Origin of the sequence: Leifsonia sp. YAF41 (assembly GCF_052113185.1) — a bacterium.
In the GTDB taxonomy this organism is placed as follows: Bacteria; Actinomycetota; Actinomycetes; order Actinomycetales; family Microbacteriaceae; genus Cryobacterium.
In genome coordinates, this window is the sequence record NZ_JBFRCS010000009.1 from 451,257 (window position 1) to 493,338 (window position 42,082).

Annotated in this window: 40 protein-coding genes and 1 rRNA gene (1 of these 41 running past the window's edge); 16 read left to right on the plus strand and 25 right to left on the minus strand. The window is 65.9% G+C overall.

What is annotated here, in order from left to right:
- Together AB4Y63_RS12700 and aceB are read right to left on the minus strand one after the other, a co-directional pair.
- A protein-coding gene (locus AB4Y63_RS12700; protein ID WP_441791409.1) for a DUF6986 family protein crosses the window boundary here: on the minus strand, positions 1-466 show its beginning. 806 nt of this gene lie to the left of the window's left edge; only the first 466 of its 1,272 coding nucleotides appear in the window; its start codon is at positions 464-466; the stop codon falls past the left edge of the window.
- A gap of 3 nt (positions 467-469) precedes the next feature.
- On the minus strand, positions 470-2,068 hold the full coding sequence (gene aceB, locus AB4Y63_RS12705; RefSeq protein WP_441791410.1) for a malate synthase A: 1,599 nt from the start codon (positions 2,066-2,068) through the stop codon (positions 470-472).
- Between the two features lie 270 nt (positions 2,069-2,338).
- Here aceB and AB4Y63_RS12710 point away from each other — a divergent pair, with 270 nt between their 5' ends.
- From AB4Y63_RS12710 to xdhC, 3 genes are read left to right on the plus strand one after another with little or no spacing between them, the layout of a single operon-like run.
- Positions 2,339-3,868, plus strand: a complete 1,530-nt coding sequence (locus AB4Y63_RS12710) for a xanthine dehydrogenase small subunit (protein WP_441791411.1) — start codon at positions 2,339-2,341, stop codon at positions 3,866-3,868.
- Positions 3,865-6,240 carry a xanthine dehydrogenase molybdopterin binding subunit gene (xdhB, locus tag AB4Y63_RS12715; RefSeq protein ID WP_441791412.1) on the plus strand — a complete coding sequence of 792 codons (2,376 nt, stop codon included), beginning with the start codon at positions 3,865-3,867 and terminating at the stop codon, positions 6,238-6,240. Before AB4Y63_RS12710 ends, xdhB begins: the two co-directional genes overlap by 4 nt.
- A 2-nt stretch (positions 6,241-6,242) precedes the next feature.
- A complete protein-coding gene (xdhC, locus tag AB4Y63_RS12720; RefSeq protein WP_441791413.1) occupies positions 6,243-7,187 on the plus strand; it encodes a xanthine dehydrogenase accessory protein XdhC in 945 nt (314 codons plus the stop codon).
- On the opposite strand, the gene AB4Y63_RS12725 is transcribed toward xdhC, so the two are convergent.
- Positions 7,092-7,580, minus strand: coding sequence for a nucleoside deaminase (locus tag AB4Y63_RS12725; RefSeq protein ID WP_441791414.1), 489 nt, complete (start codon positions 7,578-7,580; stop codon positions 7,092-7,094). The genes xdhC and AB4Y63_RS12725 overlap by 96 nt on opposite strands.
- 290 nt (positions 7,581-7,870) lie before the next feature.
- On the opposite strand from AB4Y63_RS12725, the gene AB4Y63_RS12730 reads away from it, so the two are divergent.
- A complete protein-coding gene (locus AB4Y63_RS12730) occupies positions 7,871-8,602 on the plus strand; it encodes a VOC family protein (protein ID WP_441791415.1) in 732 nt (243 codons plus the stop codon).
- Positions 8,603-8,628: 26 nt separating this feature from the next.
- Here AB4Y63_RS12730 and AB4Y63_RS12735 read toward each other — a convergent pair whose 3' ends face one another.
- A complete protein-coding gene (locus tag AB4Y63_RS12735; RefSeq protein ID WP_441791416.1) occupies positions 8,629-8,871 on the minus strand; it encodes a zf-HC2 domain-containing protein in 243 nt (80 codons plus the stop codon).
- A complete protein-coding gene (locus AB4Y63_RS12740) occupies positions 8,868-9,515 on the minus strand; it encodes a sigma-70 family RNA polymerase sigma factor (RefSeq protein WP_441791461.1) in 648 nt (215 codons plus the stop codon). The genes AB4Y63_RS12735 and AB4Y63_RS12740 overlap by 4 nt, the downstream gene beginning before the upstream one ends.
- A 109-nt stretch (positions 9,516-9,624) precedes the next feature.
- Between AB4Y63_RS12740 and aroA the strand changes: the two genes are divergently transcribed.
- From aroA to bcp, 3 genes are read left to right on the plus strand one after another with little or no spacing between them, the layout of a single operon-like run.
- Complete coding sequence (gene aroA / locus AB4Y63_RS12745) at positions 9,625-10,983, plus strand: 3-phosphoshikimate 1-carboxyvinyltransferase (RefSeq protein ID WP_441791417.1); 1,359 nt, start codon at positions 9,625-9,627, stop codon at positions 10,981-10,983.
- Between the two features lie 35 nt (positions 10,984-11,018).
- Entirely contained in the window at positions 11,019-12,068 is a 1,050-nt protein-coding gene (gene rsgA, locus AB4Y63_RS12750) for a ribosome small subunit-dependent GTPase A (RefSeq protein ID WP_441791418.1), read from the plus strand.
- Between the two features lie 39 nt (positions 12,069-12,107).
- Entirely contained in the window at positions 12,108-12,587 is a 480-nt protein-coding gene (gene bcp / locus AB4Y63_RS12755; protein ID WP_441791419.1) for a thioredoxin-dependent thiol peroxidase, read from the plus strand.
- A gap of 65 nt (positions 12,588-12,652) precedes the next feature.
- Here the strand turns inward: bcp and AB4Y63_RS12760 are convergent, their stop codons facing one another.
- From AB4Y63_RS12760 to AB4Y63_RS12790, 7 genes are all read right to left on the minus strand, one after another.
- Positions 12,653-13,417, minus strand: coding sequence for an ABC transporter ATP-binding protein (locus AB4Y63_RS12760; RefSeq protein ID WP_441791420.1), 765 nt, complete (start codon positions 13,415-13,417; stop codon positions 12,653-12,655).
- Positions 13,414-14,205, minus strand: a complete 792-nt coding sequence (locus AB4Y63_RS12765) for an ATP-binding cassette domain-containing protein (RefSeq protein WP_441791421.1) — start codon at positions 14,203-14,205, stop codon at positions 13,414-13,416. Before AB4Y63_RS12765 ends, AB4Y63_RS12760 begins: the two co-directional genes overlap by 4 nt.
- Entirely contained in the window at positions 14,202-15,068 is an 867-nt protein-coding gene (locus AB4Y63_RS12770) for an ABC transporter permease (protein WP_441791422.1), read from the minus strand. The genes AB4Y63_RS12765 and AB4Y63_RS12770 overlap by 4 nt, the downstream gene beginning before the upstream one ends.
- Positions 15,065-16,027 (minus strand): ABC transporter permease, encoded by a 963-nt coding sequence (locus AB4Y63_RS12775; RefSeq protein WP_441791423.1) that lies wholly within the window; start codon positions 16,025-16,027, stop codon positions 15,065-15,067. Before AB4Y63_RS12775 ends, AB4Y63_RS12770 begins: the two co-directional genes overlap by 4 nt.
- 87 nt (positions 16,028-16,114) lie before the next feature.
- Positions 16,115-17,608, minus strand: coding sequence for an ABC transporter substrate-binding protein (locus AB4Y63_RS12780; RefSeq protein ID WP_441791424.1), 1,494 nt, complete (start codon positions 17,606-17,608; stop codon positions 16,115-16,117).
- A gap of 107 nt (positions 17,609-17,715) precedes the next feature.
- Complete coding sequence (locus AB4Y63_RS12785) at positions 17,716-18,489, minus strand: DUF1684 domain-containing protein (RefSeq protein ID WP_441791425.1); 774 nt, start codon at positions 18,487-18,489, stop codon at positions 17,716-17,718.
- Positions 18,490-18,524: 35 nt separating this feature from the next.
- Positions 18,525-18,983, minus strand: a complete 459-nt coding sequence (locus tag AB4Y63_RS12790; RefSeq protein ID WP_441791426.1) for a hypothetical protein — start codon at positions 18,981-18,983, stop codon at positions 18,525-18,527.
- Positions 18,984-19,182: 199 nt separating this feature from the next.
- On the opposite strand from AB4Y63_RS12790, the gene AB4Y63_RS12795 reads away from it, so the two are divergent.
- Positions 19,183-19,431, plus strand: a complete 249-nt coding sequence (locus AB4Y63_RS12795) for a WhiB family transcriptional regulator (RefSeq protein WP_441791427.1) — start codon at positions 19,183-19,185, stop codon at positions 19,429-19,431.
- Between the two features lie 177 nt (positions 19,432-19,608).
- Here AB4Y63_RS12795 and AB4Y63_RS12800 read toward each other — a convergent pair whose 3' ends face one another.
- The 3 genes from AB4Y63_RS12800 to AB4Y63_RS12810 form a co-directional block, all read right to left on the minus strand.
- Positions 19,609-21,102 carry a sensor histidine kinase gene (locus tag AB4Y63_RS12800; RefSeq protein WP_441791428.1) on the minus strand — a complete coding sequence of 498 codons (1,494 nt, stop codon included), beginning with the start codon at positions 21,100-21,102 and terminating at the stop codon, positions 19,609-19,611.
- Positions 21,103-21,173: 71 nt separating this feature from the next.
- Positions 21,174-22,427, minus strand: coding sequence for an AAA family ATPase (locus AB4Y63_RS12805; protein WP_441791429.1), 1,254 nt, complete (start codon positions 22,425-22,427; stop codon positions 21,174-21,176).
- Between the two features lie 2 nt (positions 22,428-22,429).
- A complete protein-coding gene (locus AB4Y63_RS12810) occupies positions 22,430-23,059 on the minus strand; it encodes an SAF domain-containing protein (RefSeq protein ID WP_441791430.1) in 630 nt (209 codons plus the stop codon).
- A 142-nt stretch (positions 23,060-23,201) separates the two neighbouring features.
- Here AB4Y63_RS12810 and AB4Y63_RS12815 point away from each other — a divergent pair, with 142 nt between their 5' ends.
- Positions 23,202-23,531 carry a helix-turn-helix domain-containing protein gene (locus tag AB4Y63_RS12815; RefSeq protein WP_441791431.1) on the plus strand — a complete coding sequence of 110 codons (330 nt, stop codon included), beginning with the start codon at positions 23,202-23,204 and terminating at the stop codon, positions 23,529-23,531.
- Here the strand turns inward: AB4Y63_RS12815 and AB4Y63_RS12820 are convergent.
- Entirely contained in the window at positions 23,528-24,127 is a 600-nt protein-coding gene (locus tag AB4Y63_RS12820) for a hypothetical protein (protein WP_441791432.1), read from the minus strand. The two genes, AB4Y63_RS12815 and AB4Y63_RS12820, sit on opposite strands and share 4 nt — an antisense overlap.
- Positions 24,128-24,273: 146 nt before the next feature.
- Here AB4Y63_RS12820 and AB4Y63_RS12825 point away from each other — a divergent pair, with 146 nt between their 5' ends.
- A complete protein-coding gene (locus AB4Y63_RS12825; RefSeq protein ID WP_441791433.1) occupies positions 24,274-24,777 on the plus strand; it encodes an Rv3235 family protein in 504 nt (167 codons plus the stop codon).
- Between the two features lie 10 nt (positions 24,778-24,787).
- Here the strand turns inward: AB4Y63_RS12825 and AB4Y63_RS12830 are convergent, their stop codons facing one another.
- From AB4Y63_RS12830 to mtrA, 7 genes are all read right to left on the minus strand, one after another.
- The gene (locus AB4Y63_RS12830; protein WP_441791434.1) at positions 24,788-25,237 is read right to left on the minus strand and encodes a DUF2871 domain-containing protein; all 450 of its coding nucleotides are present in this window, start codon (positions 25,235-25,237) and stop codon (positions 24,788-24,790) included.
- 154 nt (positions 25,238-25,391) lie between these two features.
- Positions 25,392-28,181, minus strand: coding sequence for a preprotein translocase subunit SecA (secA, locus tag AB4Y63_RS12835; protein WP_441791435.1), 2,790 nt, complete (start codon positions 28,179-28,181; stop codon positions 25,392-25,394).
- Between the two features lie 132 nt (positions 28,182-28,313).
- Positions 28,314-29,015: a ribosome hibernation-promoting factor, HPF/YfiA family gene (gene hpf, locus AB4Y63_RS12840; RefSeq protein WP_441791436.1), complete on the minus strand. Its 702-nt coding sequence runs from the start codon at positions 29,013-29,015 to the stop codon at positions 28,314-28,316.
- A gap of 86 nt (positions 29,016-29,101) precedes the next feature.
- Positions 29,102-29,839: a ComF family protein gene (locus AB4Y63_RS12845; RefSeq protein WP_441791437.1), complete on the minus strand. Its 738-nt coding sequence runs from the start codon at positions 29,837-29,839 to the stop codon at positions 29,102-29,104.
- A gap of 89 nt (positions 29,840-29,928) precedes the next feature.
- Positions 29,929-31,626 (minus strand): LpqB family beta-propeller domain-containing protein, encoded by a 1,698-nt coding sequence (locus tag AB4Y63_RS12850; RefSeq protein WP_441791438.1) that lies wholly within the window; start codon positions 31,624-31,626, stop codon positions 29,929-29,931.
- Positions 31,619-33,283, minus strand: a complete 1,665-nt coding sequence (gene mtrB / locus AB4Y63_RS12855) for an MtrAB system histidine kinase MtrB (RefSeq protein WP_441791439.1) — start codon at positions 33,281-33,283, stop codon at positions 31,619-31,621. Before mtrB ends, AB4Y63_RS12850 begins: the two co-directional genes overlap by 8 nt.
- A 5-nt stretch (positions 33,284-33,288) precedes the next feature.
- Positions 33,289-33,969 carry an MtrAB system response regulator MtrA gene (gene mtrA / locus AB4Y63_RS12860; protein ID WP_441791440.1) on the minus strand — a complete coding sequence of 227 codons (681 nt, stop codon included), beginning with the start codon at positions 33,967-33,969 and terminating at the stop codon, positions 33,289-33,291.
- Between the two features lie 131 nt (positions 33,970-34,100).
- Between mtrA and AB4Y63_RS12865 the strand changes: the two genes are divergently transcribed.
- The 5 genes from AB4Y63_RS12865 to AB4Y63_RS12885 are packed head-to-tail and all read left to right on the plus strand — an operon-like array spanning position 34,101 to position 39,618.
- Complete coding sequence (locus tag AB4Y63_RS12865; protein ID WP_441791441.1) at positions 34,101-35,300, plus strand: hypothetical protein; 1,200 nt, start codon at positions 34,101-34,103, stop codon at positions 35,298-35,300.
- Between the two features lie 2 nt (positions 35,301-35,302).
- Positions 35,303-36,028 carry a DUF4129 domain-containing protein gene (locus tag AB4Y63_RS12870; protein ID WP_441791442.1) on the plus strand — a complete coding sequence of 242 codons (726 nt, stop codon included), beginning with the start codon at positions 35,303-35,305 and terminating at the stop codon, positions 36,026-36,028.
- Complete coding sequence (locus AB4Y63_RS12875; protein WP_441791443.1) at positions 36,025-37,326, plus strand: DUF4350 domain-containing protein; 1,302 nt, start codon at positions 36,025-36,027, stop codon at positions 37,324-37,326. Before AB4Y63_RS12870 ends, AB4Y63_RS12875 begins: the two co-directional genes overlap by 4 nt.
- A gap of 3 nt (positions 37,327-37,329) precedes the next feature.
- Complete coding sequence (locus AB4Y63_RS12880; protein ID WP_441791444.1) at positions 37,330-38,301, plus strand: AAA family ATPase; 972 nt, start codon at positions 37,330-37,332, stop codon at positions 38,299-38,301.
- Positions 38,302-38,310: 9 nt separating this feature from the next.
- Complete coding sequence (locus tag AB4Y63_RS12885; protein WP_441791445.1) at positions 38,311-39,618, plus strand: DUF58 domain-containing protein; 1,308 nt, start codon at positions 38,311-38,313, stop codon at positions 39,616-39,618.
- A gap of 54 nt (positions 39,619-39,672) precedes the next feature.
- On the opposite strand, the gene AB4Y63_RS12890 is transcribed toward AB4Y63_RS12885, so the two are convergent.
- A complete protein-coding gene (locus AB4Y63_RS12890; RefSeq protein WP_441791462.1) occupies positions 39,673-40,668 on the minus strand; it encodes a stage II sporulation protein M in 996 nt (331 codons plus the stop codon).
- 16 nt (positions 40,669-40,684) lie between these two features.
- On the opposite strand from AB4Y63_RS12890, the gene AB4Y63_RS12895 reads away from it, so the two are divergent.
- The gene (locus AB4Y63_RS12895; RefSeq protein ID WP_441791446.1) at positions 40,685-41,539 is read left to right on the plus strand and encodes an RDD family protein; all 855 of its coding nucleotides are present in this window, start codon (positions 40,685-40,687) and stop codon (positions 41,537-41,539) included.
- 452 nt (positions 41,540-41,991) lie between these two features.
- On the opposite strand, the gene rrf is transcribed toward AB4Y63_RS12895, so the two are convergent.
- Positions 41,992-42,082: ribosomal RNA gene (gene rrf / locus AB4Y63_RS12900) — 5S ribosomal RNA — on the minus strand; the annotation flags it as partial.

A 42,082-nucleotide genomic window follows, 5' to 3' on the forward strand; every position in this document is an offset into this window, starting at 1 on the left:
CGAAGCTCTTGAACCGGATGCCGATGAACGGCGGCGCCGTGCCCGCTGACACGGCCTCGGCCAGCCGCTGCGCCGCGCGCACGGCATCGCTGTCTTCGGTTTCGTCACCCCGGTTGCCGTAACCGTCTTCGAAGTCGAGTCGGAGGTCTTCGATCGGTTCGGACTCGAGCTTCGCCTGCACCCGAGGCATGACGACGGCGGCGAGCGCCGCATCCTGACCCACGATCTCGGCGAGCCGATCGAGGCCGCCGTGCTCGTCGACGGCGGCGAGGGCGCGTTCCCCCCACTCGCCGGCAAGACCGGGGCTGAAGGCGTCGGCGGGCAGATAAACGGTGTGCACCGGCTGGCGCGATCCGTCGTCGCCCGGGTAGCCGGTGGCGAGCAGTTCGTCGCTCGCGGCGAGCCGCTCATCGATGCCGGCGAGGTCGGCGGAACTGAGAGATCGCACCCGGAGCGCCGGAGCCATGCTCTACTCCACCAGCTCGTAGGCGGCCGTGGTGAGGAAGTCGGTGTACTCCTCGCTGAGGCAGAGGTCGGCGATGAGCCGGGAGGCCGGGAGGTAGTGGGCGACGAACGTCTCCTCACCGACCTCACCGCGAAGGCGCTCGGTCTCCTCCTCGAGAATCCGGCTGACGAGCTCGGAGGTCACGGTGTGGCCGGTGTCGGCGAGGGTGACGGCGTTGCGGATCTGCTGCCACACCTGCGAGCGGGAGATTTCGGCGGTGGCCGCGTCCTCCATCAGGTTGTGAATGGCGACGGCCCCGTTGCCCGAGAGCCACACGGCGGTGTAGGCCACCGCCACGTAGAGGTTGGCGCGCAAGCCCTCCTCTGTGACCTTCCCTCCGGCGGATGCCACGTCGAGCAGCTGCGCGGCCGTGACCTCCACCTCGGGCCGTTGCCGGGCGAGTTGGTTCGGCCTATCACCGAGCACGGCGTCGAACACCTCGCGGCAGATGGGCACCAGGTCGGGGTGGGCGACCCAGGAGCCGTCGAAGCCGTCGTTCGCCTCGCGGGTCTTATCGGCGCGCACCTTCTCGAAGGCGACCGCGGTGACCTCTGGGTCGTTGCGGTTCGGCACGACGGCGGCCATGCCGCCCATCGCGAAGGCGCCGCGGCGGTGGCAGGTCTTCACCAGCAGCTCTGTGTACGCGCGCATGAACGGCGCGGTCATCGACACTGCCGCCCGGTCGGGCAGCACGAAGCCCGGGCCGGCGTCCCGGAAGTACTTGATGATGCTGAAGAGGTAGTCCCACCGGCCGGCGTTCAGGCCAGAGGCGTGCTCGCGAATCTCCCAGAGAATCTCATCCATTTCGAACGCGGCGGGGATGGTCTCGATGAGCACGGTGGCGCGCACGGTACCTCTCGGGATGCCGAGGGCGCTCTGCGCGAAGACGAACACGTCGTTCCAGAGGCGGGCCTCCAGGTGGCTCTCCATCTTGGGCAGGTAGTAGTAAGGGCCGTGCCCGTTGGCGATGAGCAGCTGCGCAGTATGGAAGAAATGCAGGCCGAAGTCGACCAGTGCGCCGGCCGCGGGCACGTCGTCGACCAGGAGGTGTCGCTCGGTCAGGTGCCAGCCGCGYGGACGGGTCACCACGGTGGGACGACGGATGTCGGTGCGCAGCGTGTATTCCTTGCCCTCGGGCGAGGTGAACGCGATGGTGCCGCGCGCGGCGTCGCGGAGGTTGAGCACGGCCCCAACCACGTTCTCCCAGGTGGGGCAGCTCGCGTCCTCGAGGTCGGCCAGCCACACGTTCGCTCCGGAGTTCAGCGCGTTGATCGCCATCTTGGCCGGCACGGCCGGGCCGGTGATCTCGACGCGGCGGTCGAGCAGGTCGTCGGGCGCGTCGGCCACCTGCCAGCTGCCCTCTCGCACCGCGCGGGTCTCGGGGAGGAAGTCGAGGGATCCGCTGCGGGAGACGTGCTCTCGTCGCACAACACGAGCTGCGAGCAGCTCGCGGCGGGTGGGGTCGAACCGCCTGCTCAGCTCCTCCACGAAGGCGAGAGCTTCTGGTGTGAGAATCTCCGTGGCCCCATCGATGTTCGGGATGCGGGTGGCTTCAATCGTCATGCCACCTGTCCTTTCTGGCTCCGGTCGCGGCAGAAGACGTTCGTGTGATGCACATTATTGCCGTGGGAACGCCTGTTCCGCCATGGCAGAGGCCTTCTTCGGAACACCGATGTTCAGAACGCGGCTGTTCGGAACGGCGGCATTCCCGATACCTGGCGCGCCCGCAGGGCCGAGTATTAGACTCTCGACAACTCGGGGGCCCCGCGTGCGGCCACGGCGGCACACACCCTCGGCAGGTCGAATGCAGCGCCGCGTCTCGCCTCGCCGGCAATGCGCGCACCGATCGCACCGCAGAACGTGAGGAGCCTCACCGTGAATAACATCGGCGTGACGGTCAATGGGCAGCTCCGCCCCGTGCGTGCGGCGAGCGCACACACGACGGCACTGGAATGGCTGAGGGGCATCGGCCTCACCGGCGGCAAAGAGGGCTGCGCCGAGGGTGAATGCGGTGCATGTGCGATTCTCGTCGCGACACCCGCCGAAAGCGGCGGCACGAGCTGGACGTCGGTGAACGCCTGCCTCGTGCCGGTTGCCGCGCTGAACGGACAGGAACTCGTCACCGCCGAAGGCCTCGGCACCCCCGAGCGCCTGCACCCCGTTCAACGGGAGATGGCCGCAGCGGGCGGCTCGCAGTGCGGCTACTGCACGCCGGGCTTCGTCTGCAGCATGGCCGCCGAGTTCTACCGCAGCGACCGCGTGCCTGACGCCGTAGAGCAGGGGCGAGGCACCGGGCACGACGAGCTCGGGCCGAATGGTTTCGACCTGCACGCCCTCAGCGGCAACCTGTGCCGGTGCACCGGCTACCGCCCCATCCGTGACGCCGCCTATGCGCTGGGCGAACCGGCGGAGGACGACGCGCTCGCCGCCCGCCGCACACTCGCTCCTCCCCCACCCGTCGCCGCCGACGTCGACGGCCCAGACGGCCGTTTTGTGCGCCCGGTGACCCTGGCCGATGCCCTGCGGCTGCTCGGCGCCGACCCGGCGCCCGTGCTCATCGCCGGCGCGACCGATTGGGGCGTCGAAGTCAATCTGCGCGGCCGACGCGCCCCTCTCGTCGTCGCCGTCGATCAGCTGGCCGAGCTGCGCACCCTCACCGTGGGTGACCGGATGATCGAGATCGGTGCTGCCGTGCCCCTGTCGGAGGCCGAACGCATCCTCGCCGGGCGCGTGCCGCTCTTGGCCGAGCTCTTTCCCCAGTTCGGCTCCCGCCTCATCCGCAATCGCGCCAGCCTCGGCGGAAACCTCGGCACGGGCTCGCCCATCGGCGACGCGCCGCCGGCACTGCTCGCCCTCGGCGCGAGCGTCGTGCTTGCCTCAGCCGATGGCGACCAGATCCAGGAACGCGAAGTCGATCTCGCGGACTACTTCACCGGATACCGCACAACGGTGCTGCGTCCGAACGAGCTGATTCGCAGCATCAGGATCCCCCTGCCCCTGGCACCGGTCGCCGCCTTCCACAAGATCGCCAAGCGCCGCTTTGACGACATCTCCAGCGTGGCCGTCGCGTTCGCGCTGGACATCGAGCCGAACAGCGGGGACGGCGGCATCGTCGCATCCGCCCGGATCGGTCTGGGCGGCGTCGCGGCGACACCGTTGCGCGCACTCGCCACCGAGGCGGCCCTCGTGGGCAAGCCGTGGAACAGTGAGACGGTACGTGCGGCAGCGGCGGTGCTCGGTGCGGAGGGCACCCCGATGTCTGACCACCGCGCGAGCGCCGACTACCGCTCGCTGATGTTGAACCGGGCGGTCCTGAAGCTGTACAGCCAGACCGCCCACGAGGCCCGGGCGGTGCGCCCGTGACGTCGCTCTCCGAACGCCCGGCCGACGCCGTCGTCGGCACACGCGTGCCGCACGAGAGTGCGGCGCTGCACGTCACAGGACTCGCGGCGTACACCGACGACATCGCGGCCCAGCGGAGCGGCATCCTCACTGCGTGGCCGGTGCAATCCGACCACGCGCACGCCCGCGTCACCCTGCACACCGCGCCCGCACTCGCGGTGCCCGGGGTCGTGCGCGTGCTCACCGCGGCCGATGTGCCCGGCCTCAACGACGCCGGCACCAAGCACGACGAGCCGCTCTTTCCCAGCGAGGCCATGTATTTCGGTCACGCGCTGTGCTGGGTGCTCGCCGAGACGCAGGAGGCCGCGCGCCTCGGCGCCGCCGCCGTCGAGGTGGAGTATGAGCCGCTCCCCTCGCTGATCACGGTGGCGGAGGCAATCGCGGCCGAGTCGTTTCAGGGGATTGCCCGCACCGTCAGCCGAGGCGACGCGGAGGCCGCTATGGGGAGTGCTGCCTGGGTGTTCGAGGGCGTCACCGAGATCGGCGGCCAGGAGCACTTCTACCTCGAGACGCAGGCCTCATTGGCGGAGGTCGACACGGAGGGTCAGGTGTTCGTGCAGTGCAGCACCCAGCATCCGACCGAGGCTCAGAGCATCGTGGCGCACGTGCTCGGCCGGGGCGACAATGCGGTCACCGTGCAGTCGCTGCGGATGGGCGGCGCGTTCGGCGGCAAGGAAGTGCAGTCGCACGGATTCGCGGCGATCGCGGCGCTCGGCGCCACGCTCACCGGCCGGCCGGTGCGGCTGCGGCTGAACCGCACGCAGGACATCACCATGACGGGCAAACGCCACCCCTTCCATGCCGAGTGGAAAGTGGGCTTCGACGAGCAGGGCCGGATTCTCGCCCTGCAGACGACGCTCACGGCCGACGGCGGGTGGTGCCTCGACCTCTCCGAACCCGTGCTGGGCCGGGCGCTCTGCCACATCGACAACGCGTACTGGATTCCCGCGTTCACGGCCCACGGCCGGATTGCACTCACCCACAAGACCTCGCAGACCGCGTTCCGCGGATTCGGCGGACCGCAGGGCATGTTCGTGATCGAGGACATTCTCGGCCGCTGCGCCCCCCAGCTCGGAATCGATCCGCTTGAGCTGCGCCGCACGAACTTCTACGTGCCCGGCCAGTCCACCCCCTATGGCCAGCCGGTTCGGCACGCCGAGCGGCTGGGTGCCGTCTGGGGCGAGCTGCTTGAAAGCAGCAGGGTCGAGGAGCGACGCGCCGAGATCGCGGCTTTCAACTCTGCGAGCCCCGACGTCAAGCGCGGCCTCGCGGTCACGCCCGTGAAGTTCGGCATCTCGTTCAACTTCAGCGCCTTCAACCAGGCCGGCGCCCTTGTGCACGTCTACAAGGACGGCTCCGTGCTGATCAACCACGGTGGCACCGAGATGGGCCAGGGGCTGCATACCAAGATGCTGCAGGTGGCGGCGACCGCGCTCGGCGTGCTTCCCTCCGCGGTGCGTCTGGCGCCCACACGAACTGACAAGGTGCCCAACACCTCCGCGACCGCCGCTTCGTCTGGATCCGACCTCAACGGTGGGGCGGTGAAGCAGGCCTGCGACCAGATCCGCGATCGCATGGCCGAGGTGGCCGGGCGGATTCTGGGGGCGGATGCCGGCGACATCCGTTTCTCGCACGGCCAGGTCAGTGCGCCGGGCACCGGCCCATCGATGAGCTTCGCCGAACTTGCCGCCGCCGCCTATCTGGAGCGCGTGCAACTGTGGGCGGCGGGCTTCTACCGCACCGCGGGCCTGCACTGGGATCAGGAACAGATGCAGGGCGAGCCGTTCAAGTACTTCGCCTATGGGGCTGCGGCGGCCGAGGTGGAGGTGGACGGCTTCACCGGCACCTACCGGGTTCGACGGGTCGACATCGTGCACGATGTGGGCGACTCCCTTTCCCCGGTGATCGACCTCGGCCAGATCGAGGGCGGTTTCGTGCAGGGCGTCGGCTGGCTCACGCTCGAAGAGCTGCGCTGGGACACCGGCGACGGGCCCGGCCGCGGCCGACTGCTCACCCAGTCGGCGAGCACCTACAAGCTGCCGAGCTTCTCGGAGATGCCCGAGGAGTTCGGGGTCACCCTGCTCGCGCGCGCCACCGAAGACGGGGCCATCTACGGCTCGAAGGCCGTTGGCGAGCCGCCGCTCATGCTCGCATTCAGCGCGCGTGAGGCGCTCCGCGAGGCCATCGCCGGCTTCGGCCCCACCGGCCATTCCGTCGAACTGGCCTCGCCGGCCACGCCGGAGGCCGTGTTCTGGGCCATCACTGCGGCGCAGGATGCCGATGCGGCGCCCGCGCTGCCCGCCGACGATTCCCTCACACCCGCCGGGACCTGATCGTGGACTGGGTGGACGAGGTGCAGCGGCTGCGCGCGCAGCGCACGCCCGCCGTCATCGTCACGCTGGCGGCCGTGCGCGGGCATGCTCCGCGCAACAGCGGAGCCAAGATGGTGGTCTCGTCCGACGGACTTTGGGGCACGGTCGGCGGTGGCAACCTCGAGGCCACGGCGGTTGGTCGCGCGCGCCGGATGCTCGGCTCCGGCAGCAATGAGCCGGAGTTGCTCACCCTGCAGCTGAGTGACAAGGCCACCGTCGAGTACGGGGTTCAGTGCTGCGGAGGGGAGGTGACCGTGCTGTTGGAACCGATCAGAATAAGGCCGTCGGTCGCCATCTTCGGCATCGGCCACGTGGGGCTGGAGCTCGCCCGGATCCTGAGCCGGCAGGACATCGAGTTGCACCTGGTCGACTCGCGGGTCGACATGCTCACCGGCGGGCGACTGCGCGTGCTCGCCGACAGCGTCGCCGAGCTCAGAGTGCACGTGACGCCGGTTCCGGAATCGATCCTGGCCGAGCTGCCCGCTGGCTCACACGTGCTCATCATGACCCACGATCACTTCGAAGACCTCGCGCTCTGCGACTCGGCACTACGCACGGCCGGCCTCGACTCGATCGGGCTGATCGGCTCGCGCTCCAAGTGGACGCGTTTTCAGAAGCAGCTGCGTGAGGCGGGACACGGCGACGCCGAACTGGCCCGCATCGACACCCCCATCGGCATTGTCGGAATCCGGGGCAAGGAACCGGCGACCATCGCGGTCAGCGCGGCCGCGCGGATGCTGCAGCTCATCGAGGCGGGTGCGGTCCGCCGCTCGTCGAGCGTCGTCGTCGCACAACCTCGCGGGCACTCGCCCTCAGTAGTCGATGTGGGTCGTCGTGCTGTTCCACTCGACGAACGGCCTGACGCTGACGCCGGTGCCGAGGTCGACGCGTTCGACCGGCATCAGTGACCGAACGCTCCCTGAGCCCTCGAAGTAGTCGTAGAAGACGGCATCGTCGAAGCCCGCATCCGCCGCATCCGTGCGATCGGCGGCGAAGTAGACCGTGTCGATGCGCGCCCAGAGGGCGGATGCCAGACACATCGGACACGGCTCACAACTCGCATAGAGAGTCGCGCCGCTGAGGTGGAAGGTGCCGAGCATCTGGCAGGCCGAGCGGATGGCGGTGACCTCCGCGTGCGCGGTCGGATCGAGCGTGGCTGTCACGCGGTTCACCCCCTCGAAGACACGACCGTCGGCTGTGACGACGAGGGCCCCGAACGGGCCGCCGTTGTTGCGCACGTTCTCGATGGCGAGGTCGACGGCGCGGGCGAGCAGCTGGGCGACGGGCTTCGGTGCATCCATGAGAGTGGACTCCTCTGGTCTGGGACCGACTGCGGCCGCCTGTGGGACTTCAGCGGCTGGATGCCGAGAATAACAGTCGGCGCCGCTGCTTTCCAGGGTGGTGCCAAGACCTGGCGTCTTCCGTCGAGCCGCCGCTGGCATACGTCGGCGGCGGCACCAGCAGAGACGGGTGACACCCTTGCCGGGACTACCGGCCAGTCGTAGGCTGACCGCACGCTGCGCTCGAAGGGAGCCCGAGCATGCCCGCTCACGACACCACCCGCCTCGGAGAACCCTGTTGGGTCGATCTGATGTCCACCGATCCCGCCTCCGCTCTGGCCTTCTACACCTCGCTCTTCGGTTGGACAGCAACAACGTCGGGGCCGGAGTACGGCAATTACGTCACGTTCTGGAACGGCGACGCACAGGTCGCCGGTCTCGCCGGAGCCATGCCGGAGACGGAGGTGCAACGCAGCTCCTGGACGACCTATCTCTCCACCGCGGATGCCGACGCCACGACCGCTCTGGCCCTCGAAGCAGGCGGCCAGGTGCTCGCCGCACCGATGACCGTCGGCGAACAGGGACGCATGGCGATTCTCGCCGATCCGTCCGGCGCGGTTTTCGGCATCTGGCAGTCGGCGGCACATACCGGGTTCGGCAGATTCGGCAAGGCCGGAACTCCGGTCTGGATCGAGCTCAGCACCCGCGATTGGAACGCCGCGGTTCCGTTCTACGAAGACGTCTTCGGACTACAGCTGACGCCACTCTCCGACACCGACGAGTTTCGCTACAGCACGTTCGGTCCGAGCGATGGATTCACCGGGGGCATCTACGACTCTGACAACTATCTGCCGCCCGGCATGCCCTCGCACTGGCTGCTCTACCTCGGGGTGTCCGATGTGGCGGATGCGGCGAGACGGGTTGCCGAGTTGGGCGGTGCGGTACAGCGCGAGCCGTGGGACACCGAATTCGGCACCTTCGCACAGGTCAATGACCCGACCGGCGCCACGTTTCTGCTCAGCTCTATTCGAGAGGTCTCGTGACGAGAGGCCTGGCGCTGACGAGAGGTTTAGTGCGCTGACTGGATGGCGCGCAGCTTCAGCAGCACCATGTCGCGCAGGTCTTCCGGGGCGCTTTCCTTGCAGGCACGCTGCATCACCTCGGTGAGCGTGCGCCCGACCAGGTGTTCGCTGCTGCAGTCGGCACAGCTCGCGAGGTGCTCACGCACATCCGCTGCATCTTCTCCACAGAGCTCGTTGCGCATGTACTCTTCGAGCTCAGCCTTGGCTTTCTCGCATCCACAGTCGGTCATTTCTTTCCACTCCCAGAATTCTTTTGGCTTGCTGTCTGCCCCATGCCGAGCCCTCGCTCGGCGGCGTAGCCGGACAGCAGATCGCGAAGCATCCGTCTGCCCCGATGCAGGCGGCTCATCACTGTGCCAATCGGTGTTTTCATGATTTCGGCGATCTCCTGGTAGGAGAAGCCCTCGACGTCCGCGAAGTAGACCGCCAGCCTGAAGTCTTCAGGGATGGCCTGGAGCGCGTCTTTGACGGCGCTGTCGGGCAGGTGATCGATCGCCTCGGCCTCGGCCGACCTGCTCGCCATCGCCGTCGTCGAAACGGCCCCGCCCAACTGCCAGTCTTCGAGTTCATCGATCGTGCCTTGATAGGGCTCGCGCTGCTTCTTGCGGTAGGTGTTGATAAAGGTATTGGTGAGAATTCGGTAGAGCCACGCCTTGAGGTTCGTGCCCTGCTCGAATTGTTTGAAGGCGGCAAACGCCTTGACAAACGTCTCCTGAACCAGGTCTTGCGCGTCCGACGGATTGCGCGTCATACGCATTGCAGCGGCGTAGAGCTGGTCGATGAAAGGCATCGCCTGTTCTTCGAACAGGTCTCTCTTATCGGCCAGCTCAGTCGTCTCCTGCACGGTGGAGGGAAGCGGCGTGTCTGAAGTCATCACCGGCAATCCTAGGCCGTTGGCCTGGGGCATGCTTGGTCGTTCGAGAAGCAGCTGAACAGCCACCGGACCTCCCTCATCTTGATTGCACCGACTATTCTGATAACCGATGCTGATCTCGAGATATTCCAAGCCGGAGTTCAACCCTTACGGCGACAACGCGCCCGACGACGCCAACGTGCTCTGGCCGGCGCCCGTCGCGCACGGCCCCCTCACCGCCGCTCTCGGCCTGCCGGGCTCGAAGTCCTTGACCAACCGCGAACTCGTCCTGTCGGCCCTGGCCGAGACCCCCTCACTGCTTCGCGCTCCCCTGCATTCCCGCGACAGCGACCTCATGGTTGCGGCGCTCCGCCAACTCGGCACGACGATCGAATCGGTTCCTGGCGACGGCGCGTATGGCGACGACCTCCGCATCACTCCCGGCGAACTGTTCGGTTCGACCACGATCGACTGCGGTCTGGCCGGCACCGTGATGCGGTTCCTTCCCGTCGTCGCGACATTGGCGCTCGGCCCGACCACCTTCGATGGCGACGAAGGCGCCCGCCGTCGCCCGATGGCGACCACGGTCTCGTCGCTGCGCGCGCTCGGCGCGGACATCAACGACGACGGGCGGAAAGCGCTGCCGTTCACCGTGCACGGGACCGGCTCGCTCACCGGCGGCGAGGTCACCATCGATGCCGGATCCTCGAGCCAGTTCGTCTCCGCCCTGCTGCTCGCCGGATCCCGGTTCGAGAACGGCCTGCACCTCCGCCACGACGGCGAGCGCCTGCCGAGCCTCCCCCACATCGAAATGACCATCGCCACCCTTGCCGCGCGCGGAGTCACCGTGGAAAGCCCGGCTGTCGGCGAATGGATCGTGCCGGCCGGCGCCATCCAGGGGGCCGACGTCGACATCGAACCCGACCTGTCCAACGCCGCCCCGTTCCTCGCCGCAGCGCTCGTTGCCGGCGGCAGCGTGACGATCACCGGATGGCCGGCCGAAACCACCCAGGTCGGTGCCGACCTGATCGACCTGCTCCCGCTGTTCGGGGCGACGGTGACCCGCGACGGCGATCGCCTCACGGTCACCGGCGGCGCCAGCATCCGTGGCGTCGAACTCGACCTGTCGACCGGCGGTGAGCTCGTGCCGAACCTGGTCGCCCTGGCCGCGCTGGCCGACTCCCCGAGCACGATCACCGGCATCGGGCATATTCGCCATCACGAGACCGACCGTCTCGCCGCCCTCGCCGCCGAGATCAACGGTCTCGGCGGTCAGGTGACCGAACTCGAAGACGGCCTGCACATCGAGCCGCGCCCGCTGCACGGCGGCGTCTGGCGCAGCTACGACGACCACCGGATGGCGACCACCGGCGCCATCATCGGCCTTGCTGTGGCCGGCGTCGAGATCGAGAACATCAAGACCACCGCGAAGACGCTGCCGCAGTTCCCCGAACTCTGGCAGAACCTCATCGGTGAGGCTGTGCTCTAGATGAGCACCCAGCACGCGATCAGGACCGTGCTCCGATGAGCTGGTGGACAACCGACGAAGACGACGAGCCCGAATTCGACGAATCGAGTGTGCGCGTACGACCGAACCGCAAGGGCAACAAGCCGCGCACCAAGACCCGGCCGGGGCATGAAGATGCGCTGACCGGGCGCATCCTCTCGGTCGACCGCGGCCGCTACACGGTCATGCTCGACGAGGGACTCCCCGAAGAACGCCGGGTGACCGCGGCGCGGGCCAGCGAGCTGCGCAAGAAAGCAGTCGTCACCGGAGACCGCGTCGACATCGTCGGCGACACGACGGGGGCGGAGGGCAGCCTCGCCCGCATCGTGCGGATCGTGCCGCGCACCACGCTGCTCCGCCGCAGCGCCGACGACACCGACGCCGTCGAACGCGTCATCGTCGCCAACGCCGACCAGATGCTCATCGTGGTCGCCGCGGCGAATCCGGAGCCACGCATCCGTCTCGTCGACCGCTACCTCGTCGCGGCCTACGACGCCGGCGTCACGCCGATCCTCTGCATCACGAAGACCGACCTCGCCGACCCGGCCGAGTTCCTCAGCAACTTCGCCGGGCTGGACCTCAAGGTCTTCCGCAGCCGCGAAGACGTGATGCCGCTCGCCGAGATCTCCGAAGCACTGATCGGTCACGACACCGTTTTCGTCGGCCACTCGGGCGTCGGCAAGTCAACTCTCGTGAACGGCCTGGTCCCCCACGCCAAGCGTGCGGTCGGCGTCGTCAACACCGTCACCGGTCGTGGCCGGCACACCTCGTCGTCGACGATTTCACTGCGCCTGGAGACGGACGCCGGTCGCGGCTGGGTCATCGACACTCCCGGTGTGCGCTCGTTCGGGCTCGGACATATCAACACCGACAACATCCTCAAGGCGTTCACCGACCTCGCCACCCTCGCCGAGAACTGCCCACGCGGCTGCACGCATCTGCCGGACTCCCCCGACTGCGCGATCATGGAAGCCGTCGAAGCCGGCACCATCGGTGAAACCGGCAAGGCTCGCCTGGATTCGCTGCAGCGTCTGCTCACCACGTTCGCCAACGCTCCGACGCACTAGCGCCGCAACACGACAGCCGCAAGCGGGTACCGTTGAAGCATGACTGAATCCACCCGCCTGGCCGTTGGCGACACCGCTCCCACCTTCACCCTGACCGACCAGGATGGCGCGGCCGTATCGCTATCCGACTACGCGGGCCAGAAGGTCGTCGTCTACTTCTACCCGGCAGCGATGACCCCGGGCTGCACGACCCAGGCCTGCGACTTCCGCGACAATCTCGGTTCGTTGAAGGCGGCCGGCTACCAGGTGCTCGGCATCTCGAAGGATGCCCCGGCGAAGCTCAAGAAGTTCCAGGAGCACGACGCGGTCAACTTTCCGTTGCTCTCCGACGAGTCACTCGACGTGCACAACGCGTACGGCGCCTACGGCGAGAAGAACCTGTACGGCAAGATCGTCACCGGCGTGCTGCGCTCCACCTTCGTCATCGACGAGGCCGGGATCATTCAGTGGGCGCTCTACAACGTCAAGGCCACTGGTCACGTGGCGAGCTTGCGCAAGAAGCTGGGAATCGACGCGTAGCCAGACCGGTGGTCGAGCTTGTCGAGGCCTCCGCCGGGCGCTCTCGACAGGCCAGGCCCGGCGGGCTACAGCGCGGGCAACCGCGGCACGGCGGCCAGCAGTCGCCGCGTGTACTCCTCGCGGGGGGCGCCGAGCACCGACGCGGTGTCCCCCTGCTCCACAACGCGGCCGTATTGCAACACCACAGTCTCCGCGCAGAGCGCCGCAACCACGCTCAGGTCGTGCGACACCATCAGCACCGTCAGCCCGGTGGTGCGGCCGAGTTCGGCCAGCAGCTCCATGATCTGGATGCGGGTCGTCACGTCGAGCGCGCTGACCGGCTCGTCGGCGAGCAACAGACGCGGCCCCGGCGCAATCGCACGGGCGATCGCGATGCGCTGCCGCTGGCCACCCGAGAATTCATGCGGAAACCGGGTCGCGGCATCCGCGGGCAAGTGCACGGCCGCCAACGCGGCATTCACCCGGGCGGTCAACTCGACCCCCGACGCGATCCCGAGCGACGTGAGCGGCTCGGCAACGATCCGAAACACGTTCTGCCGGGGATCGAGCGACGAATAGGGATCTTGGAACACAGTCTGCACGCTGCGCCGAAACTCCCGCATCTGCGCGCGATCACGGGGAACGAGCGGCACCCCGTCGAAGAGCACCGTCCCGCTGGTCGGGGTGGCGAGTCCGAGCAGAAGTTTCACCAGTGTGGTCTTGCCGGCCCCCGATTCACCGACGAGCCCGACGCTGCGGCCCGCGGTAACCGCAAACGACACATCGTCCACGGCTCGCGCCCCGCTCCGATACGAGAAACCGACGCCCTGAAGCTCCAGCAGCGCGGTCATGAGAGTTCCAATGCGGCGTCGAGGGTGCGTGCGCTTCTGACGAGCTCGGCCGTGTACGGATGCCCCGGCGCGGCGAGCAGCGCCGCCAACGATCCGGATTCCACGGCTTCACCCGCACTCATCACGATCACCTGGTCGGTCATCCGCGCCACGACGGCGAGATCGTGGCTGATGAACAGCAGCGCCATGTTGCGCTCGGCGACGATCCGATCGAGCAGGTCGAGCACCTCGGCCTGCACCGTCACGTCCAGCGCCGTCGTCGGTTCGTCGGCGATCAGCAGTTCTGGGCGGCACGCAAGCGCCAAGGCGATGGCGACCCGCTGCCGCTGACCGCCCGACACCTCGTGCGGGTACGACCGGCTGATGCGCTCCGGATCGGGCAGGCTCACCTCGGTCAACGCATCGGTCACGGCCTGCTTGAGCGCGACACCTCTCAGCCCCTGATGCCGACGCAGGGGCTCGGAGAGCTGGGCACCGATTCGCATCAGCGGGTCAAGGGCCGAGAGCGGGTCTTGGAAGACGACAGCCGCCACCGGTCCGCGCAGCTTCGCGAGGGTGCGTTCGTCGGCCCCAACGACCTCGGTGCCGCCGAGCAGAATACTGCCGAGGGCGCCGAGTCCCGGTGCGAGCAAACCGGTGATCGCGAGCGCGGTCAGTGACTTGCCCGACCCCGATTCCCCGATCAGGCCCAAGCGGGCCCCCGCCGCGAGTTCGAACGACAGCCGGCGCACAAGCCGCGTTCCGTCGGTCGTCGCAACGGTCAATTCCGAGACTGAAAGCAAGCTCACCGTGATCTCCTCCGCGTCGGGTCTGCCACGTCCCGCAGCCCATCGGCGACCAGATTCACACCGATGACGAGCACGACGAGGGCCAGACCGGGGGCGATTGCGCCGACCGGGGCTGTTGCGACGGTTCCCTGCGCTTCCTGCAGCATCCGCCCCCACGAGGCGTTGGGCGGCGGCGCCCCGAGCCCGAGATACGACAGGCTGGCCTCGGCCAGCACGGCAATGCCGAACTGCAACGCTAAGTTGACGCCCAGCGTCGGCGCGATGTTCGGCATCACGTGCTGCACGATGATGCCGGGCCAGCTGGTGCCGGAGGTGCGCGCGGCGGTGATGTACTGCGTGCCGAGCACGCGTTTGGCCAGCACCCGGGTGAGCCGGGCGACAATCGCGGACATGGCGATACCGATGGCCAGCGTCGCCGACCAGAGCGACGCCCCCTGCGCGGCAACGATCAGCATCGCCAGCAGCAGCACCGGGAACGCGATCAGGATGTCGAGGACGGCCGAGAGGGTGTCGTCGAGCCAGTCGCTGGCGAAAGCCGCGGTCAGGCCGAGCGAGATGCCGAGGACCGCGGAGATCAGGGTGGCTCCGGCACCGACGATCAAGGCGATGCGGGCACCGACCATCAATTGGCTAAGCAGATCCCGGCCGAGCTTGTCGGTGCCGAGCCAGTGCTCGGCGCTCGGGGCGTCGAGCCGCCCGCCGGTGGTGTCGGCCAAGGGATAGGGCAGCCAGAACAGGGAGACGAGCGCGGTGATCAGCACGGCCCCCACCAGAACGATTCCGATCGTCAGGGTCATCGACCGACGCGTCCGCCGACGCACCGGGGCGGGCGCATCCGTGCGCACCAGGGCCGCGGGGTTCATCGGTTCCCCGAGACGCTGGTGCGCAGGCGCGGGTCGATGAGGCGCTGCACGATGTCGGCCACGAATCCGATCACGAGAACGACGAAGGTGGAGAACAGCAGAATCCCCTGGATGTTCGGGTAGTCATGCTGAGCGATGGCTTTCAAGAGCATGCTCCCGAGTCCGGGCAGGGTGAAGACACTCTCGACGACGACGGCGCCGAGAAAGGTCGTCGCCAGCTCGATGCCGAGAATCGAGATCACCGGCACCGAGCCGTTGCGCAAGCCGTGCCGCCACATCGCCTCACGAAATCCGGAGCCGAGGGCGCGTGCCGAGCGCAGGTAATCGCTCCCGAGCACGTCGAGGGTCGCCGACCTGACATAGCGGGAGATCGATGCGGTCATCACGATGGTGATGGTGAAGATCGGCAGGGCGAGCGAGTGCAGGGCCGCCGCCGGGTCCGCCCAGTCGTCCCGGGGGAAACCGCCCGACGGAAACCAGCGGAGGTTGACCGAGAATGCGCTGACGAGAAGGATGCCCACCCAGAACGCCGGTACCGCGACGCCGAGCTGGGACAGCGCGGAGAGTCCGGCGCCGTACCAGGTGTTTCCTTTCCAGGCGGCGATGAAGCCGACGAAGAGCGAGAGCACCAGGGCCAGGGTGAACGAGATCAGCGTCAGCGGCACGGTGACGGCGAGCCGGGCCATGATTTCCGGTCCGACCGGCAGGGAGCTGATGAAGGAGTCACCGAGGTTCAAAGTGAGCATGTCACCGAACCAGGCGACGAACTGTTGCCCAAGAGGCAGATTGCTGCCGACCTGCTCTTGAGCTGCTGCGATCTGCTCCGGTGTCGCGTTCACGGAGAGGAGCGCATTGGCCGGATCGCCCGGCAGCAGCCTCAGCAGCAGGAACAGCACCACCATGGCCAGCAGAAGCGACACCACCAGAAAGGCGAAGCGGCGCAGCAGATACGTGATCATGGTGCTTTCAGGTTACCGTTCTGCGCGCTGATCGAGCCTGTCGAGATCCCGTGACCGGGTCTCGACAGGCTCGACCAACGACATCCGCTACTTCGTGGTGATGTTGTAGACGTAGAACTGCGAGTTGAGGCCGTTCACCGGGTAGCCGGTGAGGTCGCTCGCGGCGACGACGATCTGCGGGTAGAGGTACAGCCAGAGGCTGGCGGCATCCTTCGCGATCTGCTCGTTGACGAGCTTCAACTTGGCGGTCTGCTCGTCGGTCGTGGCGGACTGCTCGGCCTCGGCGACCCACTGGGTCACCTGCGGGTTGTTGTAGCCCCAGTAGAAGTCGGGGTTGCCGTACCAGACCACGTCGCGGTCGTTGACGTGCTCCTGCAGGGTCGCTTCGAAGTCCTGGCTCTTGAACACCTTGCTGTACCACTCGTCGGAGCTGATCGAGTTGATGTTCACCGTCACGCCGACCTTGGCCAGCTCGCTCTTGACGAATTCCGCCACCGCAGGGTGCGGGTCGTAGGTCGGGGTGTCGAGGGTGAACTCGAAACCGTTCGGGTAGCCGGCCTGCGCGAGAAGCGTCTTCGACAGCTCCGTGTCATACGGGTTGACGCCGGTCAGGTCTTCGTACCACGGGTCGGTCGGCGGAACCATCGATCCGATCAGGGTGCCGTAGTCGCCCCAGATGGAGTTCAGCAGCTTCTTGCGGTCGATCGCCGAGTAGAGCGCCTTGCGCACGTCGACGTTGTCGAACGGTGCCACGCGGTCGTTGAACGCCAGGATCTCCTTGGTGGTCGACTTGCCATCGTTGACCGTGAAGTCGGGGTTGTCCTTGAACTGGGTCAACGCATCCGGGCTCTGCACACTCGTGACGATGTCGACCTGTTTGGTCAGCAGCGCGTTGCCGAGGGCCGTCGCGTCGGTGAAGTAGTTGAAGACGACTTCCTTGTTCTTCGCCTTCTCACCCCAGTAGCCGTCCCAGGCTTCCAGGCTCAGCGAGCTGCCGCGCTTCCAGGTGCCGAGCGTGTACGGGCCGGTGCCGTCCTCAGCGGTCTTCAGGTCTGGTGCCTCGCTGTTGACGATCCAGACGTAGCTGAGCAGGTAGGGCAGTGAGATCGAGCGGCTCGACAGGTTGACGACAACCGTCTTCGCATCGGGCGTTTCGATGCCGGAGATCACAGCGAGGCTCGACTTGCGGGCCGACTGCGAGTCCGGGGCGGTGACGCGCTCGATGCTCGCCTTGACGTCAGCGCTCGTGAGCGCCTTGCCGGAGTGGAAGGTCACGCCGTCGACGAGGGTGAATGTGTAGGTCAAGCCATCTTCGCTGACCGTGTTCGACGCGGCGAGCAGCGGCTCCACAGCTCCGTCATCGGTGAGCTTGAACAGCCCCTCATAGACGTTGCCGTTGAATGCCTCGGTGCTGCCCTGGCCGCCGCCGGCGGTGTTGTCGAGGTTCTGCGGTTCATAGATCGAGCCGACCTCGATGGCTTTCGCCGCGGATGCGTCACCGTTCGACGACGGCGAGCACCCGGCGAGGGCCAGGGTTGCGGTGAGGGCGGTGGCGATGATGGCCAACGTACTTTTCTTCACGAATGTTCTCCTGTGCTGTGTGTGAAGCCGGACGCAGCATCGACGCCGCCCGGCAACCGTGTGCAAACTGCCTCGATCGAATGAATCGAGGCATAAGCAGATCGCGGTTAGTAGAGGGTGTGGCCACCAGTGAAGACAACAGCCTTCTCGCCGGCTTCGACCGGAAAGGAGAAACGGTTGTTCCGCGGTGGCAACGGACAGTTGTAGTGAATCGAGAAACCACACGGCGGCACGAAGGCGCGGTTGAAGTCGAGCACGACGGGACCGGCAACACCGAACTCGGCTGCCTCCCGGTGCACGAACAAGAAGCGTCCTGCTTCGTAGCTTCCGTCGGGGCCGTCGCCGCCGTTGCTCGCGTCACCGAAGACGAGCAGCAGAGTGCCGTCGTCGTCAAAAGCGCTGAACGTGTAGTCGACACTGTCAAGAGTGAAGGTGATGTCGCCGGGGACCACGAGATCGCGGGTGCCTCCGTTGTCGCGAATGTGCTCGAACGGGATCGTGCGGTCGGCGTCGACCGGGGTGAACTCCGCGGAGACGACCCACTCGGGGTTGAACTCCCAGGCGGTGACGGTATCGAAGTTCGTGATCGACGGTGATGCCGCATCCCAGAGACGGATGCCGCGCTCCGGCTGTCCCGTCAGCAGGTTCCGGCGCCCGAGCACCGTTGCGGTGACGGTGTGGGCCTGGCCGACCAGTGCCTCGTCAGCGCTCAGCGACGGCGCTTCAGCGTCGAGCCAGCGCGTCTCGATCAGCGACAGGTTTCCGGTCGGAGCAACCACCGACGCCAACCGTGCGGCCCGCCATTCAGACCAACCGGAGCGTGCTGCTTCGACGTGGTGGTCCGGGGCGTGCACTGCGCCGGTTGCTGTTGTGGATGTCATGACCATGCAATTCTCAACGATTCAACCGGTGGAAACTATTCCGATTGCGAAATGTTTCCTGAACCGGTGTTGCGGGTTGCGTCGATGACGCGCGGAGTGAAGAGCAGAACGAGCACGACCAGAGACGGGATCAGTAAGGCCCAGCCGAGGTCGGGCCGCGCGTACAAGCCTTGGAAACAGCCGACTGCTACCGCGATCTGCATCAGCTGCCAGGTCACGGCGGGGCTGCGCATCCAGGACTTGCCGCGTGCGGCCCCCGAGGCAACCACGCTGACGCCGATCGCGGCGATCACGACGATCGCCAAGATCACCAGTGCGCCGGCAAGCGACGACGGAGTCGCGGTGAGAAGTTCGAGCACAAACCAGGCCACGGCGACCCACAACAGGAGCGCCTCAGCGACGAGCAACACCGTGATCAGGCGCAGCGCGGGTGGACGTACCGGGCGCGACGGACGCGGCGCCTCGAAATTGATCGGGTCAGACTGGTCGTTCACAGAGGAATCCCATACAAAGCTATTGATTTGGTCCCCCTATTATGGGACCATATTTGAAGCCCGGTTGACGCTCACAGGGACGTGAGCCGATCTTATGTGCATATTCACGAATTGCGCGGATCTGAACTTTTCCTGCAACCGGCACTCATCCGCATTTCGGCCGATCGGCCATGCACCCCCGCAATAAAGGAGCACCCCCATGGATTGGCGCGATAAAGCTGCCTGCCTCACTGCTGACCCGGAGCTTTTCTTTCCGGTCGGCAACACTGGTCCCGCAGTAGACCAGATCGAGAAGGCGAAGTCCGTGTGCGCACGCTGCAACGTCACCGAGGTGTGCCTGCAGTACGCTCTCGAGACCGGTCAGGATTCCGGCGTCTGGGGTGGCCTCAGCGAGGATGAGCGTCGCGCGCTCAAGCGTCGCGCCRCACGCGCCCGTCGCGCTTCCTAACAGCCGCAACCTTTTCACCGTGGGCCTTGGCAGCGGATGATCCCCGATCATCTGCTCCCAGGGCCCACGTTTTTGCGTACCCGCGCTTCGCCCCTGCGCCGAGTTTGACACTTCCGGTCGAGTTTCCCTGTTAGACCAGGGAAACTCGACCGGAACGCTCAAGCTGGGCGAGCTGGCTTAGCCCTCTTGCATGTAGCGCAGCGGGATTTCGATGGTCACTTCGGTGCCGCTGCCCATCATGGTGTGCCAGTCGATGGTGCCGCTCAACTCGCCCTGGATCAGGGTGCGCACAATCTGTGTGCCGAGGCCGGACCCGACCTTGCCCTCAGGCAGCCCCGAACCGTTGTCGCGCACACGCACGGTGAGCGTTTCCTCGTTGCGTTCCGCTTCGATCGACACCTCGCCTTCGCGTCCGGCCAGGCCGTGCTCGACGGCATTCGTCACGAGTTCGGTCAGTGCGAGCGCGAGCGGCGTCGCATAGGCGCTCGGGAGAATGCCGAAAGCTCCCGATTTCTTCGGGTGCGCCGTCGTGTTGTGAGCGCTGGCCACCTCGGCGATCAAGAGCAGCACGCGGTCGAACACCGCATCGAAGTCGACGCTCTGGCTGAGACCCTCCGACAGGGTGTCGTGCACCACGGCGATGGCCGCCACCCGCCGCATGGCCTGGGCCAGGGCTTCGCGCGCCTCTTCGGAGTGGGTGCGCCGCGCCTGGATGCGCAGCAGCGACGCCACGGTCTGCAGGTTGTTCTTCACCCGGTGGTGGATCTCCCGGATCGTGGCATCCTTCGTGATGAGCTCACGTTCCTGGTGGCGTAGTTCTGTCACATCGCGGCAGAGCACGATCGCTCCGATGCGCTCGCCTCGATTGCGAATCGGAATGGCGCGCAGCGACACCGTCACCCCGCGGGCCTCGATGTCGGTGCGCCAGGGCGCGCGTCCGGTCACGACGAGCGGCAGCGACTCGTCGACGACGGCGTTGCCGGTCAGCAACCGGGTCGTGACCTCGGCCAGCGACTCGCCTTCCAGCTCGTCGGCGAAACCGATGCGGTTGAACGCCGACAGGGCGTTCGGGCTGGCGAAGGTGGTCACTCCGTCGACACCGAGCCGAATCAGGCCGTCTGATGCGCGAGGCGCTCCACGTCGTGGCCCGGTGGGTGCGCCCAAGTCCGGGAAGTCGCCGGAGGCGATCATCACGAACAGGTCATTGGCGCAATCGTTGAAGGTGAGCTCCTGGCGGCTGGGAGTGCGCGCCTCGCTCAGATTGGTGTGCCGGGTGAGCACCGCGACCGGGGCATCCGTCACCTGGGCGCCGGTGGTCGACAGTCGACGCATGACCGGAATGGCGCGCACCCGGGTCGGGGTCTCTTCGTACCAGTCGGGTGCGGTCGTATCGACGATCTTCGCCGTCTCGAAGCACTCGGTGACCTGCTTGCGCCATTCGTTCTTGATGTTCTGCCCGACGAAGTCACGGTAGAACAAGGTTGCAGCGCTCGACGGACGCATATGCGCGACGGCGACGAAGCTTCCTGCGTCGGTGGGCACCCACACGACGATGTCGGCGAAGGCAAGGTCGGCGATCAGCTGGCCATCGGCGACCAGCATGTGAAGCCAGTCCACATCTTCTTCACTACTGAGGCCCTGGGCAAGTACGAGTTCACTAAGCGTCGACACGATCACTAGCCTACGGCCACGGATGCCGCCACGCCGCAGCCCGGCAGACGAGGGCGCTCTCCGGTGGCGCCTCAGCTGAATGCGCGTTGTGTTTTCGCCGCGCGAAGCGGCCACCGCTTCGGCCTGACCGGGGTCGGAGCGGCGAGGATCTCGGTCGTCACCAGACGACGGATGCTCGCCCGTACCGGCGATTTCGGTGCCGAATCCTGTAGCGGACGCCCGCTCAGCACCGCGCCATCGACCGCCCGCTGATCGTCGGGGATCAAGACGATCCCGTCGATGCCCCCGAAGCGGCGCAGCGTGTGAAGAATCTGACCTTTCGGGTCGAGGCCGACGGCGCTTGACCGCACCCGGTTCATCACGACGGTCAGCCGCCGGGTGGTGAGCACGTCGGCCAGGTCCACCCAGGAACGCAAGAATCGCGCCATCCCGACCGGGTCACCCAGCCCGCACGCCACAACGTGGTCTGCTGCGCCGAGCGCGGTGAGCGTTGCCGCGTTCCGGCGCGGCGCGAAGAGGTCGCTGGACAGTTCCTCATCGCTTTCCAGGCTGAACCCAGTGTCAATCACGACGTATTCGACCCATTGCCGGAGCGCCGAAAGCGTCCGGGTGATGCGTTCGGTCGAGAGTTCGGGCCACCGTGACGCACGCCCGATGCCGGTGAGCACCCAGAATGCGCCGTGCGACGAGGTGTACCGCTGAGCGATGCGTTCGAGCTCGGACTGGGTCAGGGCATCGGCGCCGGCCAGCCGACACGCAGCGGCGAAACCGGGTGCTTCGTCGAGCATGCCCAGGGTGGCGGCGACAGAGCCGCTATAGGTGTCGGCATCGACGAGTGCGACGGTGTGACCGGTCGCGGCGATTTCCGCCGCAATGTTGATCGCGAGGGTCGTGCGCCCCGGCGCCCCGGCTGGCCCCCACACGGCCAGGACCGTACAGGGAGAAGGGAAGGCACCCGCAGGGGTCTCGACTCCCCGATCCGGCGCCGGGACCTCCGCGTTGATCATCGCCTCGATGGCCGGCCAGCCCGCTTCCGCGTCGAGCACCTCGTAGAGCCCGAGCGCTGCAGCGTGGCGTCGTCCGGGGTCGGAGCCGATCAGGGCGATCAGCCGTACCCCGCGTTCGTCGCACGCGGCCAACAGTGCCGCGGTCAGCGTGGGGCGCTCGGCGAGCACCAAGACCACATCCGGAACCGTGCGCCCGAGCACGACGACGAGCTCGTCGGCCGTCGAGGAGCGCGCGACCACCGTGTGCCCGTGCTCGATCAGGTCAAGGAGCAGGCGATCCTCGAGCGCATTGTCGAGAGCCAAGGCAAATGTCGCCATGGTCACGGCTCCACTCGGGTGTTGACCGGAACCGCCGCAATGGCGCTGTCGTTCGCCATCGCTTCGAGAACAGCGGCCACGTCCCGCTTCGGCACCAGAATCTCGACGGATGTGCCCTCATCGGCCATGAAGCCCGACGCGGCGACGAGGCGCACGATTTCTGCTCCGTCGACGAGCACAGCCGGAGGACCGAACGCTCCGTTCTCCGCCGCCCGGGACGACCACACGTCAACGACGGAACCTGACCCGATCGATGCGGGCAACGTACCGTCCAGCCTGACGACGATGCTGGTGCTGGTGATGCCTTCCCTGGTGCCGATCGCGCTCATCGGAACGAGTTCGCCGGCCGCGACGGTGCGGGTGACGACGAGTCCGTCCGGAGGGAGGGCATCGGGGACGAGATAGTGGCCCTCCGTACTTCCCAGCCGCACCTGTACCGTTCTGAGGTCCGACCGCGAGATCGTGTCCCCGGCCGAAAGCGACTCCCGCGCGGCAAGCACCGGAGTGGTCGCGTCGGAGTTCGCGACAATCGCGACGACACCGAGGACGGCCGTGATCACCAATCCGATCCCGATCGAGAACCGTGGGTCGAACCAGAACCTGTTCCGCCCGGATCGTACGGCTGCGTTCATCAGCTCACATCCCCTGCCCTGAACCCGCCATCGGGTTAAGCCTTCGGCTCTATCGTCGTGGTTTGGGAAATGTCACGCGGAAGTTATCCACAACTCCTCACCCACACGAAAGTAGTCACCGCGTCCGGCGCATAATCGGATCATGACCGATTCCGTGTCCGCCGACTCACTGGGGCGCTTTCTGACGCTCGCTGACACGGCGGCGATCCTGAACCTCACCGCCTCCCAGGCGCTGGATTTGGTGCGAACCGGAGAGCTTCCCGCTATTCGCATCGGCACCTCACGGGCCTGGCGCGTGGAACGCGTCGTACTGGAGTCGTACATTGAGGCTAAGTACGAAGAGGCACGGCGAATCGCCCTCTGGGAGCAGTCGGACTTCGGCAACATTCCGGAGCTCTCCGGCGGCCGAATCATTCAGCCCGACACCATCTCTCGTTCCGGCACCGCCCCAGAAACCGGAGCAGACGACTAGTCGAGTTTCACCAGCACGAGATGCGCCAACGGCACGATCCGGAACTCGGTGACGGCCGCCGCTCGCCGGTATGCGCCTGCGGCATGTACAGCCAGATCAAAATGGTCGCGTCCAACCCGGTCGATGGTGCCGGAGATCTCGCCCGTCGTTGTGACGACAGTCACTCTTTTTCGTCTTCGGCACAGGTCCCTGAGCACAAAAGGAATGCCGATCCGCTCGACGAATCGCGCCGCCGACTCTCCCTCGTCACCGAGCGAGAGCGGAATCTGCTCGGCCCGAAGTACGACGCTGCTCACGGCGGTGAACGGCAGCACACACATGGCTCCCGTTGAGTCGCTGCCCGAGCCCCGATTCTCATTCAGGATGTCGGCGGCGAGCCAGTCTCGACCAAACGTTGTCGGGCGCACGGTGACGGTATCCCCCGACACCAGCCCGACTCGAACGACAGACGCACTGCCGAGTCCGACGAGCCGACTGCGGAGCGTCAGGCGCCCGAGACGCAACCGTTCCTCCTCGGCCTGGAGGTCAATTTCGTCGAGGGTCAGCTCATGCTCAAGCTGACCCTCGAGGTCGTCGAACAAGTTATCCCAGCGCACATCCCGAACCTATCGGTCGAGGCTTGTGTGGGAAAAGGTTATCCACAGGTCACCTCCGCGACCTAGACAAGACCGGTAGAGCCTGGTTGAGTGTCCGCCAAGACACCCGCCCCCCGAATGGGGGGAGGTGCTTCGCGAGAGATCACATGCGCACACCCGAAGACCAGATGGTGCAGGGCACCTCCCTGGTGACGCAGATCGGAGCTGGGATGAACGACAGCGTGGCGAGAGCCACCCCGAAGAAAACCTCACGGAGCAACGTCGTCCCGGATGATGACTTCTTCGGAATGCAGCCGAGTGGCCGCAGCCAGCTTCCCGACCCTGAACCGCTTCTGATCAACCTCACCCGGTGCGTCATCGAGGTGCTCGCCGGTGCGCGCGAGCTCGACCAGCTGGCCCGCTGGGTGAGCGACGACGTCTACAAGCATCTCCTGACCCGGGTCGTGCTCTCTGCCCGCGCCCGAGCAGCCACCGGCCGACGCGTGCAGCGCCCGACACTCGTCATCGGGCACATCAGCATGTCGGAACCCCGCGACGGTGTCATTGAAGCGGTCGTCATCGTGCACACCAAAGCGCGCGTCAGGGCCGTCGCCCTGCGATTGGAAGGGCTGGATCGCCGTTGGCGTGCCAGCGCCATCAACGTGCTCTAGATCGCGGGAGCTACTTCGACGACGCTGCGTTCGCTGTCAACGGCTCGGCGACGTCGGGCTGTGCGACCAAGCGAGCGCGAAGGGCCAGAAACAACAGCACCATTCCGACTGACAGAAGAATGTGGCCGAGCCCGGCGATTCCCGCAATGGCGCTGTTCGATTCCTGTCCGACGACGGTCAGGGAACCATGTACCGCGAGCATTGCCGAGGTGAGAATGAGACCCGCGTTGTAGACCCAGAAAAACCAGTTGAAGAGCGGGCTGCGCGACAGCGTGAACTGCTTCTCGAGAATGAGCACGATGAGCAAGACGATGAAGCCCAGGGTGAGCAGGTGAGTGTGCACCAGACCGAGTTGGGTCTGGCCGGTGAAGTCATTCGCCTTGGTGAATTCCCGGTAGTACAGGCCGGAGAGCACACCAAGCACCATGTAGCTGAACGAGGCATAGAAGAGTTTCATCATGCCTCCTAGTCTGACCCGGCCCGGCGGGCCGCCGCATCGGTCAAAAGTTGCAGAACTGGCGACCGCTGTCGGAGAGCCGGAGAGCCGAATGCGCTCAGCTTAAACACGCGAGCCGGTGGCCTGTTCAGGCCACCGGCTCATTCATTTCCTCGTGCTACTTCTTCTTGCGACGATCAGCTCGGTTGACCGGAGCCTCGGCGGGGGCCGTCTGTCCGAAAGCACCGCGCTGGGCCGGCGCTGCCGGAGCCTCAGCCTCGGCGGGGGCCGGGGCCGCGGCGCGACGAGCCCGATCCGTTGCCGCCTGCTGAATCTGACCGCGCTGGTTGCGCACTTCGACTCCGCCGGAATCGCTCGGAGCCGTGTAGCTGAGCTTCTCCTCAGCCGTTTCGGCGGGAGTGAGGCCCTTGGCCGCGACGACCGGCCCGGCGACGGCGTCTGCGCCCTGGCTGACCTCGACCTCGAGGTTGAACAAGAAGCCGACGGTCTCCTCGCGGATCTGCCCCATCATCTGCTGGAACATCGCGTAGCCTTCACGCTGGTACTCGACCAGCGGGTCGCGCTGCGCCATAGCGCGCAGTCCGATGCCATCCTTCAGGTAGTCCATCTCGTAGAGGTGGTCTCGCCAGCGGCGATCGATGACCGAGAGAACGACGCGACGCTCGAGCTCGCGCATAGCGGGAGATCCGAGGGACTCTTCGCGCTTCTGGTAGGCGAGCTTGGCATCCGAGAGGATTTCTCGGCGCATGAAGTCGCGGTTGATCTTGCCGCGGCTTCCGGCCTCGGTGACGACCTCATCGATCGTGACTCCGACGGGGTATAGGGTCTTCAGCTCGGTCCACAGGGCGTCGAAGTCCCAGTCGTCGCCGTTGCCCTCTCCGGTGTGCACCTCGAGCACCTCGTCAATAACCTGTTCGAGGAACTTCTGCGTGCGCTCGTGCAGGTCGTCGCCCTCGAGGATGTGTCGGCGGTCGCTGTAGATCGCTTCACGCTGACGGTTCAACACATCGTCGTACTTGAGCACGTTCTTGCGAATCTCGGCGTTGCGGCCTTCGACCTGCGACTGAGCACTGCGGATGGCCCGGCTGACGATCTTTGATTCGATGGCGAGGTCGTCGGGAACGCCCTGGCGTCCCATCAATGCCTCAGCACCGCCGGCGTTGAACAGGCGCATCAGGTCGTCGGTCAGCGACAGATAGAAGCGGCTCTCTCCCGGGTCGCCCTGACGCCCGCTGCGTCCGCGCAGCTGGTTGTCGATTCGACGCGACTCGTGACGTTCGGTGCCGAGCACGTAGAGTCCGCCGGCCGCGATGACCTTTTCGGCCTCCTCGTCGACACCGGACTTGACGTCGGCGAACACGTCGTCCCAAGCCGTCTCGTACTCGTCGGGGGTTTCAACAGGGCTGAGGCCCTTCGCGTTCATCGCTGCAACGGCGAGGAACTCCGCGTTGCCGCCAAGCATCACGTCGGTGCCACGTCCAGCCATGTTCGTGGCGACGGTCACCGAACCGAGTCGGCCGGCCTGGGCAACGATCGCTGCCTCACGCGCGTGGTTCTTCGCGTTGAGGACCTCGTGGCGCACGCCCTTCTTGGCCAACAAGCGGGAGAGGTATTCGCTCTTCTCGACGCTCGTCGTTCCGACCAGAACCGGCTGCCCCTTCTCGTGGCGCGCGACGATGTCCTCGACGACCTGGTTGAACTTGGCTTCTTCGTTCTTGTACACGAGGTCCGACTGGTCGATGCGCTGCATCGGCTTGTTCGTCGGGATGGGAACCACGCCGAGCTTGTACGTGCTCATGAATTCGGCAGCCTCGGTCTCGGCGGTACCGGTCATGCCGGACAGCTTGGAGTAGAGACGGAAGTAGTTCTGCAGGGTGACGGTGGCGAGGGTCTGGTTCTCGGCCTTGACCGCGACGCCTTCCTTGGCCTCGATCGCCTGGTGGATGCCTTCGTTGTAGCGGCGCCCCATCAAGATACGGCCGGTGTGCTCGTCAACGATCAGCACCTCGCCGTTCATCACGACGTAGTCCTTGTCTTTCTTGAACAGCGCGTTGGCCTTGATCGCGTTGTTGAGGAACGAGATCAGCGGCGTGTTCGCCGACTCGTACAGGTTGTCGATGCCGAGGTAGTCCTCGACCTTTTCGATGCCGGGTTCGAGCACGCCGATGGTGCGCTTCTTCTCGTCGACCTCGAAGTCTTCGTCCGGAACAAGGCGCTTGGCCAGGCTGGCGAATTCGGTGAACCAGCGGTTCGCCTCGCCCGATGCGGGGCCGGAGATAATGAGCGGCGTGCGAGCCTCGTCGATGAGAATCGAGTCGACCTCATCGACGATGGCGAAGTAGTGCCCGCGCTGCACCATGTCGGAGGTCTGCCACGCCATGTTGTCGCGCAGGTAGTCGAAACCGAACTCATTGTTGGTTCCATAGGTGATGTCAGCGGCGTACATCTCACGACGCTGCTCCGGGGTCTGACCGGACACGATGCATCCAGTCGTCATCCCGAGGGCGCGGAAGACGCGCCCCATCAGCTCGCTCTGGTAGCTCGCCAGGTAGTCGTTGACGGTGATCACGTGCACACCGCGGCTGGTGATGGCGTTCAAGTACGCGGCTGTCGTCGCGACGAGAGTCTTGCCTTCACCGGTCTTCATCTCGGCGATGTTGCCGAGGTGCAACGCTGCCCCGCCCATCAGCTGTACGTCGAAGTGACGCAAGCCGAGGGTGCGGGTGGAGGCCTCACGCACAGCGGCGAAGGCCTCCGGCAGCAAATCATCGAGCGACTCCCCGTTCGAGTAGCGCTCGCGCAGGGTCGTCGTCTCGTTCTTCAGTTCCTCGTCGCTGAGGCCCTTGAAGTCTTCCTCGAGCGCGTTGATCGCCTTGGCGTAGTTCTCGAGACGACGCAGGATGCGTCCCTCTCCTACACGAAGAACCTTTTCAAGAATTGAGGCCACGAATGCACTCCACTAGTCGTCACGGCGCAAGCCACGCCTGTCGTCCGGTCGGACGCCATGTTTTATTGCCGGCACAGCCTGCTACCGACACAGCGCGCCGACACAGCCGGCAACTTTAGCAATGCTACTTGGTCAGATGCTGCGACTGCTGGCAGCTGCCTCCCGCAGTTCCGATTCCTCTGAGACTTCGCCCAGTTCGATGACGCCGTAATCCCAACCCTTCCGGCGGTAGACCACACTGGGTCGCAGCGACGTCGCATCCTGAAAGAGATAGAAGTCGTGTCCGACGAGTTCCATGAAATAGAGCGCGTCATCGACGGTCATGGGCGCGGCCTCGAACACCTTGCGCCGGATCACGACCGGGCTGTACACCTCTTCAATCTCTTCGCCTTCGGCTTCACTGCCGACAACGGGAATCGACCCTGTGCGTACCCGTTCCAGTGTTTCGCTGGTGGCCGGGGTGATGTCAACGACGCTGAAGCCGTTTGCCGACGCATCGTGAAGCGAGGTCGGGCGGTGAGCGCCACCACGATGCACCTTCTTGCGGTCTTTCGCGCGGCGAACTCGTTCGAGAAGTCGACCGAGAGCAACGTCGAATGCCGCGTACTTGTCGGATCCATCTGCTTCAGCCCGCACGAGCGGACCCTTGCCAATGAGTGTGAGTTCTACTCGATCGGGGCCGGTCGCACCGTTCTTTTCGCTGTGCCGACTGACCTTGATTTCAAGAGCGAGGGCCTTGTCGGCCAGCGCCGCGATCTTCTCTGCCTTCTCGGTCGCGTATTCGCGAAACCGATCGGTGATCCCTAGATTTCGTCCGACGATGATAGTTTCCATGACGACCTCCAGATCTGGCGAATCGCCCAAATCCGGGCGATTGTTTCGCGCCTTTAGGACCACCGTAGCGGGGCTTGAGAGATAAGTCACAGCATTTGCGGAACAGTTTCCTGTGAGTGCTGCGTGAGGGGATGACGGCGTCGAGTTTCAGCGAGCGTCGCACATCCGACAACCCGCCCTCCGCCGGCCGCAATGGCACGCTGCGCCTCCCGGAGCGTGGCACCGGTTGTCAGGATGTCATCCACGATCAGAAAGTCCTGGCCGTCGAGCCGACCGCGAGCCACGAGCGAGAGGTGCTTGTTGAGGCTCCGTTCGGCGACGCCGAGACCAACCTGATCACGACTGATGCCGCGCTGTCGGAGGACGTTGCTCGCAACGATGCCTCCGTGGGCAAGGAGCAGCCCGACGGGGCTGAAGCCCCGCTGGCGCCAGGCAACTGACGACGACGGAATCGTCGCCACCCGCACCCCGCGTGCCCGGTCTTCGTGGGAGTGGGAGCCGGCCTGCGCCATGGCATCCAACGACTCGTCGGCGGCGAGCGCCGCCCGCACCGCACTCTGGAGCGCCACGGCCAGAATCGGCGCGACATCGGTTCTCCCGCCATCCTTGTATGCGGCGATCACTCGCCGGGCTTCATCGGCATATTCGAGAGCCGACCAGACCGTCAGTGTGCCCCTGGACACCGTGTGGACACGCGGTCGCACGCTGTACCGGCAGGCGGCACAGATTCCACGGTCAGGCCGCCCACAGCCGGCACAGGCGGTCGGCACCACCACGGCGAACGCGTCGAGGAGCGGCCCAGAGAAGATGTCGCGCAGGTTCACGACGCCAGGTTCCCGCACGGGAAGCGCCGGCTGCGGGCCCGCAGCTCATCCGTGGAGAACCGCTGCCGGGCTGCGAGTGGTGAGGGCGGTTAGAGGAGCCCCTGCTGCGTCGCGATCAGCGCCACGTGATCGATTCGTTGCTGCCAGCCGCTCCCCCACTGCACCTGCAGCCCCTGGTCGACCGAAAGTGCTCGAAGATCGCGCAGCGTGTTCCCGCCCGTGATCGAGACGCTGTGCGGGGCCGGCTCGAGAGGGGTGCGCACGCCGCCGATCTCCTGCGCGACGATTTGTTCCGTTCCTGTCGGAGTGACCGTCAGCGAGGCGACGGTGACGTCGTCGATCCAGGTTGCGCCCAGTGGGGTGCCCGGAGCAGCGGCGAGCGTGACCGGCTCGCCGAGAGCAACGGGAATCCCCTTGTCGCGGCTGATCGCCGCGACGACGAACCGCACATCGGCGCCGGTGCTCAGCAGGGCGATGAGCCGGCTTCCGTCCCGGGAGACCACGAGCGAGGTGATCGAAGTCGCGTCCTGCCAATTCGTCGGCACGGCGACCGACTCACCACTCGGCGTGTAGGCAAAGAGCTCAGCGGGGCGATCAGCCGGTACCGACCACACCATGTTGAAGGGGTCCACCGACGGGGCGATGAGGTTCGCGCGCGGATCCAACAGTCTCGCCGGCGCGCCGGCAGGGATTCCGTAGACGCCTCCGTCGGCGAGCGCCGTCGCGAAATCTTGCCCGGCAGCGAGTGTGACTGCTTTCGGCTTCAGCGTCGCGATACTGTCCGACAGACCGCTGACCGGGGTCAGCGAGCTTCCTGTGGCGCCCAAGAACCCGAACTCGTCGTTGCGAAGAATCAGCGCCCTGGCGTCACCGCGCGGGTTCACAATCGGAGCAGCATCGCCGAGATCGCCGATGTCCTGCGAGTTGTGGTTGATGGTGATCGTCACCGAGAGCCCAGACGGCAAACTGTTCGTCAGCTGTGCCTTCATGCGTTGCAGCGTGACGCGTTCCGCGTTCAATGCCTCGTTGTTCAGGTCGACCTGGGCCACGCGTGCAACCACCTGCACGGCGTCGGCGGTGAGTTTTGTTCCTTCAGGGAAGGCTGTGGTCACCGCGGGCGCCAGCCATGGGCTGGGGCCGGCAAGCACGGCGTTCACGATCTTGGTCGGAGCGGATGCGCCTCGCGGGAACCATCGCAGATCGGGCACGAGATAGGTGAAGGTCGGATCGTAGAAATAGATCTCCTGCGAGCTGAAGACGTCGCGGAAGGTGTTCTGATCGATCACGATTCCGTTGGGCGGTTGGCTGATTCGCCACTGGCCTTCGACGAGCACGAAGTGGTAGAGCAGGGTGACCGGGGCAGACGACCCGACCTCACGGTATTCACCTTTCTCGTTGACTTCCGCCACCGGTTTCACCGAGAACTGCATCGCCATGTCGTCGACGACTTGAATCACCCGGCCGCTTCCGTCGTCGACGGTCACTCCAGCATCCGGCGCCCAGGACGTACTGTCGGCCGGGGCGAGAAATTTACGGGCGATGGCGTAGTTGTTCTCCGGGCTCGATGCGGCGTCGATGAAACCGCGCAGAATCGATTCCTGGCTCGCGTTCTTCTCGGGGCCGGACGGAAGAAAGACCGGGTTGAGCGTGTCGCCGGGTGGGGCTGCGGCCCCGGCCTGCACTTCTCCGGAACGCGGAATACCCGAACATCCGGCGAGCAGCGTCACGGCGAGAACGGCAAGTGCGCCCCACGCCCGAAGGCGGGAACGGCGAGGAGCGTCAGACATTGGTGCCCTCCGTCGTCTTTCCGTCAAGCAGAAGGCCGGGAGGCATCTCGCCGACCAGCCCCTCATCGGGCGTCAGCGGGAGCGGGGAGTCGGTGAGCGTGTCACGTGAACGTCGCGGGAGGGTCAGCCTGAAGCAGGATCCGTCGCCGGGGCTCGACCAGACTTGCAACCAGCCGCCATGCACCGTCGCATCCTCGAGCGAAATTGCCAAGCCCAGTCCGGTTCCGCCGATCGTGCGCTGACGTGATGGATCTGCCCGCCAGAACCGGTCAAAGACATGGGCGACGTCGGCGTCGGTCATCCCCAGCCCGAAGTCGCGCACCGAGAGCGCGACGGCGGTCGCGTTGCTGTCGACAGAGACCACCACGGGTTTGCCCTCACCATGCTCAATCGCGTTTCCGATGAGGTTGTGCAAGATACGACGGATGCGACGCGGGTCGACCTCGGCGTTGAGGTGCCCACCGGGCGCGACGAGCCTGAGTTCGGTGCCCTTCGATTCGGCGAGGGAGCGCATGCTGTCGATCGCATCCTCGGCCAGGTGCACCAAGTTCGTGGGTTCAGCTTCGACCTGCACCGAACCGGCGTCATAGCGGCTGATTTCCAGAAGATCGCCGAGCAGCAGTTCGAACCGTTCAACCTGCGTGTGAAGCAGTTCGGCGGTGCGTTCGGTCGCCGGCGGAAAGCTGGCGCGCTGATCGTAGAGCACCGACCCGGCCAGGCGGATCGTGGTCAGGGGGGTGCGCAATTCGTGCGACACGTCGGAGACGAATCGTTGTTGCACCTCCGACAGGTCGGCCAGCTTTTTGATCTGACTCTGCAGGCTGTCCGCCATGCCGTTGAACGAGCGCGCCAACGTTGCGATGACGTCCTCACCCTTCTCCGGGATCCGGACAGCAAGATCACCGGACGCCAAGCGCTGGCTGGTTTCGGCGGCGACCCGGATCGGCGTCACGACGAAACGCACGACAATCCAGGTGACCGCCCCGATCAGCAGCATCAGCGCCACTGCCGCGATGAGCAGCGTTCGCTGCACGAAGAGGAGCGTGCCCTCGGCTTCTTGCAGGCTGTAGCCGATGTACAGCTCATAGCCCCCGGCAACCGGAACCGAAATTTGCGAGCCGACGACGATCCCGGGATAGTCCTGGCCGTCGTCGTTCGACAGAGTCACCGACTGCCAAAACTGTTCACCGGAATTCGCCCGCACCGCTTCACGCAGCTCGGGAGAGATGACGTCGGTCGATTCGCCGAACGTCGACGAGTCCTGCGGGATCACCGACGACGCTTCCTGCCCCGGAACCCGGAGAACGGCGATCAGCCGGCTGGACGAGGTAGCCGTGATCAGGGTGCGGGCGGATCCGAGCAGAGCCTGCACCTGCACGCGATCTGCGGCATCCGACGAATCCAGAATTCCCTGCGCCGCTGTCGTGGCCCGATTCGACTCCAGCAACACCTGGTTCAGCCGCGACTGGAACAGGTCGTTTCCGATGCTGACTGACATGTAAACGCCGACGAGCAGGATGGCCAGGCCCGACAGCACGACGGTGATGCCGACGGTGCGGAACTGTAGAGACGACCGCCATAACGCAGCAACCCGACGGAACCAGGTTCGGCCGCCCAGCGCCACCGGGGTGCGCGCAGCCGTTGGTCGCGCAAACATTGCTGTTATCCGACCGCGCCGGCCCGATAGCCGACACCACGCACCGTCATGACGATACGTGGGTTGTCCGGGTCGTCCTCGACCTTGGCCCGCAATCGCTGGACGTGCACGTTGACGAGGCGGGTATCCGCCTTGTAGTGATAGCCCCAGACTTGTTCGAGTAGCATTTCGCGCGTGAACACCTGCTGCGGTTTCGAGGCCAGGGCCAGAAGCAGATCGAACTCGAGCGGCGTCAGGTTGATGCGCTGGTCGCCCCGTCGCACTTCGTGTCCGGCAGCATCGACGACCAAGTCGCCGATGTGTAGATTCGCCGACGAGACGACGGCGGCCGGGCGGAGTCGTGTCCGGATGCGAGCGACGAGTTCCTTGGGGTTGAACGGCTTGACCATATAGTCGTCTGCACCGGATTCGAGCCCCTTGACGACATCGGTCGTGTCGGACTTCGCCGTCAACATGATGATGGGAGTTCCCGACTCCGCGCGGATCAGGCGGCAGACCTCGATCCCGTCAAGTCCGGGAAGCATCAGGTCAAGAAGCACCAGATCGGGCTTCGTCTCGTGGAAGGCTCCGAGCGCGAGCGCGCCGTCCGCACAGAAGTGAGTGTCGAAGCCCTCACCGTTCAAGACGATGCCGATCATTTCCGCCAGCGCGGGGTCATCATCGACAACTAATATGCGTGCGCTCATTCATCCGTTTTCGCTTGAGGCCCCCTGGTCAGGCGGCAACTCCTGTAATCTCTGGCCTCAGCGTAGCCGAGTACTGCTCCGGAACGCCTCGGAACATGCTTCGAGTGCGCTGGTGTGCCAGCATGGGTGACGTGACGGACCCGCAGAACTGGCAATCACCCACCCCCGGCCCCTCGGCGGCCCCGGCCGGAGCAGGGCCGGACGCGCCTCGCTACGGGGAGTTTGCGGCTCCCGCCGGTGGATTTCCCCCGCCGTCGGGCGCACCGCACGGCTGGACCCCGCCGCCGAAGCCCGGATTGATCCCACTTCGACCTCTCGGGTTCGGCGCTCTGCTTGCCGCACCGTTCCAGGTTCTGAAACGCAATCCGAAGGCGACGTTCGGAAGCGCGCTCCTCGTTCAGGCGGCCAGCCTGATCATTTCGTTGCTCACCATCGGGCTCGTCACCTACTTCGCTGTGGGACGGATCGATTCCGCTCCGCTGGACGAACGGGATACCGTCTCGGCCGGTGCCACCCTCACCATCCTTCTGTCGGCGATCCTCCCGATCGCGCTTTCGGTTATCGCGTCGGCTCTGCTCCAGGGCGTGATCGTGCTCGAAGTGGCCCGCGCGACTCTCGGTGAGAAGCTTCGACTCGCCGTTCTCTGGCGCACGGCCGGCCGCAGGCTGTGGACGCTGGTGCTCTGGACGCTGGTTCTCTCCGCAGCGCTGCTCGTCGGAGTCGGACTGATCGCCGGACTCGTCGCCGTGTTCGCAGTTCTCGGCGGAATGTGGATCGCACTCGCCGTAGTGATCGGCATTCTCGGCGGACTGGGTCTGGCCGTCATCGGTGTGTGGCTGTTTACCCGCACCTCGCTCGTGCCCAGCCTGATTGTGCTCGAGCGGCTCAGCATCCGTCAGGCGGTTCGTCGTTCCTGGTCGCTGACGATCGGCTACTTCTGGCGCACCTTCGGAGTGCAGTTTCTGGTCGCAGCAATCGTCAACGTGATCACCCAGGTCGTCGTGACTCCGTTGACGTTTCTGTTCTCGATCAGCTTCTCACTCGTTGACCCGAATGCGGCGATCGACAGTTTCGTGCCGTCCGCCATCCTCTACGTCGTCATCCTTCTTGTCTCACTCGTTCTCGGGGCAGTCGCCGCCGTTATCCAATCGGCAATAACCGCGCTCATCTACATCGACCTGCGGATGCGCAAAGAGGGCCTCGACCTCGAGCTGGCGCGGTTCGTCGAGGCCGCGCACTCTGGCGCGCCTGGGTCGGCCTCACTCCCTGACCCGTATCTTCCGGTCACAATGCAGACTCAGAGTTTCCCGCCCGGTTGGGGCTCGCACTGAGCATGATCGCGATCAGCGGGGTGGTTGACGCGACATTCACAGGCTGGTCAGAAACGTTTCGGCGTGCCGACATCCCGGTAGACCCCAGCGCGCCGGAGGCACGGCAGTGGCTGAACGAAGAATTGGCCAAGGCCCCCTACCAGGCAGCCAAACCGACCTGGTTCGACCGCTTATCCCAGGCGTTTTTCGACTGGGTCCAGTCGTTGACCGTCCCGTCCGGCGAGGGGCTCGGCGCGTGGCTCCCCCTCATCGTGGCCGTCATCGTGGCAGCCCTCGTCGTCACGGCGTTTCTGATTTTCGGACTCCCCCGGCTGAACCGTCGCAGCAAGCCGACCTCCGTACTTTTTGGCGAGGATGATCACCGCTCGGCCGACATGATGAGAAAGTCAGCGCTCGCCTCCGCAACGACGGGCGAGTGGGGCCGTGCCTCCGAGGAGATGTTTCGGGCAATTGCCCGCGGGCTCTTCGAGCGAACGATCGTTCAATTGGCGCCGGGCACCACCGCGCATGACGTCGCCGCCGCTGCCGCGACCGCCTTTCCCAGCCACCGAACTCAGCTGGTCGAAGCGGCCGTGACGTTTGACCAGGTTCGCTATCTCGGAGCCGAGGGCACGGAATACGGATATACGTCCCTCGCCGACCTCGAAAGCGCGCTGCGCGGGGAACGGCCGATTCTGCCCGACCACAGCATTGCCCCGGATGACCACTCCCCGGTGGTGCCGTCATGACCGTCTCCACGGAACCAGCAGAGGCTGTCGCGGCGACTCGTCGGGCGCAGCGTCAGGCCGAGAGGCAGCAAGCTCCCCGACAGACCTCCTCGTCGACGCCCACGGTTCGCGCGGCCGGGCGACGCGCACTCTTCTGGGTACTGGCCGGTGCCGGTGCGGTGGTCGTTGCGATGGTCGCCTCTCTCATCGCCGGCGGCAGCTCGGTGGGGGGTGTGCCGTTGGCCGCGGGAAATCCGGCGCCCGCCGGAAGCCAGGCCCTCGTCGAGGTCTTGCGCCAGCAGGGGGTGAGCGTGCGCGTCGTCAACACTCTCGAGGAGGCCACCGCTGCGTTGTCGACGTCCGCCGACCCGACCCTGTTCTTCGCTGACGAAAACAGCTACCTGTCTTCCGATCAGCTCACTGAGTTGCTGCGCTTTCCCGCCCGCTCCGTGGTCGCGGCCCCTGACTTCACCTTTCTTGAGACGGCGGCGCCCGGTCTGGGATTCGGCGGCGTGAGCACCGCCGACACGCTGTCCGCCGAGTGCGCCGTGCCGGCTGCTCTCAAGGCCGGCACGCTGTCGCCCGGCGGGCAGACGCTTCGCATCACAGACGCAAGCATCGCTGCGACCGGGTGCTTCCCCAGCGGAGACGGTTCGTATTCGCTCGTCGAACTCGTTCACGATGACAAGACCCTCACCCTCGTCGCCCAGTCCGCCGTGTTCCAGAACGGCGAGATCGCCACGTTTGGCAACGCCGCCCTCGCTCTGAATCTGCTGGGCGAGAGCGAGAGCGTCGTCTGGTACCTCCCGACTCTGGCGGATATCCCCCGCACTGGTCCGCCATCGCTCGGCGCGCTGACCCCGGGCTGGGTGACCCCGGTGCTTGTGCTTCTGCTGCTCACCGCGCTCAGCGCCTTTGTCTGGCGTGGCCGCCGATTCGGCCCACTGGTCGCCGAGAACCTGCCGGTGACGGTCAGAGCCAACGAGACGATGGAGGGCCGCGCGCGACTCTACGCACGCAATTCTGCCCGGCTTCGTGCGATCGATGCCCTGCGTATCGGCACGCTCAGCCGACTGGCGACTCGACTTGGCCTCCCTCGCACCGCGCACTATTCGGAGATCATCGTCGCCGCTTCCGCGCTCACCGGCCAGAACGTCGCCGACGTGCGTGCAGTTCTGGTCGATGAGGTTCCGCACCACGACAGCGACCTCATCCGCCTGTCCGACCGTCTCACCGAGCTTGAGGCGCTGGTCGCACGAATGCTTCCCGGTAACACCCCACCTCCCACTTCGCCCACTCCCCCCACACGGAAGAATTGACAGATGACGACTCTCCTCGAAACAGATGAAACACTGCGTCAAGCCCTGGCTCAGGTGCGCGCTGAAGTCGGCAAAGCCGTCGTCGGGCAGGATGGTGCAGTCACCGGACTGATCATCGCCTTGTTGGCGCGCGGCCATGTTCTTCTGGAGGGCGTGCCGGGCGTCGCCAAGACGTTGCTGGTGCGATCGCTCAGCCATGCACTCAGCCTCGACACGAAGCGTGTTCAATTCACACCAGATCTGATGCCCGGAGATGTGACGGGCTCGCTGATCTACGATGCTCGGGCCGGCGAGTTCGAGTTTCGCCAGGGGCCGGTCTTCACGAACATCATGCTGGCGGATGAGATCAACCGCACGCCTCCGAAGACTCAGTCGGCCCTTCTTGAAGCGATGGAGGAACGTCAGGTCAGTGTCGACGGACGGTCGCTTCCGCTTCCCGAGCCGTTCATCGTCGCCGCCACCATGAACCCGATCGAGTATGAGGGAACCTACACTCTGCCCGAGGCGCAGCTCGACCGGTTCCTGCTGAAACTGGTGCTCGACCTGCCCGAGCGTGAGACCGAAGTCGAGGTGCTCCGCCGGCACTCGAACGGTTTCAATCCACGCGACCTGGCCGGCGCCGGGGTGACCGCCGTACTCGGCGCTGACGAACTCGCCCAAGCACAGCAGGCGGTGTCTGCCGTCGGCGCCAGTCCCGATGTCCTGGCGTATCTCGTCGATCTGGCCAGAGCGACCCGGCAAAGCCCGTCGGTGAAGTTGGGGGTGAGCCCGCGTGGCACGACCGCTCTGCTCGCGGCGGCCAAGGCCTGGGCCTGGCTGAACGGCTATCAGTCGATCACGCCCGATCACGTGCAGGCGATGGTGTTGCCGGTGTGGCGTCACCGCATCCAACTGCGGCCAGAGGCCGAGCTCGAGGGAATCGGCGTCGACGCCATTTTGCGCTCGATCCTGCAACAGGTTCAGGTTCCGATCTAGGTCGCGTCGATGACCGTCACCGGACGCTTCGTTCTTCTCGTCGCCCTCGGCGCCGTGCCAATTGTGCTGCTCGGAAACTCAGTTGAAGCCGCCGCCTCGGTGCTCGGCTGGTGGCTGCTCGGTGTGGCACTTCTCGGCGCCGTCGATCTGACTCTCGCCGCGTCGCCCCGCCAGCTGACGCTCCGCCGCATCCTTCCGACACGGGTGAGGCTCGGTGAGTCGGTCAACAGCGAGTTGTATCTCACCAACACCGGTAAGCGCCGTCTGCACGGCGTCGTGAGGGATGCCTGGCAGCCGTCGGCCGGCGCAGGAAACAATCGCAGCCGCGTCAGTATCCCGGTCGGCGAGAGGCGCCGCATCGTGATCACTCTGACGCCTTTTCGTCGCGGGGAACGGCGAGTCGGCGAGGTGACGGTGCGCTCCGTTGGCCCGCTGGGGCTGTGGGCCAGACAGGCCACGCTGGCCGCGCCCGGTCGCATCCGTGTACTGCCGCCCTTTCATTCCCGCAAGCATCTGCCGTCGCGCCTCGCGCGACTCAAGGAGCTCGACGGACGAACCAGCGTGATGGTGCGTGGGCAGGGCACCGAGTTCGATTCGCTGCGGGAGTACGTGCGGGGCGATGACGTGCGATCCATCGACTGGCGGGCAACGGCGCGACGCAACGATGTGATGGTGCGCACCTGGCGCCCGGAACGTGATCGTCGGGTCGTCATCGTGGTCGACACAGGGCGCACCGCTGCGGCCCGTGTCGATGACGAGCCGCGCCTTGACTCCTCCTTTGAGGCGTCGTTGCTCCTCGCCGCGCTCGCCTCGCGGGCCGGTGATCGCGTCGACTTTCTCGCCTACGACCGCCGCAGTCGCGGCCGGGTTCAGGGGGCGCAGGGCGCGGAGCTCCTCTCCCTGATGGTCGACACGATGGCCGTGATCGAACCCGAACTGATCGAGATGGACTGGTCTTCGGTGCCCGCACAGGTGCGGCAGATCACCAGCCAGCGGGCCCTGGTGATTCTGTTGACCTCGATCGATGCCGCCGGATCGTCGTCGGGTCTGCTCTCCGTGCTACCGCAGCTCACGCGCCGGCACACCGTGGTTGTGGCCTCGGTCACCGACCCCGGAGCAGCCGCCGCGATCGGCCGGCGTGCCCACCGCGACGAGGTGTACACGGCCGCGGCCGCCGAGCGAGCCCTGCTCGACGTCGCACGCGTGTCTGCCGCCATCCGTCAGCTCGGTGGTGAAGTCGTGACGGCTCCTCCGGCCGATCTCCCGCCGGCGCTCTCCGACCGGTACCTCGCGTTGAAAGCGGCCGGGCGTCTGTAACCGGCATCACCGGCCGACAGGCGATGATCCGGCCGCTCGGCCGGCTTCGACAGCTCAGCTGGCGTAGATGCGGCGGGCCCCAGCCTCGAACTCGCTGAGGTCTCCGGTCTCCCCGAGCCGCGTGGCCCGCTTACCGACCACGAGCATGTACACGAGGAAGAGCGCCAGCGCCAACGCGCCGATGCCGATCTTGATCGGCCACGGCCATGGCGCCGGGGTCACGAAGCCCTCGATCGCCCCGGACACGAGCAGCACGAAGACCAACCCGATCGCGACGGTGAACAGCGCTCGGGCGTCCTCGGCCAGCGCCTGGCCCCGCGTGCGGGCGCCGGGAGCAATCCACGCCCAGAAGATGCGGAGCCCTCCGGCTGCTGCGACGAAGATGGCCGTGAGCTCGAGCAGACCGTGCGGCAGGATGTAGAGAAAGAACACGTCGCCCTTGTCATAGGCGAACATCACTGCTGCATTGACGCCAAGATTCTGGGCATTCTGCAGCACGATGTACGGCACGTAGACGCCGAGAATCCCGAACGCAATGCACTGTGCGGCAATCCAGGCATTGTTCGTCCAGACTTGGCCGGCGAAGGATGCCGCAGGATTCGACGAGTAGTAGTCGACGAAATCATGGTTGGCCAGCTTTGCCAGCTGCTCGTCCGAACCGAAATTCGCAAGCACCTGAGGATTGCCGAGCGCCCAAGCCGCGTAGAGACCGGCGACGAGGAACGTCACGAGTGCGACAACGAGCGTGATCCAGCGCAGTCGGTACAACGCGGCAGGCAGCTGCAGCAGAAAGAACTGGGGAATCTGAGCCATCACATTTGCGCTCGCCCCGGTGAATCTCAGGCGAGCCCGCGACAACGATACTGACAGCCGGTCGCCCTGCAGCGTTGACCCCGCCGTAGTCTTCAACGCCGAAAGCTGGGTCGCTCCCGCCTGATAGCGGGCGATCAATTCGTCTGCTTGCTCCCCAGAGAGGGACCGTTGCGCGCCGAGTGCGGCAAGGCGGTCCCATTCGGCGCGGTGCGCGGCGGAGTAGGCGTCGAGATCCATCTGCTTCAATAGTGACATGGCGAAGCCCGCGGAGTCGGCAGTTCACGAAGAGAATGTCAGTGATGAGTACGAACTCATCACCGGCGAAGCCGTAGCGCTCGATGTCCGGCCCGCCGGCATCATTCTGCGCGGCGCCGGCACTCTCATCGACTGGGCTGCCTATCTACTGCTCTTCCTGCTCATCATGGTGATCTCGTTCTGGCTCCTCGCCGATGTGATGGATGACGCGCTCTCGAAAGCGCTCAGTATCGCCGGCCTCGTGTTCGCCATCCTGATCGTTCCGATGCTCGTCGAACGGGCGACCGGAGGTCGCTCACTCGGCAAACTGGCGATCGGCGCGCGCATCGTGCGCGACGACGGCGGTGCGATCGGATTGCGCCACGCGTTCATCCGCGCCTTGCTCGGTGTGCTGGAAATCTTCATGACCTTCGGGGGGATCGCCGCGACGGCAGGCCTGCTGAACAGCAAGTCGAAACGTCTCGGCGATCTGCTGGCCGGCACCTACAGTCAGCATGAGCGAGTCCCCCGCTCGGACGCAGCGGTGCTGCGTCTTCCCGCAGAGCTCACGGCCTGGGCGTTGACGGCGGATGTCGCCAAGTTGCCTGATCGGCTCGCTCGCCGGGTGTCGCAGTTTCTCGGCCAGGCCACCGCGCTGACGCCGTTTGCGAGACAGAAGCTCAGTGCTTCACTCGCTGAGGAAGTCGCCCCGTACGTGTCGCCAGTTCCGTCCGTCTCCCCCGAGACCTTCCTTCTGGGCGTGCAGGCGCTCCGCCGTGACCGCGAGTTCGCCGCTCTGAACCTTGAACAGGCTCAGCAGACCCGGCTCGCCCCCGTTCTGACCGGTTTGCCGCACGACTTCCCGAACCGCTGACAGGCACGCTGACAGGCACGCTGAGGCGCTTCCTCTCCTCGGGCGCATTGCCACCGGGCGGACCACGCGCAACGGCCCGACAGCAGCGGGTGCGCTGCCTCGGCCATGTGGCGATTTCGGCGCGTAGCGACTGGCGACTGGGGACTGGCACCTAGCGACTAGCGACTAGCGACTAGCGACTAGCGACTAGCGACTAGCGACTGGAGCCCAGCATTCCTGGCGTGGGGAATCCCCTCAGGCGTGGGGGTTTTCGCACGCCTCGCGGGATTCCCCACGCCAGGCCGCCGCGTTGTCTCGGCTGCAGGCTCCGTAGGCGACTTAACGCAATAAAGCCACCTCGTGGGGTGGCTGTGGCGCTGCATTACGGGCCCGCGGGGCCGGCCCTTGTGCGTACGGTCGTTAACGCAAGAAAGCCACCCCGTGGGGTGGCTTTCTTGGTGTTGCTAAGTTAAGTCCGGCGGTGTCCTACTCTCCCACAGGGTCCCCCCTGCAGTACCATCGGCGCTGAGAGTCTTAGCTTCCGGGTTCGGAATGTGACCGGGC

Bases quoted from the DNA above. Each gene is read 5' to 3' on its own strand.
- AB4Y63_RS12740 (WP_441791461.1), bottom strand. From the start codon at position 9,515: ATGACTTCAGACACGCCGCTTCCCTCCACCGTGCAGGAGACGACTGAG.
- AB4Y63_RS12735 (WP_441791416.1), bottom strand. From the start codon at position 8,871: ATGACCGACTGTGGATGCGAGAAAGCCAAGGCTGAGCTCGAAGAGTAC.
- AB4Y63_RS12805 (WP_441791429.1), bottom strand. From the start codon at position 22,427: ATGGCGACATTTGCCTTGGCTCTCGACAATGCGCTCGAGGATCGCCTG.
- rsgA (WP_441791418.1), top strand. From the start codon at position 11,019: ATGAGCTGGTGGACAACCGACGAAGACGACGAGCCCGAATTCGACGAA.
- AB4Y63_RS12760 (WP_441791420.1), bottom strand. From the start codon at position 13,417: ATGACCGCGCTGCTGGAGCTTCAGGGCGTCGGTTTCTCGTATCGGAGC.
- AB4Y63_RS12870 (WP_441791442.1), top strand. From the start codon at position 35,303: ATGATCGCGATCAGCGGGGTGGTTGACGCGACATTCACAGGCTGGTCA.
- AB4Y63_RS12850 (WP_441791438.1), bottom strand. From the start codon at position 31,626: ATGTCTGACGCTCCTCGCCGTTCCCGCCTTCGGGCGTGGGGCGCACTT.
- AB4Y63_RS12895 (WP_441791446.1), top strand. From the start codon at position 40,685: ATGGCGAAGCCCGCGGAGTCGGCAGTTCACGAAGAGAATGTCAGTGAT.
- AB4Y63_RS12770 (WP_441791422.1), bottom strand. From the start codon at position 15,068: ATGAACCCCGCGGCCCTGGTGCGCACGGATGCGCCCGCCCCGGTGCGT.
- mtrB (WP_441791439.1), bottom strand. From the start codon at position 33,283: ATGTTTGCGCGACCAACGGCTGCGCGCACCCCGGTGGCGCTGGGCGGC.
- AB4Y63_RS12880 (WP_441791444.1), top strand. From the start codon at position 37,330: ATGACGACTCTCCTCGAAACAGATGAAACACTGCGTCAAGCCCTGGCT.
- AB4Y63_RS12890 (WP_441791462.1), bottom strand. From the start codon at position 40,668: ATGGATCTCGACGCCTACTCCGCCGCGCACCGCGCCGAATGGGACCGC.
- hpf (WP_441791436.1), bottom strand. From the start codon at position 29,015: ATGGAAACTATCATCGTCGGACGAAATCTAGGGATCACCGATCGGTTT.
- AB4Y63_RS12775 (WP_441791423.1), bottom strand. From the start codon at position 16,027: ATGATCACGTATCTGCTGCGCCGCTTCGCCTTTCTGGTGGTGTCGCTT.
- bcp (WP_441791419.1), top strand. From the start codon at position 12,108: ATGACTGAATCCACCCGCCTGGCCGTTGGCGACACCGCTCCCACCTTC.
- AB4Y63_RS12825 (WP_441791433.1), top strand. From the start codon at position 24,274: ATGCGCACACCCGAAGACCAGATGGTGCAGGGCACCTCCCTGGTGACG.
- mtrA (WP_441791440.1), bottom strand. From the start codon at position 33,969: ATGAGCGCACGCATATTAGTTGTCGATGATGACCCCGCGCTGGCGGAA.
- AB4Y63_RS12730 (WP_441791415.1), top strand. From the start codon at position 7,871: ATGTCCACCGATCCCGCCTCCGCTCTGGCCTTCTACACCTCGCTCTTC.
- AB4Y63_RS12710 (WP_441791411.1), top strand. From the start codon at position 2,339: ATGCGCGCACCGATCGCACCGCAGAACGTGAGGAGCCTCACCGTGAAT.
- AB4Y63_RS12815 (WP_441791431.1), top strand. From the start codon at position 23,202: ATGACCGATTCCGTGTCCGCCGACTCACTGGGGCGCTTTCTGACGCTC.
- AB4Y63_RS12810 (WP_441791430.1), bottom strand. From the start codon at position 23,059: ATGAACGCAGCCGTACGATCCGGGCGGAACAGGTTCTGGTTCGACCCA.
- aroA (WP_441791417.1), top strand. From the start codon at position 9,625: ATGCTGATCTCGAGATATTCCAAGCCGGAGTTCAACCCTTACGGCGAC.
- AB4Y63_RS12875 (WP_441791443.1), top strand. From the start codon at position 36,025: ATGACCGTCTCCACGGAACCAGCAGAGGCTGTCGCGGCGACTCGTCGG.
- AB4Y63_RS12785 (WP_441791425.1), bottom strand. From the start codon at position 18,489: ATGACATCCACAACAGCAACCGGCGCAGTGCACGCCCCGGACCACCAC.
- AB4Y63_RS12885 (WP_441791445.1), top strand. From the start codon at position 38,311: ATGACCGTCACCGGACGCTTCGTTCTTCTCGTCGCCCTCGGCGCCGTG.
- AB4Y63_RS12830 (WP_441791434.1), bottom strand. From the start codon at position 25,237: ATGATGAAACTCTTCTATGCCTCGTTCAGCTACATGGTGCTTGGTGTG.
- AB4Y63_RS12725 (WP_441791414.1), bottom strand. From the start codon at position 7,580: ATGGATGCACCGAAGCCCGTCGCCCAGCTGCTCGCCCGCGCCGTCGAC.